Origin of the sequence: Methanoculleus methanifontis (assembly GCF_030464365.1) — an archaeon.
GTDB classification, from domain to species: domain Archaea; phylum Halobacteriota; class Methanomicrobia; order Methanomicrobiales; family Methanoculleaceae; genus Methanoculleus; species Methanoculleus methanifontis.
In genome coordinates this window covers 1-54,138 of the sequence record NZ_VCYI01000003.1, presented here as the reverse complement: position 1 = coordinate 54,138, position 54,138 = coordinate 1, and the positions used below count along the sequence as shown (strand labels likewise).

Genomic DNA, 54,138 nt, shown 5'->3' with positions numbered 1-54,138 from the left:
GGGGCGAGCTGGATGATCGATAACGCCTCGTCTCCCGTGCCCGGGGGCAGATCCACCACGAGGTAGTCCAGGTCTCCCCAGTTGACGTCCGCGAGGAACTGTTTGATGGCCTGCATCTTCATGGGACCGCGCCAGATGACAGGAGTGCGCTTGTCTGGCAGGAGAAACGCCATCGAGACAACGCCGAGCGCCGGCACCACGTATACCGGTTCGATTGTCGTGCCGTTCGTCGACGTGAGTTTGGTCTCCTCGATGCCCAGCATCTTGGGGATGTTGGGGCCGTGGATATCGAGATCGAGAAGGCCCGTCTGGTAGCCGTGGTTCGCGAGCGCCATTGCAAAGTTCGCGGCCACCGTGCTCTTCCCGACGCCCCCCTTTCCGCTCAGCACCAGGATGACGTGCCTGACACTCACGGCGACCTTTTCAAGCGGGTTTTTCTGCTGCTGTCCTGTATCTGGAACGTTGTTGCTTCCGGTTCCGACATTTTTCGATTTACTGCCTGTTTCTGCCATAACGTACCCTCAACACCTCATCTCCGGAGAAAAATACGGTTCTTCACCGGCTTCGAGGCAGCTGCGAGCCGATACGATCGTTCTTTCTGAACAGGACTGTACAGCACGGCTCGCACAAAAAGGTTAACAGCGTTAACAGAAAACGCTATTGATGCTGACATGCCCGATCCCCATCCCGGGCCACATACTGATCTACCGCACCCACAAGATCTACTCTCTGAAGGGTTTTCCGGCGGGAAAGAGCCGGAGATCGATTCGAACCCCTTTTTGCCGGGATCCCCATATTAAATATAGGATATGGACACAGGTTAAAACGAGGGATGTGCGATGGCATTTGATCTATCGAAATGTGACTTCTCCCGCTGCAGGGGAGAATGTCTCGTCCGCTGCCCGTATGTATCATACGACGAGGACGACGCAAAGGAAGCCATGAAATCCCTGATAAAGGGAGAACGCCACCCGATCCTGAAAGAGTGCATCACCTGCGCAGCATGCAACGATTTCTGCCCCCTGGGCGCCGACCCGTGGGACATCATCGCGCGACGGCAGGAGGAGACGGGTGTTCTCGGCATCCCGGCGGACGCAAAGCCGTCGAGCGACTGGCTGACGAAGCCGGCGACAGTCATCAGGAGGGGGGAACCGGGCGGCCCGCTGATCTCGGCCGGCGGGATCTACGAGGTGGTGCCCCAGGCGGAGTTCCTCACGGGGCAGGTGTTTGAGGACGCAACCATCATCGGGGGAGGGCCGTACGCGTGCGGGTTCACCGAGACGCATCTCGGCCGGGCGTCCCGGCCGCTGAAGTTCCTTCCGCAGTTCATCGAGAATCTCGCGAAAGCGGCCGAAGAGTTCGGGGTCGACGAGATCGTCTTCACCCACGACGCCTGCTACAACGTGGCGACGACCCTTGCGACGCAGCAGGGGATCGAGGTGCCGTTCCGGCCGGTCCACATCCTCGAGTACATCCGGAACTGGCTGCGCGAACATCCGGATCGGATCACGAATCAGCTCGGCATCAGCGTCGCGGTGCAGGGTGGCTGCACGACGCGCTACGCGCCGAAAGGCGGGGATCGCGAGATCTGGTCGGACTGGATCGCGGATATCTTCGAGATGATCGGTGTAGAGTCCGTCGAGGAGAAGCGGACGTATACGGGAGAAGACCGGCTCTGCTGTGGGTGCGGGATCTTCCACACCCAGCACGAGCGTGCGGTCGATATCCAGCGTAAAAACATCAGCGATGCTGCTGAAGCCGGCGCCGAAGAACTCGTCTTCATCTGCCCGGCCTGCATCTCCGTGATGCGGGCGACCTGCCGGAAGATGGAGATCGAGCCGATCTACATCACCCAGCTCGTGAAACAGGCGCTGGGCGAGGAACTCGGCCCTGCCGGAACCGCCGCGTTCGGGTATCCGGTGAAGTAGCCAGACGAGGTGAGAAGAATGGTGAAGTTCACAAAGGAGATGAAAGAAGCCCTGCGGGTTCCCGGCAAGGGAGGGAGCCTGATCTACCTCTGCACATCGAGCAGGGACGGCAACCCGAACATCGCCGCGATGCGGTTCGTCGCCACCCACATGGACGACAAGATCCTGATCGCCGATATGTTCCTCTTGAAGACGAAGGCGAACATCAAGGAGAACCCCGACGTCGCGGTCACGATCTGCCACCCGCTCGACGAGGGGCGGTGGTGGGTCTTCAAAGGTAAGGCCGTGGACATGGAGTACGGGTTCCCACGCGATTTCGACTGGTACGGCGCAAACGCGACGGATATCCTGAACGAGTGGGGGAACTGGAACAAGGCCGAACCGCCGGACGAGGTGCCGCCGGACATCGTCTTCCCGAAAGCCGTCCAGCGCGGGGTCGTGGTCGTGCATGTCGAGGAGGCCTACTCCATCGAGCCGGGGCACGTGGGAGAGAAGGTTCTAGAGGGGTGATCGAGATGACGGTGAATCTTACAGACAGGATGAAGGCCTGGATCGAGGCGATGGGTTGCCACCTCTGCGTCGCGACGCCGGAGGGCGTGCCGTTCGTGGTGCTGGGCCGCTATGCCGAGGTGACGGGCAACGGCGAGGTGGCGTTCGCGCTTGCACAGGACGAAGCGAAGGTGATCGCGCCCGCACTCTCGAAGAACCCCCGGGTGGCGTTCGGCGTCTCGCGCCAGGGCGGTATCCGCGCGGCGTACCAGTTCAAGGGAACCGGAGAACTCCTCCGGTCCGGATCGGTCTTCGACACGATCGCGGCACAGGCAAAAGAGGAGAAAGGGATTGACGCGGAATCGGTGCTCCTCGTCCGCCTGACCGAACTCTACTGCACGAAGCCCGGCTACGAGGCCGGGCAGAGGCTCGACGGCATGTCGCCGGAGGAGCTTGACGCCTGGGAGCGGCAGCGCTGGAAGGATGTGCCGAGAAAGAGGGACTGAGATCTGATGAGCAGCGACGAAAAAAAGATCCCTAAACAGTTCCCCTGGATCATTCCTTTCTCATGCGAGGGGTGCGGCGACTGCGTCGAGGCCTGTCCGACCGGCTCGATCGAGCTCGTGGATCTGGGAAAGAAGATCGACAAGGCCTGGATCACGTGCCCGGAGACCTGCATCGGCTGTGGGAAGTGCGCCGATGCCTGCGTTGTCGGCGCCGTGCAGATGACGTCCTACGTCGAGAAGGCGCTCGAACGCTACCGCGAGAAGACGAGCCCGGAGTAATTCCGGGATCAGGCTCCTTTTTTACGTTCCATGAGTGGTGTCTCGCTGTCGATGGAAACAAGGGCATCCTGAAACACACACCTATGAGAGTGTGTTGGGCCACAGCACCTACCAGTACGCTGGACCGTGGTGGCTGCGCACCTGATGGTGCTCGAGCTCCTGCCCTTCGGCCAGTCGCTTATCGCCATTGGGGGAACGACTGTCCGCAGGACACGACAGTTCGCTAGAACTGGAGCGTGAGCACCGAAGGTGCGAGACAGGAGTTCGAGAAATCTGAAGGGGTTCGCTGTGTGAGCGAAAGCGAAAACGAGAAGACCGAAGGTCTTCGCTGTGGGGCTGACAGGGAGTGCGAGCGAAGCGAGCTTGAGCACCGGAGGTGCGAGTGCGATGCTCCGGAGGAGCGGAGCACGAGAAGCCGTGAGGCGTCGAGGTGCGAACGGAGTGAGCATGAGAAACTCGAAGAGTTTCGAGGGGGGAGCGAAGCGAACACGAGAAGAACGAAGTTCTTCGAGGGAGCAGCCCCCCTCCCCTGTCTCTACTCCATAAGGCTATACCTGTGACCCCCACCCCACCCGGCCTCCGGCCTCCTCCCCCGCCCCCAAGGGGGCGGGGGCAGTGCGTGGCGATAGCCGGTGGGAAGCCGTGTCCCGGGAGCGAGTTGGGATTCTGTTCTTTTTCGGAATCTCCCCATACTGTGGACCGTGGGGATATCGCCACGGGGGTGGGGCTGACGGGGAGAGGGCTCGCCCCCTTCCCTGTCTCTGCCTCATGTCTTCAGTGTCCAGAATCAATTTCTACAGATAACTATACGCCTGTAACCTCCACTCGAAGACCTTCGGTCTTCTCAAGCTCCGGACGTCCTGTCCGTCGCACCCCGCCCCCAGGGCGGGGGCAGTGCGTGACGATACCCGGGAATATCGGTTGATGGGATTATGTGAGTAGAACGGAGTTGCCCTGAAATACTTCCTGAAGAAAGTAGAGGAGTTCAACAGAGCCCTTGAACCCAGACTCATACCTGACTCTGCAAAACCCCGAACGACTCAAGCAGCACGTCGGCATTCAGGCTGCCGAAACGGCGGACCTCGCCGCTCTCCGAATCGTTCACCGTGACCTCCGCCGGCGAGAAAGCAAGCAGCGAGTCCACCTTGAGGAAGTCGTAGCCGGCATCTTTGAGCACCCGGGCAAACGGCCTCCCGTAGTCGGGGGACGTCCGGGAGGGGAGGGTCGCAAAGACCGGGTCGTAGCCCTCCGTGACGAGGGAGACCGAGCCGTAGTAGATGTTGCAGTCGTTGGTCGTCCCCATCGCCTCGATGCCGGTTCGCTTTACGGGCGCGATCGGCGACCGTCCCGCCGCGTGGCTGATCCGGCGGACGTCGTAGCCCTTCTCCTCGAGTTTGTGGAGGGTCGCCGTGACGACCCGGCCGGAGATCTGCACCGAGCCGACGAGACTGCGGGTCGGGGCAACGAGGACGTAGAGGTTTTCGGGATCGATGCCGCACTTCTCCGCGATGAAGCCCGTGACCTCCTCGTCCGGGAGGGTGTCCGCCTCCAGCACGAGGATGCCGGTCCGGGAGGTGTCGCGGTAACCGAGCATTTTGTAGGTCTTTTTCGGCTTTAAGGAGAGAGCCCGCGCCGGGCCCGAGGCCATCGCGGAGTAGTCCCCGGCCTTGAGCACCCATCCCGCCTTCTGCGAACCGAGACACGCAAGCGCAGGATGGCTCACGGCGAGGTGCAGGAACGGGACCGGCACGTCCCCCACCCGGTCAAGGGTTATCGCCGTCGTCGCAAGCCCCGCAAGGCAGATCTCCACGAAGAGGGCGCCCGCCCGGTAACTCCCGGGAACGTGCACGCCACAGTCGATGCACGTCGCACCGTTCTCCAGTTCTGCAACCGTGACCCCGAGTTCGTCCCGGTGGTCGATCACCTCTCTCACGGCGGGCATCGCCGTGCGGTTTACGCTGAGCATCGTTCTCACCAATCCCAACGGAGGGGTGGGGTGCAGATCGCTTTAGCAGTTCCCTTCCAGGCATGCAATCCGGCCCGATGCAGACCCGGCAACGACCGGCTTTATGCAACTGCCTGAGAAATAGGTAAGTACCTATGCCGGACACCACGAACAACAGTTCATCGGCACGCGTCGTGGACGGCGCGATCCCCGCCGCCCTTCTTGCCGCCGTGCGGTCAGAGCGGCCGCTGGTGCATCACATCACGAACACCGTCACGATCAACGACTGCGCGAACATAACGATCTCTTCCGGGGCCGCCCCGGTGATGGCCGAGGCCCCCGAAGAGGTCGCCGAGATGGTCGCGGCCGCCGGCGCCCTCGTCCTGAACATCGGGACGCTCTCGGCGGCGCAGGTAGAGGCCATGCTGATTGCCGGCCGCCGGGCAAACGAACTCGGCATCCCGGTCGTCCTCGACCCGGTCGGCGTTGGGGCGACCCGTCTCCGCACCGAGACCGCCCAAAAGCTCCTCGACACCCTCGATATCGCCGTCCTGAAAGGGAACGCCGGGGAGATCGGCGTCCTTGCCGGGACGGGCGGGAGCGTCCGGGGCGTGGACTCCGGCGGCGTTGCGGGGGACCCTGTCGAGACGGCACGTGAGTGCGCCCGCTCGACCGGAACCGTCGTATCGATGACAGGGGCGGTCGACGTTGTGACCGACGGCAGCAGGATCTACCTCGTCGGGAACGGCAACCCCGCGATGGACCGGCTCTCAGGGACGGGGTGCATGGCCTCCTCGGTCACCGCGGCGTTTGTCGCGGTCGCGGACGATTACACGGTCGCGTCGGCCGCGGCGCTCGCGGCCTTCGGCCTGGCCGGGGAACGGGCAGCCTGCGGGGCATGTGGCCCGTACTCGTTCCGGACGGGGCTCTTCGACGACCTTGCCGGGCTCGCCCCCGACGACCTTGCACGGGGAGCGCGGATCGAGGAGCACTGATGGGATACGACCTTTACGTAGTCACCGACGAAGCGATCGGGCGCGGACGATCCCACGTAGAACTCGCCCGCCTTGCCGTCGCCGGCGGCGCGGACGTGATCCAGCTCCGCGACAAGACTCTCTCGGGGCGGGCGCTCTTGGATACGGCCCTTGCTATCCGCGAGGTCACCCGTGATGCCGGCGCACTCTTCATCGTGAACGACCGCCTGGACGTCGCCCTCGCGGCCGGTGCCGACGGTGTCCACCTCGGCGCAAGCGACCTCCCCGTGGAAGAGGCCCGGCGCATCGCCCCGCCGGGGTTCGTCATCGGGGCCTCGGCCGGGTCGGTCGATGCGGCTGTCCGGGCCGCCGCAACGGGTGCCGACTACGTGGCGCTCAGCCCGACGTTTGCGACCGGGTCGAAGGACGACGCGGGGCCGGGGTGCGGGCTTGCAACGCTCTCGGCGGTCCGTGCCGCGGTATCCCTCCCGCTTGTTGCTATCGGGGGGATCACCGCAGCAAACGTCGCCGACGTCATCGCCGCGGGTGCGGACGGCGTCGCGGTGATCTCGGCGGTCGTGGGAGAGGACAACGTCACCGCCGCCGCACGGAACCTCCGCGACCGCATCGCCGCCGCGAAAGCGGAAGGGCGTTAGTCCGCCGGGCAGGTCACCGGGGAAACAGGCGTCCGCTGGTGGAAGACCGCCCGCCACCGGCCGTCGCTCCGTGCATACACGGTCGATACAAAGATCGTCTGCCCGCCGAAGGAGACGGTATACGCGAGGACGGCACCCTCCTCACCGAGGGACACCACCTTCGGGTCAGTGATCGTATACGCCGGCAGCTCGTTGGGGTTCTCCACGAGATCGCGGAGGATCCCTTCCCTGTCCAGGACACCGAAAGGAGTGACGACAAAGGCCTCCGGCGCGAGATAATCACGGTAGAACGTCACGTCCCGGACATCGGCAGCCCTCCAGGCCCGCTTCTCGATATCCAGCAGAATAGCTAACAGGTCTTCCATAAGGAGCGTCTGGACGCACGAGTCGATAATAATCGTTTCCCCGGGTCCAGTCCACCCTGAGAACAGCAAGATTAAACAGGGACGGTGTCAAGTAAAACAATTTAAATCAACTCAAAAGTAAAAGAAATCGCTTTAATACCAGTATAACGGGTACTGAATAGTATCCATGTCAAAAAATGCCATAGCACTGATCACGCTCGCCCTTCTCCTCTTCGCGGCGGGATGCACCACCGTCACCGGGGATGACACCACTGCCGGCGACGACGCCACACTGCTCGTCTACTCCGGCGCCGGCCTCAAGAAGCCGATGATCGAGATCGGGGAAGTATTTGCCGACAAATACGGCATCGGCGTCGAGTACACCTTCGCCGGTTCGGGTACGCTCATCACCCAGATGGAACTCTCGCGGAAGGGTGATGCCTTCATCCCCGGTGGAACGCCTGACTACCGGATCGCACAGGATAAAGGGCTGGTCGGAGATCCGGGATACGCCGCCTACCACGTCCCGGTGATCGCCGTCTGCAAGGGGAACCCGAAGAACATCACCTCGGTCGACGACTTCACCCGGCCCGGGCTGAAGATCGCGCTCGGTGGCGCGAACACCACCGCGATCGGCAGAGCCGGTGACAAACTCTTCCGGGCGCACGGTATCTTCGATGCCGTCGAGGCAAACGTCATCCTCCGGGCGCCGACGATCAACGAGGTGGTCGTGGCGATGAACATGGGCACCGCCGACGCCGCGCTCCTCACGCTCGACACGGTGAACCCCGAGACGATGGACAGGATCGATCTGGCGCAGGAAGACGGTCTCACCCTCATCATTCCGATAGGGGCGACCACCTTCACGGGGCAGCCTGACGCCACCCGGCAGTTCGTCGAGTTCGTCACCTCCGACGAGGGGAAGGCAATCTTTGTCAACCACGGGTTCCCGGCCTACCCCGACCCGGCATACGAGGGGGTGGAGCCTTGAGCGGCACGGAGTACCCCTGCAGGGCTATCGGTGTCGCCCGGACGCCGTTCACCGACCCGGCCGCCACCCCCATCCAGGCGGCCTTCTCCACCGTTCGCGGAACAGTGGAGGTCTACCCCGGGTTCCGAGACGGCCTTTCGGCGCTCGCGGGGTTCTCCCACCTCATCCTCATCTACCGGTTCCACCGGGCCGCCGGTGAAGAAATCGCCGAGCGACCGCTCATCGACGGGGCGGAGCCGCACGGCATCTTCGCCACCCGGCACTTCAACCGCCCGAACATGCTCGGGATATCGGTCGTCCGGCTGGCCGGGATCGACGGGGGCACGCTCGCCGTCGAGGGCATCGACCTCCTGGACGGGACACCGATCCTCGACATCAAACCCTACATCCCGGCGTTCGACTGCATCGGGGACGCTTCCTCCGGGTGGGTGACGCCGCAGCACGTCGAGCAGATCAAGAAACAGAGCGCGTCCTTCAGGGTAGATTAACCGTGTTTCCGCGCCGGGCCGCTCTCCCCCGCCCCACCCCGTTCAAGGCGTTCTTTCTCGCCGTCTCATTCGCCCTGATCGCCTACATGCTCGTCGTCATCGGCGGCCTCGTGACCTACCCGCCGCTCCCGGCTCTCATCGAGAGCCTGCTCTCCCCCGAGATCCTCTTTGCCGTCGAACTCTCGCTCGTCACCTCGGCGGTCTCCACCGCCTTCTGCGTCGTCGCCGCCGTACCGGTCGCCTACTCCCTCGCCCGGTTCTCGTTTCCCGGCAGAGGGATCGCAAACACGATCTTCAACATCCCGCTCGCCCTCCCGCCACTCGTTGCGGGCGTGGCGCTGCTCATCTTCTACGGTCCCTCGACGTTCGGGAAGATGCTCTCGGAGTGGGGGCTCGACGTCATCTACACCCCGCTCGGGATCATCGTCGCCCAGTTCTTCGTCAACCTCCCCTACATGGTCAGGGTCGCCCGGTCGGGCTTCGAGACGATCAACCCCCGGTACGAGCACGTCGCCCGGACGCTCGGGTGCACCGAGTGGGGAGCGTTCCGCCAGGTCACCCTTCCTCTCGCAAAGAGCGGCCTCATCGCGGGCCTGGTCATCACGTGGTCGAAATCCATCGGCGAGTTCGGCGCCGTCCTCATGCTCGCGGGGGCCACCCGGATGAAGACCGAGACCCTGCCCATCGCGCTCTTCCTGAACATGTCGACGGGGGATCTCGACCTTGCCGTCGCCGCATCCGTCATCCTGATCGCCATATCGGTGGTCTCGCTCGCGGTCTTCGAACGCTACACCGGCGGAAGGGGGGTGTTCTAGGTGCTCAGGATTGCCGGGCTCGCCAAACGCCTCGGGGACTTCGCCCTCGACGGCGTGGATATGACCGTCGCCGACGGCGAGTACTTCGTCGTCCTCGGGCCGACCGGCGCGGGAAAGACCATCCTCCTCGAGACCCTGGCGGGAATCTACTCCCCGGACGCCGGGACGATCGATCTGGACGGCCGTGATATCACCCGCACCGACCCGAAAAACCGGGGGATCGGCATGGTCTACCAGGACTACATGCTCTTCCCCCACCTCACCGTCGGGGAGAACATCGGGTTCGGCCTCAAGCAGGGGAAGGCCGATCCCGCCCGCATCAGTGAGAGCGTGCAGGAGACCGCGGCCCTCCTCGGGATCGGCCACCTCCTGGAACGGACGACAGGGACGCTCTCCGGCGGCGAGCAGCAGCGGGCGGCGATCGCCCGGGCGCTCGTCCTCCAGCCGCGCGTCCTGCTCCTCGACGAACCGCTCTCGGCGCTCGACACCGTCACCCGGGAACGGCTCAGGAGGGAACTGAAGGCGATCCACCGGGCGACCGGCACGACGGTCGTCCACATCACCCACCACTTCGAGGACATATTCGCCCTCGCCGACCGGGTGGCGGTGATGCAGGATGGGAGGATCGTCCAGACAGGCACGCCCGACGAGGTCTTCCGGCGACCCGCCACCGAGTTCGTCGCTGCCTTCACCGGCATGGAGAACGTCTACTGCGGGATTTCCAGGGTCCGGGACGGGGAAGCGGCGATCGACCTCGGGGAGATCGTCGTCCGGACAGTCACCGCGATCGAGGGCGACGTCTGCGTCGGCATCCGGCCGGAGGAGGTGATCCTCTCCCGCCGGCCGTTCGAGTCGAGCGCGGCAAACACCTTTCCGGGCACGGTGACAGAGATCCGGCGAAACGGCATGTTTTCGCGGGTCGTCGTGGACGCGGGGCTGCCCTTTGTCGCCGTCCTGACCCGGCAGAGCGTCGCCCGCCTGGCCCTCGTCGAGGGCGAGCCGGCCAGTGTCACCTTCAAGGCTTCTGCGGTCCACGTCTTCAAGCGGTAGTATTTATCCGGTCCCCCGTCGCAGGGCGACCGATGGAGACCGACGAAATCCGGGAAGAACTCATATTTGCCGCTCAAGAGGCCGCCCTCGCCGAGCGATTCGGAATACCCGCCGACGCGCTCGTTCCCCTCCTCTTCTCGCTCCGTTACGGGGGCGACTGGAGCTACGCCGCGGAGGGTCTCACCGCCATATCGGCCGTGAAGAAGACCACCGTATACGATGATGAACGGCTGATCGGCTACTCGCTTGAGGAGATCTTCCTCTTCGTCGACCCGGTACTCCTGCACCGGGAAGGAACCGTCCACCGGCTCGAGAAATGCGGCAGCGCTCCCGCGCGGCTGCTTGTAAAACGGCCCTACCGGGTACGGCTTGGCGCCCGCCGGGCGATTAAAATGACTGTCAACCCGCTTGAGAAGACGATCCGGGCCGAAGACCTCGGTGCCGTGGAAGAGGTCTTCTCGGGCTCCACCGCCTACGGGATCGACCACGAGATGGAGCACCTCGCCGGGCGCGAGATCCGCGGGGAGGGGCTCAGGGTCTTCCGGTTCGGGTGAGGGAGGTTGTGCGGCCGGGAGGATAGGACACTATACAGCGCTTTTCATGAGACCACACGCCCTTAAAAGAGAGGGTTTGTTGTGGGGGTCCGGCTCCGAACCCCCCCTTACGCCTTCCGAAACAGGTTCTTCTCCGCACCGCACCGGGAACATGCCCAGTCCTCGGGCAGGTCTCCAAACTCCGTACGGGGCTGGACACCATGGTCGGGCTCACCGGCCCTGGGGTTGTAGACGTAGCCGCAGAGTCCGCACCGGTATGAATCCATCATCTCTTCACCACCTCACCCCCCGACCGGCCGCAACGTCGACCGGGGCACGGCACCCGTGTATCCCCGGGAAGATAAGTACTCCGGTCAGGGGACCGGGGGTGAAGTTTCCTGTCGGTGCAGCCATTGAGGGCGAGCAACGCCGTCTCCGTCGCTTTTTAGAGCCTTCCTGTTCGGGGGAGGGGAGCGACACGCTAACCTGCGCGTGTCACCAGAAGAGAAGACCGGAATCCGGTCAAGAACGGCTCTCCCTCACACCTTCTTAAACCGGCTCTTCGGCGCACCACACCGGGGACACTTCCAGGTATCGGGCAGGTCTTCGAAGGCCGTGCCGGCCTTAACGCCATGGTCGAAATCGCCGACAGCAGGGCTGTAAACGTAGCCGCACAGGGTACACTTGTATGAATCCATTGCTTCTTCACCTCTCCGCCCACCGACCGCGAGGGCTGCAGGGCATAAGATCTCCTATACTCCCGCGGGAGGATAAGCACTCCGGTCATAACACCGGGAAGAGAAGTTCCTTCCCCGTGCAGCCGTCGAGAAGGAGCGAGCGTTCTCCCCGCTCCGATGCGAACCGGATCAGGTAGACCGGGTAGTAGATCGTATCGAACTCAACGATCTCCGCCGTGGGTTCGAGCCCTTTTAAGATGATCCGGAGGGAGGATTCGGTGACCTTCGCCTCGAGGGGCTCCTCCTGGAGCGGTTCCATCGGGAGATCCGCTCCCCGCCTGAGAGCGGAGAGCGCCGGCACCTCGTCTGCCAGCAGGGGTACGTAGACCTTCGTATCGCCCACCGTCTTCATCTCCGTGATCAGTTTCGCCCCCGCAAGGCTCTTTATCGCCTTCTTCACCACGGCCGGCGGGAGGTGGGTATCAGCCTCGATCTCGGTCAGGGTCGAGCCGCCGTTCGCGAGCCCGGCAACGATCCTCACCGCAGCCTCATCGAGCCCCAGGAGCTCCGAGAACCCCGGCCGAACTTTCAGGCCGCGATCCACCTCGAGGATGCAGCCGGTAGGTCCGTCAATGACAAACGACGTCTTCTTCGTCGCCTTCCGGAGGATCCCGCCGATGTAGCGGACATCCACCCGGTGGAGCGGCCGGTATACCCGCTCCCCGGAGACGATCCGCTCTTCCGGCTCAAGGATCCGGAACCGGCGTTTCCGCTTCGCTTTCGCGATATCGAGCGCTTCCTCGCGGAGCAGTACCGGGATCACCGCATTCTCGACCGCGGGCGGAACCTCCGGCTCTTCCAGGGGAATATCCTCAGGAACGCACGATTCGGCGTGAACCGGTTCCGCCCGGGGCGGTTCGGCCGGCTCGACCGGTTCTGCGGGCACGAGTTTGGGCGTCAGCCCCCGGTGCTCGCACAACCGGGCCCCAAACCGCATCTTCGTCGCGTTCTCCCTCGAGAGCTTACCCATCACGAAGAACTCCCCCGGCTCGAGATCCGCGAGTTCCCCGGCCTCTTTCCGGGACGAAAAGAAGAGACTGACCGCTTTAAGATCGTTCTCGATCGAGAGCTTCCCGAGGATCTGGCTGTTGCACTGCGAGAGGACGTTCTTCGTCACGAGCGACGGCCGCTGGGTTGCGACCAGGAGACCGAGCCCGCGTTTGCGTCCCCGGCGGGAGATCTCCTCGATCTTCTTGATGGTCTCCCCCGACTGGGGGATGAACTTGTCCGCCTCCTCAACGACCAGCAGGAACGGCTGCTTTAACTCGCTCTCAAGGTCGTAGAGGACTTCCGCAAGGTAGGAGACCCGTTCCTGCATATCGACCTCCGAGACGTCGAAGATCACCGCCGTGCGGGAGCAGATCGCGTTCTGCATCAGTTCCCGGAGGTTCACCCGCCCGATATCCACGTCGCAGTCGTCGCTGGAACCGATCCAGAGGAGGGGGAACCGGTCCCTGAGCGAGAAGTACTCCCCCTCCGTATCGATGAGACAGAACCCCACCCGGGCCTGCAACAGCTGCTCGCAGAGAACCGCGATGCCCCAGCTCTTCCCGGCACCCGACTGCGCGATGACGCAGGTTCTGCCCGTGACCAGTTCCTGGGCGTCGACGGCGACGTCGCGGTCGCCGTCCTTTCCGATAACCAGTTCCATCCGTTCAAAAAGATCACAGGACGGCGGGAGGTTTAACGCTTCCTTTTCATCTCAGAAGGGTTTGTTCGGGGAATTAACCGCCTTTCGTCAGCATTTGTTCCTGCGGAGCGAAAGGAAGACCCCGAAGGCCGAGAGAACCGCGAACGCGAGGAATATCAGCCGCAGGCTCGCGAGGAATTCCGGGAATATTGCCGGGGTGACGACCGTCGACCCCATGATGACCGCAAAGACCACGAGAACCGCTCCCATGCTCAGCATCATTCCAAGCGACCGCATCATCGCCACCATCGCCGACGCACTCCCGTAGTAGCGTTTCTCCACGCAGCCCATGATGGCGGTGGTGTTCGGGGACGAGAAGATCCCGAGCCCCACGCCCAGCAGCACCAGGAGGGCGAGGATCACGGCGATCGGCGTCGTCTCGCCAAGCAGAGAGAAGCCGAAGAGGCCCACGGCCGTAATCCCCATTCCCACCGAAGCGACGAGCCCGGGCTGCACCCGGTCGGCAAGGCGGCCCGCCGCCGGGGCGACGAAGACCTGGACGATCGGCTGGAGGAGGAGGAGAGTGCCCGCGGCGACGGGTTCGTAGCCCCGGATGTACTGGAGGTAGAGGGAGAGGAGGAAACCGACCGCGAACGTTGCGCTGTAGTTGATCAGGGCGGCGGCGTTCGAGGCGGCAAAGACCCGGTTCTTCTCGAGAAGCGTAACCGGAAGAAGCGGGTTTTGGCGGCTCCGCTCCACCCGGAAGAAGACGACCCCGAGCACCAGGGATACCGCGAGGAGCGTTGCGCCGGTCGGGGTGGTCACCCAGGCCAGGCCCAGGAAGAGGCAGAGGATCAGGGCGGAGGAGAGGATCAGACCCGCGACGTCGAAGCGCTCCCGCTGCCGCTCGTTCAGGAACGCCGGGAACTTCCCGGCGTAGAAGAGGACCGGGACGGCGAGGAGCGCGGTCACGATGAAGATGCTGCGCCAGCCGAGGAACTGGGTCAGGGCGCCCCCAAGGAACGGCCCGAGCGAGAGCCCGGCGTAGACCGCCGTCGTATTCAGCCCGATCGCGTAGCCTCGCTCGCCGGGCGGGTAGAGGTGGGTGATCAGGGCCACGCTGTTTGCGTAGATCATGGCGCCGCCCATCCCCTGGATGAACCGGCAGACGAGGAGGAGATTCATCGTGGGCGTGAAGATGGTGAGGAGCGAGCCGGCGGTGTAGACCACGATCCCGGCTAAAAAGACCGTGACCTTCCCCTGCGAGTCACCGAGCCTCCCTGCCGGGAGGAGGAAGATGACCGACGCGAGGAGATAGGCGCTCGTTACCCAGGCAAGCGTGGCGGCGTCGGCGGAGAACTCCCCGCCGATGGCGGGCAGGGCGAGGTTGATGGCGGAGCCCGTGAAGGGATTCAGGAACGTGGCGACGGTGACCAGTATGAGGATGGATCTTCGCGAATACGGCTTACTCTCTTCCTGCTCCACGGTATCCCTCGTGTTCCCGGAACGTCGCGAGCCCGGGTGTAGGTGATAAGGATATTCGCGGCGAGCGCAGATAAGAGCACTGCCGCCACCCGAGGATTACTTTAACGAGAACGGCACCGGAGAAGATATGCCCGACCCTCCTCCGGAGACCCGGCGGGATCTCCGCGACCTCTCGATCCGGCTCATCCTGCTCCTCGGCGCGGCAAGCCTCTTCGGGAGCCTCATCTCGAACGGCGCACGGAGCGTCACCGGGCCCTACATCCTCCTCCTCGGGGGGAGCGCGGCAATCGTCGGGCTGGTCGCCGGAGCCGGCGAGTTCATCGGGTATGCCCTCCGGTCGGCCACCGGCACCTACGTCGACCAAAACCACCGCTACTGGACGGCGGCGACGACCGGCTACGGCCTGCTCGCCGCCATCCCGCTCCTCGCCTTCGCCGGGCGGTGGGAGACCGCGGCCGCCCTCATCATCAGCGAGCGGATAGGAAAAGCCGTCCGGACGCCGGCGCGGGACACCATCCTTTCCCACGCGACGACCGCCGTCGGGAGGGGGTGGGGGTTCGGCGTCCACAAGGCGCTCGACCAGGTCGGTGCGGTCGCCGGCCCGCTGGTCATGGCCGCCGCCCTGGCCGTCACCGGCGGATACGCTCCGGGCTTCCTTCTGCTCGGGATCCCTCTCGGCGGCGTTGCAGTCGCACTCTTCCTCGCCCGGTCGGAGGTGCCGAAGCCGGGATGCCTGGAAGGTGAGGGGGAGGAGGACAGGAACGACCATCCCGGGATCGTGCCGTATGCCGCGTTCATATTCCTCGGGATGGCCGGGTTCGCCGGTTTCCCGCTCATCTCATTTCACTTAAAAGCCCAATCGATCGTCCCCGACGCTGCCATCCCCCTCTTCTACGCCGGCGCGATGACGATCTCGGTCGCCGTGGCGCTGCTTGTCGGGCGGACCTTCGACCGCATCGGCACCCATGTTCTCCTCGCCATCCCGGCCCTCAGCATCGCGACGGTCGTGCTCGCGTTCTCGTCCGAACCGGGCATAGCCGTCGCGGGATCGCTTGTCTGGGGAGCCGGGATCGGGATCTTCGAGCCCGTTCTCCGGGCCTCGATCGCAGAGTCCACGACGCTCGACCGGAGGGGGAAGGTCTACGGGAGCGTGAGCGCGGTCTTCGGGACGGCGTGGTTCGTGGGGAGCGCCGTGATGGGCGCTCTCTACGACGTATCGATCGGGTACATCGTCGCGTACGTCGTCACCGTCGAGGCTGCGGCGGTCGTCGCCTATCTCTGGATGTACCGCTCCCGGATCGCGGTGAGGCTTCAGGAGGGGCTCGGAGACATCATCCCGTAACCCGGCGCCGCGACACCATCCACGCTTTCAGCGCCCCGCCGATCGCGCCGCCGACGGCGCCGAGGAAGCCGAAGTAGAGGGTAAGGGCGAAGAGGAGGACAGCGATCCCGAGGCCGATGAGAGCGCCGATTGGGCCGAGGAGCGCTGTGCCGCCGATGACGGCGACGACCGAGAAGAACGCGGCGACGACGAGTCCGCCGAAAAACCCGCCGAGCGCGCCCCGAACCACCCCCGGGGTCCCGAGGTAGCCGCCGATGATCCCTCCGACGATCGGGCCGCCTACCGGGAAGAACGGGCTGATGAAGAGCATGAATATGATGCCTACCAGCGCAGGCACCCAGAAAGAACCACGTTCAGCCAAGCCAGTCACCCGGTCGAGAAGGGGCGGGGAGGGTCGCCCACCCGTCTCACCGCCGGAGCGCCCCGGCGATGACGCCGCCGATCAGGGAGAGAAGCCCCTGGTAGACGAACGCCATCACGATGATGACGAGCGACGTCCCGAGGCCCGCGATGAACCCGAACGCCCCAAGGAGAACTGTGCCGCCGACGAGAAGCAGCACCGCGATGACGATGGCGCCGAGGATGCCGGCAAGCAGCCCGGCTTTTGCACCGTTCCCTATCCCGCCCCTGACCATCCAGCCGGCGACGAACCCGCCGATTAAGGGTCCGATGACCGGCAGCAAGAAGCCGAGAATAAGCCCCACGAGCCACCCGACGATGACTCCCGTCCAGAAGTTATCCGCCATATCCTTCCATCACCGCCGGGACTTCGGAAACGTGGTATATAAGCGTTGGGGCGGGTGACCGGTCACGGGCAAATCCAGGTTCCGGCCCGCCCGGCAAGCGCACGAGAGGCTTCTTCGAGCGATGCGATGATCGCCCGCTCCCCCCCGGCTTCGAGGAACCCGGCGGCCGCCTCGATCTTCGGCCCCATCGTCCCGGGAGGGAACTGCCCCGCCGCGAGGTGACGTTGCGCTTCACGAACCGTCATCTCGCCGATCTCCTTCTGGTCCGGCCGCCCGTAGTTCAAGGCCACACGCTCGACGTCGGTCAGTATCAGGAGGTCTTCGGCACCGACGAGCCGGGCGAGGATCGCCGCGGTGTAGTCCTTATCCACGACCGCCTCGACGCCGCGGAGGGCGCCCTCGCCGTCCGCGACCACCGGGACACCGCCCCCGCCCGCGGCGATCACGATCGCTCCGGCTGAGACGAGGCGGGCGATCGCCCGCTCCTCCACGAGGGCAATCGGGCGCGGGGAGGGGACGACACGCCGGTAACCCCGGTCCGGGATCTGGACCATCCGCCAGCCCTTCTCGCTTTCGAACCTCCTCGCCTGCATTGCCGTGTAGAACGGGCCGATAGGTTTTTCCGGGCTCTCAAACGCCGGGTCGTCGCCGTCCACCAGGGTCTGGGTGAGCACCGTCGCGACCGGGTGGTCGAGCCCGGCCTCCCGGAGTGCCGCCTGCATCGACTGCTGGAGCATATAGCCGATCATCCCCTGGCTCTCCGCCCCGCAGACGTCGAGCGGCATCGGCGGGAGTGTCTCCTTTGCGAGCTCGTTTCGGAGGAGGATGTCCCCCACCTGCGGCCCGTTGCCGTGGGTGACGGCGACCGCATAGCCTTCGGCCGCGATCTCCGCGATATGGCACGATGCCTTTTGGACGTTCGCGAACTGATCCTCGGCCGCCCCCATCTCCCCATGCTGCAGGATGGCGTTGCCGCCGAGCGCGATCACCACTGCCCTCACCGCCATCACCTCCGCTCCAGCGTGCAGGTCATGCAGTGGGGGCCGCCGTAGCCTCCCGTCAGGTTCTCCAGGTGCAGCGGGCAGACCTCGATGCCGTGCCGGGAGAACTCCGGCTTGTGCGGAAATATCTGCCCCTCGTTCATGATCCGGCGATAGTCCTCCTCCGCGTGGCGTAAAAGCCGCCCGTAGCGCCGCGGGTCGAGAGCGGCTTTCCGATCCAGGTTAAGGAGCACCGTCCGCATCACCCGTTCCCCCTCCACCGCGAGGATGCTCCCGTCCCGGACGCAGAGGATGTTTGCGGCGTAGGAGAGCTGCTCCAGGATCGAAAGATCGATCACGGAGAACCCCTTCGACCGGATGTAGTCGTAGAGGGTCGTCATCTCGCCGGACGGCTCGTAACCCCCGTCCGACCGGTAACAGACCTCGAGGCGCGCCCTCCGGAGGAGGCGCTCCGAGCCGAGCACCACCCCGCTTCCCGCGACGTTGAAGTAGGTGTCGAGATGCATGTCGACCATCGGGTCGGGCCGGTCGCCCGGGATGAGCGGGTGGCCCGGCTGGTGGACGATGCCGATCTCGTCGAACCCCGGGGTGAGACCGAGGAACCGGGATACCCCATCACGGTTCGTCCGGTCCCCGGTGCCGACGAGGGCAAACTCCCCCATCGGCATGAAATCGCCGCCCTCGAACGTTCCCGGCGCCTCCACCGATCCGACGATGGGGATGCCGAGGATCTCCCAGAGGAACCGGGTGATCTCGGGCTCCCTTGCCCGCTGCCGTTTTGCCGGCCGGCCGACGACGAGACCGCAGGGGGTCGCCGCCTGCTGGTCGCGCATGAAGTAGAGGTTTGCAAGCGGTGTCTGCTCAAGGATATGGACGTCCACCCCACCGACGGCGGCCCTCCTGCCCACGTCGATGACCGGATTCAGGAGCAGGAGGGTGAAGAAGTGCAGCGAGTCCAGGGCATCGGCGTTCTGTTCCATGCTCCGCCGGGCTTCCGCCACCTCCCTCCTGCCGCCCCGGACGGCGACGGTCTCGTGCGCCCAGTCGACGAGCCGCCGGCGCACCGCCGTGTCGCGGTCGGCTGCATCGAGAACCGTCTCCTTGAGCCGCAACACACGGACCCCGAACTCGTCCCTGAGCGTCCGCTGGAGAGCGTCGTGCTCGCGCCGCGCCTCGTAGCGGCTGAACGCCCGTTCATAAAGCGCCGCATACGGCTCCAGCAGCCCGAAGAACATCTCGATCCCCGGCCGGTGAACCACCACCGTTCGGAGCCGCTCCCACTCCGCCCGCACGCCCGCCGCCATCCGGTTCACCTCTCTCTCCGGGGAGCCGCGAAGAAGTACGCGATCATCACCCCGATAGCCGTCGCCGCCGAGGGTGAAACTGATGCCGGCGAAGACGACGAACGCAAGAATGCCGTAGAGGAGGAGTTTTGCGTATCGATGCATCAGAAGAGTCTCCTCGCCCGGAGAACGGATAAACCTGTCGCGGGCCGGGGTTTTGGAACCGGCAGTACCCGGCCGGGAAACAAAACCACAATAATTATCTTTTCAAGAAACAATCAACACTCAAACCAGTGCTCTGGAGGTGTTTACATGAGGATCAGACGGTACAAACCCCCGATCTCGACGACTGCAAAACCGTTTCGGGCAGTGCGGAGACTGCAGTGCAACCCGACCTACACCCCGCTCAATATCGGTCCGGTGATGAACATCGCCGTGCTCGCGGCCCTCTCGGCGACAGCCTCCATGTCGGGTCTGACCATCGGGGTCTGTATGCGCCTCGTGGGGCTGTGAGGTTCTCCGAATACGAGCCGGAACGACCCCTTCTTCTTTCCGCTTGAGACTGCACCGTTAGCCTGCGCGGTTCAGGAACGACGTTCCGGCGGGACAGAGTTCGAAAAAAACGCGAAAGAGGGCATCACAACCCGATGAGATCCATCGCCCAGAGCCCGAACCGGACCATCCCCGTCCGCAGCGTGCCGAGAAGGTTGTCCCCTTCGATCGTGGCCGTGCCGTTTTGCATCGCCTCACGGAAGGTGTCGAACGGCCGGTCGGAGACCATGACCTCCTCCACCGTCGCGGCGTCGGCGGTCACCGTGACGAACGGGTCCGGGCAGCCCTTTGCGTCGAACTGGACGACCTTTTTTTCGTGAAACGTGATCCCCATGACCAGCACACCGTCGGGGGATGTGACGTAGAGGTTGACCTTCTCGTCCGCGAACGGTCCGGTCACCCATCCCGGCAACCGGTCGGCGTACTCGTTGTAGGTCAGGGTATACTCCCGCATCGCAAAGAGGAGGTTCACCTCCGCCGGGGTCAGGTCGGCGTTCTCGACCACGAGCGCACCCGCCGGAACGGCGAGAGCCAGCGCCGCGAGAAGAAGGAGCGGCCAGAACCGCGGGATCATCGTTCTCCTCCCGCCCGCTCTTCACGCTCAGGCACGCCGGCCCCGGGAGCGAGCCTATACGCGCAGCGGGCCCGCTCGTCGCCATTATAGGTCAGCAAACACCTGCCGGACATGCCGTCTCCGAGGATGGAGAGCCGGTTCTGGTATTTCAGGATATCCATCCGGCCCGGCTGCCGAAGGTGCCCCGGGATGCATTTGCCGCCCCGCCCGGTACCCCGGGGACGCAACGGGAAGAGAAGGGGGGGATCGCGCGAGTCCGCGCACGGGCTCGCGTATCCCGGGAGGGAAAAGGAGATATGACGGTACCGTGCATGGAGTATAAAAGCGCGGGAGCGAGTGGCGATCGATGGGAGGAGACGATATCATCGAGGTATGTGACCTCGAACATACGTTTGGCAACTTTGCGGCGGTTCGCGGCATCGGTTTCACCGTCAAAAAAGGCGAAGTCTTCTCGTTCCTCGGCCCCAACGGCGCCGGCAAGAGCACCACCATCAACATCCTGACAACGCTCCTCCCCCTCCAGAAGGGTACGGTGCGGGTGGCCGGCTACGACGTCGCGCGGGAGCCCGGGAAGGTCCGGAAGGCAATCGGCATTGTCTTCCAGGACGACGTGCTCGACCGCGACCTCACCGTCCGGGAGACGATGGAGTTCCACGGCCGGCTCTACACCATCCCCCGGGAAGAACGGCGGCGGCGAATCGACGACCTGCTCCGGATCGTCGAACTAGAGTCCAAACGGGACGAACGGACGAAGAACCTCTCCGGCGGCATGAAACGGCGGCTCCAGATCGCACGCGGCCTGATGACCTGGCCGGAGGTGCTCTTCCTGGACGAACCGACGCAGGGGCTCGATCCCCAGACGCGGATGCGGATCTGGGACTATATCCGGCAGGTGAACGGGGCCGGGACGACGATATTCTTAACGACGCATTACATGGAAGAGGCCGATATGCTCTCCGACCGGATAAGCATCATCGACCACGGCAGGATCGTCGTCTCCGGAACCCCGGCCGAACTGAAGAACACCCTCGGCGAGGACGTCGTCTACCTGGAGACCGAAGACGACAGAAAGGCCAGGGACGCCATCAGCGGGATCGAAGAGATCCGGTCGATCACGGAGTCGCCCCGCGGCCTCTCGGTCACGATATCGACCGACGGGAGCCATTGCCTTCCAAGAATCATAGAACGGGTGCGCGGCGCCGGGATAACCATCTCGAACGTGAACCTGAAGAAACCGACGATGGACGACGTCTTCGTCCATTACACGGGAAAAGAACTGCGTGACACGGGGGCATGAACACATGGCATGGGAGTTCCTGACCGTCTACTGGCGGGAGATGATCCGGTTCGTCAGGTTCAGGACGCAGCTCTTCTCGTCGCTTCTGCAGCCGGCGCTCTGGATGGCGTTCTTCGGCATCGCGATGTCCTCGAACCTCGACCGGTTCACGTCGTCGATCCCGGCCCCGGCCGGCGTCATCCCGGTCGATTACCTCACCTTCATGGCCGCCGGGGTGATCGCAATGACGACCCTCTTCACGAGCCTGTTTGGAGGGATGAGCCTCCTCTTCGATAAGAACTGGGGGTTGATGCGGGAGATGCTCGCAAGCCCCATGCCCCGGACGCACATCATGCTCGGGGTCAGCCTCTCGGGGATGACGAAATCGTTCATCCAGGCATCCATCATCATGGCCTTCGGTCTCCTCCTCGGGGTGCAGTTCTTCCCGGAGTATTCCGCCTCCCGGATCGCCCTCTCGATCCTCGGGATATTCGTGTTCGTCGGCGCCTTCTCGCTCGGGTTCCTCCTCTTCTCCTCCAACATCTCAATGCGTCTCGAAAGCCCCGAAGGACTGCAGGGGATCATGACGCTCCTCACCCTGCCGCTCTTCTTCGTCTCGAACGCCCTCTACCCGATCCAGGCGTTCCCGGCGTTTCTGCAGACGCTCTCGATCTACAACCCCCTGACCCACCTGGTCACCGGGATCCGCTACTTCGCTCTCGGAGGTGATTTCTTTGCCGTCGGCGCCCGCTACACCACCTCCACGGCTGAGGCTCTCGGATCGTTCGCGTACCTGGCGGTCTTTGCGGCGGTGATGTATCTCCTTGCCCGCCGGACGTTCCAGCAAGCGGCAGTAACATAAGGGCCCTGTTGAAATGCTTTCCACAACCCCTGGATAACACTCGGTTGCCGATAGAGGCGGGTGATGTGGGTCTCACGCGAAGTGCGAGCGCAGCGAGCTTGAGCACCGTAGGTGCGAGCCGCGACTGTCCACAGGACGGGAGCGTGAGAAGCCGTAGGCTTCGAGCCGCGAAGCCGCGAAGGGAGACAGTCAATACCCATCCAGACTTCGCGTTCTTCGCGCCTTCGCGTGCGTCGGTGAGACATGGATTATCCGGAGATAATTCATCCTCCGGGAGAGGGTTTCAACAAAGCCGACATAAGGGTAATCTCCTATCGAAGCAGAGAGAACGACCATGCAGGCAACCGTATACGCGGTGCTGGCCCTCGCTGTCCTCACCACCGCTCTTTCCGGATGCACCGGGGTGCCGGGCCCGGAGGAGACCGAGCAGTTCGAACGGACGGTCACGGTGGAGCCGGAGAGCGGTATCGTCGTGATCAACCGCAACGGAAACGTCGCCGTGAACGTCCGCGAGGGGGAGGCCGTCGGCATCACGGCGGTCAAGCGATCCGTCTACGGCCGGGGCGAACTCGAGAAGGTCAGGATCGAGGTGACGGAGGGCGATCCCCTCAGGGTAGAGACGGTGCACACCAGTTTCAACCCGCGGGTGAGTGTCGACTACACGATATCCCTGCCGCCGACCGTTGTCCTGCGAAGGATCGAGAGTTCGAACGGCGGGATCGAACTCTCGGGGGTGCGGGTCGAGGAGACGGAACTCCTGACATCAAACGGCCGGGTGATCGTCGACGACGCTCCCGGCGGGGATCTCACGGCAACCTCCTCGAACGGCCGGATCGATATCCGTGGGGCCGAAGGATACGTCACCGCGACGACCAGCAACGCCGCCATCACGGTGGAGGACTGCGGGGGTATCGCAGGTCTCGCAACCTCGAACGGAGAAGTCATCGCCGAGATTCCCGCCGTCCGGGAAGATGTAACGATTTCGTCGAGCAACGCCGGGATCACGCTCAGGTTCGCAGAGGATCTGGACGCCCGGGTGGTCGCCACCACCTCGAACGCCAGGATAACGGTTCACGATCTTATGCTCCGGCTCGAAGAGTCGACGGGAACCTCGGTCTCGGGAACACTCGGCAGCGGGGGGCCGACCGTCACCGTCAAAACCTCGAACGCCGGGATCGACCTCTTCGGGCCCTGACCGGCGCACCTCCCCTAACCTTTTAATCGCTCCGGACAAACCTTCGAACATCGATGATCCGCCATGACACATCTTCTGTTTTTCACCGTTGAGGGGCTGACCTGCGCTCTCCCTCTTGCCGAGACCCGGCAGGTCGTCGGCATGGTGGAACTCCAGCCGCCGACCGGCAAACGCCGTGGGGGCGCGGGAACCATGAACCTGCGCGGCCGAACCGTCCCGGTCTACTCGCTCCGGAGACTTCTCGGGCTTGCCGACCGCCCTCCGCTCCCCACCGACGTCCTCGTCATCGCTCACCTCTCCGGGGAATGCGTGGCCCTCTGGGCGGACGGGGTGCAGGGGGTGCAGGGGAGCCCGATCCAGTTCCCGCCCGAAGCCGACGCCTCCTCCCCTCCCGGCATGGTGCTGACCGAAGACGGGAAGATCATCATCTACGACCTCGGCGCGTTCCTTGCAGCAGAAGAGACCGCGCAGTACCCCCTCCGGCCCGGCACGGCCGGAACCGGGGGGGGGACACCGCCTCACGACGCCGAAAAGGCCGGTGAGGTCCTCACAGAACGGGCACGGGCGTTCGCGCAGCCGGAGGAGGAGGAGACAGGCGAGATACCGTTCTCAGAACTCCTCACGTTCAGGCTCGCAGACCAGGAGTATGCCATCAAAACGCAGTACATCCGCGAAGTCTTCATCATGCACGAGATCACCCCGGTTCCCGGGGTGCCCGACTTCATCGTCGGTATCTGTGCCGTCAGAGGGGAGATCATCTCCGTCGTTGATCTCCGCGCACTCTTCTCGATACCGAAACGTGGCCTGACCGACCTCAACCGGGTCATCGTCCTCTCCGACGGAACGGTGACCTTCGGAATTCTTGCGGATTATATCACGGACATCTACATCCGACCGACCGACCAGTTCTCCCCTGTAGAGCCTGAAACGACCCCGATCGAACAGCGTTATCTTCTGGGTGTCACGGAAGGATCGGTGCTCGTCCTCGATGCGGCGGCGATCCTCGCCGACCCCGCGATGATGATCGGCCAGACAAGAAAATAAACCGATTTTATCCACCCATTAAGGGAAAAGGCAGATTTTAAACGCCATTCGCGAGACAGATCATTATTTATCCCGGGGTGTGCACCAATCTATTAAGTCGTCGTACAAGAGCGGGTGGAACGGAAGTAGCATGCTCACATTTTTTTCAGACATGAAAGTCGGGACGAAGATCCTCGTCATATGCCTGTTTCTGGCGATCATCCCGACGCTTATGCTCGGGATAGTGGCGTATACCAGCTCGAGCGGTGTGATTAACGACCAGATCGAGACGCTGCTCGAGACACAGGTGCATGACGCGCGGGGATGGACCAACGACGTCTACAAACTCACCCGCAATAAGGTGAACAGCGATCTCAACGTCCTCCGGGAGAACTTCTACGCCCGGGGAACCCCGGAGGTCATAGACGGGAAATTGGCCCTGGTGGACGGTAACGGCAACCCGTACACCATCAACGACAACTTCGAGATCGTCGACCAGGTGCAGTCCCTGGTCGGTGGGGCGGCGACGGTCTTCCAGGTCTACGACGACCATGCCATCAGGGTCTCTACAAACGTTATCGGAACCGACGGGACGAGAGCGGTCGGGACCGAGCTGACCCAGAACGTCTACGACGTCGTGGTGAACCAGGGGGAGACCTACTACGGGAGCCGTGACCTTTTCGGCAAGCGCTACGTCACCGCGTACGAACCGATAAAGGACAGCCGCGGAAACATCATTGGGGTTCTCTTCGTCGGAACCGAGGAGCAGGAGACGCTCGACGTCGTCAAGTCGAGCCTTAAAGAGACGGTCATCGGCAAAAACGGCTACATGTTCGTCGTCGATAGCAACGGCCAGCTGCTCATACACCCATCCCAGGAGGGGGAGAGCAAGGCCGACGAGGACTATATCCAGGAGATGATCGAGGATAAGGTCGGCATCATCCGCCACCAGGTCGACGGAACGGATATGATCGACGCCTACACCTACTTCGAACCGCTCGACTGGCACATCGTCTCGCGTGCCGAGCTCTCCGACTTCACCGGGCCGATAGACACCATCAGGAACACGATCGTCTTCGTCGTCCTTGCCTCCATCGCCATCGGCGTTGCGATCGCCATCCTCTTCGGCCGCTCGATCGCCGATCCCCTGCAGCAGGTCGTCCTGATGCTCAAAGAGCTCCGTAGCGGCCACCTCTCCGCCCGGCTCAACATCAGGCGCCAGGACGAGATCGGAGTCATGGCCAGGACGATGGACGAGTTCGCCGGCGATCTCCAGGAGAACGTCGTCGGGAACCTCAAAAAGATCGCTCTCGGCGAGTATGTCCAGGAGTTCCCGGTCGCCGACGAAGGCGACGAGATCCGTCCCGCGCTCGCGATGATGGTCCAGTCACTCGACCACCTCCACAAAGAGACGCTCAAACTTACCGACGCCGCCCGTGCGGGCGATCTCTCCATCCGCGGGGACGAGAAAGCGTTCCGCGGCGGCTACCGGATGATCATCGCCGGGTTCAACAAGACCCTCGAGTCGATCACCGAGCCGGTGAACGAGGCGATGCGGCTTGCGCGATTCTACGCATCCGGCGACTTCACCGCCCGGTTCGACGAGAATATCCCGGTCGCCGGGGAGTTCGTCGCCTACCGCGACGCCCTCAACACCATCGGGATCGAACTCTCGCGGTTGATGAAACTGATCAGCGAGGAACTCTATGAGGGTGTCTCGGTTCTCTCGCTCGCTTCAAACGAGATCCTGGCGGTCACGACCCAACTTGCCGCAGCCAGTTCCCAGACCGCTACGACGGTGAACGAGACCTCGGACTCGGTCGAGAGCGTCAGGAAGAAGACCGAACTCGTGAATCAGAAGACGAAAGGAGTCTCCGAGAAGGCAATGCGGGCGCTGGAAGTCTCGAAGGGCGGCCAGAAGTCCGTGCGCGAGACCCTTGAAGGTATGAACCAGATCCAGCGGGAGATGGATGTCGTCCGGATGAACGTCATCCGGCTCTCTGAGCAGAGCCAGGCCGTCGGCGAGATCATCGCGACCGTGACCGACATCTCCGAACAGTCCAACCTGCTCGCGGTGAACGCCTCCATCGAAGCCGCGAAGGCCGGAGAGTTCGGGAAAGGGTTTGCCGTCGTCGCAAACGAGATCCATAACCTCGCCGAGCAGTCGAAGAAAGCGACCTCGAACATCCGGGCTATCCTCACGGATATCCAGCAGGGGGTCTCCTCGACCGCGACCTCGACCGAGCAGGGGATCCGATCCGTCGCGGATGCGGCCCAGCTGACGAGCAACGCACAGGAGGTTATCGAGGTGCTCACCCAGTCGATAGCAGACACCTCGCAGGAGGTCATCGAGATCGCTTCCTCGATCCAGACGCAGGCCTCAGGTATAGACCAGATCTCGAGCGCAATGGAGAACATCCGGGACGCGGCGCAGAAGAACCTCGAGACCACCCATAAGGCGGAGAAGACCGCCGAGGATCTGCACGAGCTCGGTGCTCGCTTAAAGAGGATCACCCAGCAGTACCGGGTCTAGCACGACTTGCCATGACTGGATCGGACGATGTATTTCGTGCCCGTCTCCTCGAGACGTTCCGCGAGGAGGCGGACGAGTACCTTGAAACAATCACCGAGGGGCTGATCGCGCTTGAGAAGAGCGGGCCGACGCCCGACCTGCTCGAGCGGGTTTACCGGACGGTCCACAGCCTGAAAGGTGCCGCACGGGCGGTCAACTTCCGGGAGATCGAGTCGATCTGCCAGAACCTCGAGACCGCCTTCTCTCTTGTGAAGCGGGGCGAGTTCGTCCCGGGGGTGGACGACTTCGACCTCTTCCACCGGACAATGGCGGTAATCAAGAGTCTTCTCCAGGGAGAGCGGCCCGATACCTCACCGGCGGAGATTAACGGGGCGCTCCGGGCCATCCCCGACCGGGAAAAGACGGAACGGAGCGATTTTGCGGGCGATCAGCCGGCCGAACAGGGTTCGCCTCCCCGGGAGAACCACGCTTACGGCGCGCCAGGAGGTTATAACGGCGGCGAGCAGGGGACCGACCGGAGCACGGTGCGGATTGCCGCCCACAAGCTCGACCGGCTCACCGCCGGAGCCGACAGCCTCCTCACGACCCGGCTCTTCATCATGCAGAGGATACGCGAGCTCGAGGAGATGATGACCCGTTTCTCCCTCTGGCAGTGGAACCACTCCCAGGCGTTAAACGACCTGCAGATGATCCGCAGGAAGGCCTTCGGGGAAGAGAAGGCGGCGATTCCCCCCGATCTCGTCCTGCCGTTCCAGCGGGCGGTCGAGTTCCTGGATTACAACCGCGAGTTCGTAACCAACCTGCAGCACGACCTCGTCACGCACCTGCGTTTCATGGAGATCGACCGGTCGGCGCTCGAGACGAGCACCTCTGAGATCTCCGACCTCATCCACGACGCCGCACTGCTCCCGGCTTCAACCACATTTGCCCCGCTCTCCGCGTTCGTGAGAGAGTTCTCCCGCACCTCGGGGAAATCGGTCGACCTCACGATCGAGGGCGGAGAGATCGAAGTCGACCGCCGTATCCTCGATGCGTTGAAGGGGCCGGTCATGCACCTCATCAGGAACAGCATCGATCACGGCATCGAGAGCCCGGAGGTCAGGAGAGCAGAGCAAAAATCCGCCACCGGTTCCGTGCGGATCCGGGTCTTCCCCCGGTCGGGGAGCAGGGTCGGCATCGAGGTGGCCGACGATGGTGCCGGCATCGAGAGCAGAGCGATCCGGAGGACCGCCGTCGAGAACGGGGTGATCACGCCCGAGGAGGACGCAAGCCTCACGGACAGCGAGGCGATCTGGCTCATCTTCCGCTCGGGGATGACCACGAGCCGGATCGTCACCGACCTCTCGGGGAGGGGGCTCGGGCTTGCAATCGTGGAAGACACTGTCTCCCGTCTCGGGGGGGAGGTGACGGTCTCCTCGGCCGTCGGGAAGGGGACGGCGATCACCCTGACCGTCCCGGTGAGGATGGCCACCCTCCGCGGGCTGCTTGTTCGTTCTGAACGGCAGGTATATGTCCTCCCGATGCAGCAGGTGAAGCAGGTTCTCCGGGTTCGCCCGGACTCCCTGACCATCTCCAGGGGCCGGCCGACGATCCGGCTCTCAGGGGAGACGATCGAGGTCATCCGGCTCAGCGATGCCCTGGGCATCCCCCCGTCCGACCCCGTCATGGCGGAAGAACGGCCGAAACCCCTCGTCATCATCGCATACGGGGCCGGGCAGATCGCGTGTATGGTCGACGAGGTGATCCGGGTGCAGGAGATCGTCGTCCGACCACTCGGCAGTCAGCTCACCTCCGTGCGGAGGATCGACGGAGCCGTGATCCTCGGGGACGGACGTCTGGCACTCGTGCTCGATCCCCTCGAACTGATCCAGGACGCTATGCAGGCGGAGCGGTCGGTATCGACATCAGCACTCCCATGGGAGGCAGAGCGGCGGATCCTGGTTGTCGAGGACTCGGTTACGTCACGTGCCCTGCTACGGAGCGTTCTCGAAGGGGCAGGATATCGTGTTGAGACCGCTTCTAACGGGATCGACGCATTCGCAAGGCTTAAGCAGCATGAGTTTGATATGGTCGTTTCGGATGTCGATATGCCCCGGATGAACGGTTTCACGCTCACCGAGAAGATACGGGCCGAAGGTGGACAACTTGCCGGGATCCGGGTGGCGCTGGTCACTTCGCTCGATTCGCCCGAGGACCGGGAACGGGGAAAGGCGGTCGGGGCGGATGCATATATCGTCAAGAAGAACTTTGAGGCAGAAGATTTTCTCAAGATAGTCCGGCGCCTGACCCATCGCCGTGAGGGAGAGATCCAGGGATGATATGGAAGGAAAGCATGAAGGAGGAACCAAAATGAGCGTTCTGGTGGTAGAGGACAGCAGGACACAGGCCGAGTTCATCCGCTACGTTCTTGAGACGGAAGGGTATGACGTCGTTCTGGCTGCTGACGGCATCGAGGCGATACGGCGGATGGAGGTCGATATGCCCGATATCGTCCTGACCGACATCATGATGCCGGAGATGGACGGGTACGAACTCTGCCGCCGGATCAAGCAGCAGAACCCGGATATACCCGTCATCCTGGTCACCAACCTCTTCGATCCTGCCGACGTGCTGAAAGGGCTGGCATCGGGAGCGGACAGTTTCATCGTCAAACCTGTCGACCCCAAACACGTCCGCTCCCAGATCGAGGCCGTCATGCGGACGCGGGAGATGCCTGAACCAGAAGAATCTCCCGCCGAACTGGAGATTCCCTTCGCCGGCAACACCTATACCATCAGCGCAGGACGGCTCAAGATCTTAAACACCCTCCTCTCGACGTATACCATCGCGGTGTCGAAGAACACCGAACTTCAGGAGGCGCAGGAGCAGCTGCACTCCTTAAACGAGCAGCTCCAGGAAGCCGTCGCGGGTCTCTCGCGCAGTAACGAGAGCCTTGCCGCCGAGAACCAGGAACGGCGGCGCGTGGAAAAAGCGCTTGCGGAAGCCAACAGGAAACTCCAGCTCATGGCAAGCATCACCCGTCACGACCTCTTAAACCAGCTCGCGGCGCTCTGGGGGTATCTCGACCTGGCCCAGGTGCTGCGCGAGCGGGAACCGGAAAACGCGTGGCGTCACGTCGAGAGCGCTGCCGAGATAGTGAACCGGATCAACAACACCGTCCGGTTTACGGCGGAGTACCAGAAGGTGGGGGCAGCGGCTCCAACCTGGCAGGAGATCAGGACGCTTGTGGAGCGGTCGGAGAACTACGTCTCGACGGGCAAGGTAACCCTTGAGAACGCCATTCCGGCGGGGGTGGAGATCTTCGCCGACCCGCTCATCGAGAAGGTCTTCTCGAACCTCATCGAAAACTCGCTGCGCTACGGGGAGGCGGTCACCACCATCACCTTCAGCCTCAAACAGGATGGAGAGACCTACACCATCCTCTGCGAGGATGACGGCGTGGGAGTTCCTGCCGGGGATAAGGAGAAGATCTTTTCCTACGCGCACGGCATGAATACCGGGCTCGGCCTCTTCCTCGCGCGGGAGATCCTGGCCATAACCGGGATCACCATCCAGGAGACGGGGATCCCCGGGAGCGGAGCACGATTCGAACTCCTCTGCCCGGCAAAAGTGATCCGTGCTCCCGGCCGGCAGACCGAATGAACCGAGACCATAACCGCAGGCTTCCCTCATGAGCGTCACCGACATCCAGACCACGTTTATCACCGATACGCGCAACCGCATCGCGATCATCGCCGGGCTAGCCGTGCTGACCCTCGGCGGAAACCTGCTCGCCATGGTCCTCGGCGCACCGGAAGGGCTTCTCCCCCTCCCTACCCTCCCGCTGACCATCCCAATCATCCTCGCGAGTTACTGGTACCCGCGCCGGGGCATCCTCTTCTCCGTCTGCTTTGCATCCATCTACGCCGTCACGACCTACTTCCTCTCCCCGCCGGCTCCTCTGCTCGCGTACACCATCCTTCCCCGTGCGATCCTCCTCGTCCTCATCGGCTGGGTGGTTGCGTTCCTGGCAACGAAACTCCGTGAGTCCGAGCAGCAGATGAACCAGATCATCGAGTTCCTGCCCGACGCTACCTTCGCCATCGACCGCGAGGGGAGGGTCATCGCCTGGAACCGCGCGATCGAGGAGATGACCGGAGTGAAGAAAGAGGCCATGCTCGGCCGGGGGGACTACGAGTACGCCGTGCCCTTTTACGGTGAGGCGCGGCCGCTGCTTGCAGACCGGATTCTCCAGGGCGATCCCGAGGCCGGGTATCCGTCGGTCAGAAGGAGCGGCGACGTCCTTGTCGCGGAGGTCTACACCCCTCTTCTCAGGGGCGGGCGGGGTGCGCACATCAGGTTCGCAGCGACCACGCTTCTCGACCGGAGCGGACGGGTCACCGGGGCGATCGAGTCCATCCGGGACGTCAACGACGAGGTCATGACGGAGGCCGCGCTGCAGAACACCGGGCGCCAGCTCAACACCCTCACGGGGATCCTGCGCACTGACCTCGCGAACCGGCTTGCGGTCCTGTATGGGCATCTCTCGCTGGGCGTGATGAAGTTCGACGATCCCGAGGTCCTCTCCTTCATCGACGACCTGAACAATGCCGCAAGCGGAATCCGGCGGCAGATCGAGATCTCCCGCGAGTTCCGCGACATCGGGACGTCGCCGCCGGCATGGATCCCGGTGCAGCAGGCCGTCAGGAGAGCTGCCGCAGGCCTCTCCTTCGGGGACGTCTCCTTCGACGCGTGGACGGAACGGCTCGAGATCTTCGCCGACCCCCACCTCGCGATGGTCTTTACTCACCTCTTTGAGAACTCGCTCGCTCCGGCGACGAAGGCAAGCAGGATCGTTGTCACCTACCAGTTGCGCCCGGAGGGGTGCGCAATCATCGTCGAGGACGACGGGACCGGCATCCCCGACGCGGAGAAGAGAGGCCTTTTTGGGCAGAAGCCGGAGAGTTACGGGCACGGGCTCTTCCTTGCCCACGAGATACTTGCCATCACCGGGATCGCGATCCGCGAGACCGGGACGTTCGGGACGGGTGCGAGGTTCGAGATCCTGGTGCCGTCTGAGGGCTACAGGATTGTCTGAGGTGAAAGAGATGATAACTGCCGTTCTTCCAGAATCGGGCACAAAAGCGGTCGGAATCCGACCGGAGGTTCGTGAACTGACAAGCGCGGAGTTCTCCGCCGCGGACGAGGTCTGGCGCGATTACCATGGCACGATCGGCGATCCTGCACGAGACCGGGTCTTCGCGACCTTCCTTGCCGGGCAGATCGTCTCTCTCGCCCGGTGCAGGAGGCATCCCGGCGGCCTGGAGGTCGACGGCGTCTTCACGCCCGAGGGCTGCCGCAACAAGGGGTATGCCCGCACGACGATGGCCGCCCTTGTTGTGGCCTGCCACAACGACGATCTCTACATGTACGCCGTCGAGAGCCTCGCCGGGTTTTACGCGGAGTTCAGGTTCGTATCGATACCGGAACGCGACCTCCCGCCCGGGATCCGGGAGCGTTACACCTGGGCCGCGGGGAACATGGAGGGGGCCGAGGTCCGGCCGATGTTCAGGAGAGCCGGGTTGTTGTAGGCCCGGCGGCTCACGGACTTCCACCGCACTCGCACCTCCGGTGCTCAAACTCCATTCCCTTCGAAAAAAGGGAAGTCGACGGGTTGACCTTTTGAGAACGACCTCAGCCATTTCAGCGAAGTACTGAGACTGTATCGTTATCCCCGGCAAGTAATTCACGCGAAGAACGACATTCATCGCACCTAACGGTGCTCAAACTCCGTTCCTGACGAAACGTCGTAAGTCACACCTCCGGGGGCCAGGCTCCTGCCGTTCCGGCAGCCGCCACTCACGCCCCGCCGCCTTCCTCCTCGAAGTAGTGCAATGCACCGGGAACCTGTTCGCGAATCAGCCGCAGGAAATGGTTCGCAAGGTCGGGATCAGCCACCAGGAACGAGTGCTGCATCGCCCGCTCGGTATCCTTGGTGAGACCGCCTCGCTCGCCTATTTCCGCTCTTATGTCGTGAACGGCGTTCTCGACCTCCGCTTCGTTCTCCCATTTCAGCACCGATATTGTTCGTGCCATTGCTCTTCACCTCACGGCGCTGCCGTATGGGGAGAGGTCCTATTTCAGATTAACCCCCCCGCGATTAAAAAAAAAAGGGTCAGTCTTCTCCCTGATCGAGGAGCATCTTTTCGGCATTCTCACCGGCGAGCGCGCTATTTCCGGCAGGATCCTCGAGGATGACCGTGAACGGGAAGGCCACCTCCCGTGCGGCGGCGATCGTCTCCATCATCCTGAGTGCGGCCGCCCGCTCGTCTTCGCTCTCGGGGTTCGCGAGGACTGTCTGTACCGCCTGCTCAAAGCGGTGGAGAACCCCTTCGATGTTGGTGACGAACCCCTCGCAGGCGGTGCCGGGCTCGACCGCGAGGCCGAGTTCCGGGATCTCGATCCTCCCCGTCGTGCTCCGCGCCACCCGGATGGCGAGGTCTTCGGGCTCCTCCACCCGCACCGTCCACCGGACCGGCTCACCCTCCCCGAGGATGATGGTATCGGTGTGCCGGTAGCCGCAGGCCTCGCAGGCGATTGCTACGAGCAGGAGATCCGGGAAGTGAGGGATGTCGAGACGGTGATGGACGATCCGGATCTCGCTCCCGCAGGCGGGACAGGTTCCCGAATGGGACTCCTGCACTAGAGGCCCCCGCCGATCTTCTCGCGGGAGACCTTGACGGACATGGGCGTGATGACGACGTACTTCTGCTCGCCGAGGCCGACGATGTCGCCGTTCACGTCCTTTGCCACGTCGCGAAGATCCTTTAAGACCCGCTCGAACGTCACCTTATCCATCTTCAGCCGCCCGATGTCGACGATCACGATATTGCCGTTGTAAACCTCGTCTTTGACGCGGGGGGTATCTTTGAGGTCGGCGATGGTGGCGATCTTAACGTACATGGATGCCGGTTCTTCGTCGTTCGGTCCCTCGTAGGAAGCAAGATCGAGTTCCATGTAGTCCTCTTCGTTCCGTGCCGGACTTTTGCCGAGAATGCTGTCAAAGAGTTTTTTAACCATAGAAAAATTGAGGAATGAATTTTATTTAATTGTATCCATTATTTTCTCCGTCAGACCTCCAGATTCCAGAGATCGTCCCCAACATAATGGACGCTTTTAACGGACTTGCCCTTCTCCTGCCGCTCCATATCGGCTGCATCAAGGAGTGCAATTCCCACGGCAAGCGGTTTTCCGTGCCGTTCCTCGACGACCTGCACCGGGTGCCCCGCACGGACATCAGGCGAGATCGATACGATCCCGGGGCGCATGGCATCCGCGCCGTTTGCGACAAACCTGACCGCGCCGGAATCGACCACCACCCGCCGCTCGGGGATCGGGTGCTCGACGAGCCCACGCAGGGTCGGAAAAGTCCAATCTTCGGTTCCCATCAGGAGGGGTTTTTTATCGACGAGGTAGATCCCGACAGAAGCAACCGTCTCCGCCCGCTCGATCCTCTCCGACCGGAAGAGGTCGGCCGATGCACCGATCTCGTCCGTGAGTCGCTCGAGAAGTTCGCTTATCTGTGATTTCCGGATGACGTGACGCTTTTTTACGGTAATCTTTGGCATGTCTCGAAACCTCGGGGCGACGCTGACTCTCGCACAGCAGCGCGGTTATATTTAAGTAGCTTCCTCACTCAAATATATTACTCCGGAAAGGACGGCAAAGGGTAATCATATGACGCCAAGACCGTTGGATATTTTAGATCAGGTACTGAATCGTCAGCCCGTCATCATCAGCCTAAAAGGTGGGAGAGAGATCCGGGGGATCCTCCAGGGATACGACGTTCACATGAATCTGGTATTGGACAAGGCAGAAGAAGAAGTGGACGGCGCGGCGCAGAAACTCGGCACGCTGATCGTCCGCGGTGATAATGTGATCTACATTACCCCTTCAGTTGAATAACGTTAGGTGAGAAAATGTCAAAAGGCACACCATCGATGGGCAAACGCCAGAAGCACACTCACATCGCCTGCAGGCGATGTGGCAAGATCTCGTTCCACGCACAGCACAAAGTCTGTGCGGCCTGTGGATTCGGCAAGAGCCGGAGGATCCGCAGTTACCGCTGGACGGAGAAGAAGGCAAAGGTACCGACGCATTAGAGTTGCATCATGTGTGGTATCGTTGGCATCGTCGATGCTGGCGGTGTCTCGTTTCCGCTGTACTACGCCCTGTATGCTCTCCAGCACCGGGGGCAGGAGAGCGCAGGGATCTCTACTTTTGAAGACAGGACCCTGTACACGCACAAAGCCCAGGGGCTCGTCGCCGGGGTCTTCAACAGCCAGACCCTGCAGGATCTGCAGGGGAACGCCGGAATCGGACACGTCCGCTACCCGACAACCGGGTCAAAGGTTCCCGAGAATGTTCAGCCGTTCAATTTCCGGTACCGGGGACTCGATCTCGCGATCGCCCATAACGGCAACCTGGTCAATACAGCCGAACTCCGGGAGGAATACGAACACCGGGGGCAGATCTTCTGCACCACGGCCGATACGGAGATCATCGGCAACATCATCGCTGATGCGCTCCGGACATCAAAGAGCATGGAGGACGCCGTCCTGCTCTGCATGCGGCGGCTGCGCGGCTCGTACGCCACCGTGGCCCTCCTGAACAATACCGTATACGCCTTCCGCGACCCGCTCGGCATCAAACCGCTCTGCATCGGAAAGCTCGATAACGGCTACATCATCGCGTCGGAGAGCGTGGCGATCGATGCGCTGGACGGTACGTTCATCCGGGACGTGCGTCCCGGTGAACTCGTCCGGATCGACGAGTCCGGGCTCACCTCTACCCAGATCGCGACCGCGAACCGGAAGGCGTACTGCATCTTCGAGTACGTCTACTTCGCCCGCGCCGACTCGGTGATGGACGGGACGCTGGTCTACGACGTGCGACGCCGGATCGGGCAGAAACTCTACGATGCGAATCCTGTCGAAGCGGATACGGCCTGTCCGGTTCCCGATTCCGGGATCGCGTACGCCGCGGGCTACGCCAAGCGCTCCGGGATCCCGTTCATCGAGGGGCTGATGAAGAACCGTTACATGGGCCGGACGTTCATCATGCCGACCCAGGAGCAGCGGGAGCGGGCGGTCCGGATCAAACTCAATACCGTCCGGGGAAACCTGAAGGACAAACGGGTGGTGCTCATCGACGACAGTGTCGTCCGGGGGACGACCTCCCGCCGGATCGTGAACATGATCCGGGATGCGGGGGCCGAAGAGATTCACCTCCGGGTCGGCTCCCCGCCGATCATTGCCCCCTGCTACCTCGGGGTGGATATGCCCACCCGCACGGAGCTGATCGCGAGCGGCAAGGAGGTCGAGGCGGTGCGCGAAAGCGTCGGCGCGACGTCGCTCACCTATATTCCACTTGAGGATCTGGTGGAGGCGATCGGGTGCGGCGAGCAGAATCTCTGCACCGGATGCCTGACGGGGTGCTACCCGGTGGAGATCAACGGGGAGAGGAGCTGCCACTGTGTCGTGGACTACGTGGCCGGCACCCACCAGTCCGATCTCTCGACCTTCAAGGCCGGGAAGGAACGGACGTAAGCGATTTTTCCGGATCACCACTCTTTTTCCCGGCATGCCGGGGTCGTTCACCATTGCAGAGTAAGCCTTTTGCGCAGTTCACGGATCCTATTCGGGTAGAGGTACCGCGACAGCAGGGATAACGAAGAAAAGACATAAGAACGCAGAAGAGTCTCTCATAGCGAGGGATGGATTTGAACCATCGATCTACGGGTTATGAGCCCGCCGGGATGTCCTGGCTACCCCACCTCGCTTCTATCCTGTGAGGTATACACATTGTCTTTCGTGGGTTATATACCTTTGTGCTGGCCGGACCGGTGCGAGTCCGGGGCGCCGGTGCCCGGCGCGAGACTAATCATTTAATATGAGCGAGCGGCATACATCCGTTATATGGAAGAAGAGAGGCCGCTTAACGACGAATTGCAGCGTCTCCGGGAAGAGCGTCTCCGGAAACTCGAGGAACGGCTGACAGGAACGCCGGGGGGCGTCATCGAGGTCGGCGATGGTGTAATCCAGAAGATCCTGCAGGAGCACCCCGCCCTGGTCGTCGACATCTGGGCGGAATGGTGCGGGCCCTGCCGGATGGTGGCCCCGGTCGTCGAGGACCTTGCCCGCGACTTCGCCGGCAGGGTGACCTTCGGTAAGTGCAACGTCGATCAGAACCCCGCGATAGCGGCCAGTTTCAGCATAACGGCGATACCCACGCTCCTGTTCTTCGCGAACGGCATGCTGGTCGACCGGGCGGTCGGCGCGCTCCCGAAAGAGGCCATCAAATCGCGGGTCATGCGGGCGTTCGACACCGGCTAGAGGAACGCGCCCTGCCGGCACCGGAGCCACCCGGAGAGCCGTGCGGCCATGATGAAGTCGTTCTTGGAGAGCCCGCCGATGGCGTAGGTATACCAGGCGATATCCACAAACCGGCCCGCGTGGATGCCGAGATCCGGGGGATGGTTCTCTTGCGCGGCAAACCCGGCGACCTCGTTGAGGAACGTCACCGCTTCGTCAAACCCTTTGCAGGCGAACCGGGCGGCAAGCCGCCCGCCTTCGAACGACCAGTCCGGGACTTCCGGCAGGAGATCAGCAATCTCCCGCCGGGTCAACGGTGCCGTATCCGCGACATCCGGGATGAGCGCCTCAGACGAAAGATCCATGCTGATCCCTCATCGGAGAGGATGAAAAAGGTTATTCTCCGGAGCACCGGTGCTTGAAGACTTTCAGGTTGCTTGAGCACCGATAGGTGCGAAGAACGCGAAGGCTGCGCGTCCTTCGCGCAAGACCGTATCGTCATCTACACTAATAACTCACGCGAAGCCGCGAAGAGCGCGAAGACCCGGTTGGTTGAGAGTTACACTCCTTCACACCTAACGGTGCTCATGCTCCTGCCATTCTGGCAGTCGCACTTCGCGGCTTCGCGTGAGACCATGGTTGCCGTCCCGGTACATGCAAGAAATTTCTATAATAAGATGACACGGTGCACTAGCGCAACTTCTTGATCAGGAACGCAACGTTCTCGGCGAACCGCCGGACCGTCTTCACCCCTTCCTCGTCGCCCAGGGCTTCCCCCGGCGTCCTCCCAAAGACCATGTTCCAGTAGGTCGAGCCCGGCACGATCATATCGTTCATCAAAAAGAACATCAGCAGTTCCTGGAGCGTGGCGGTATGCCCACCCCGCCGTGCCACGGCGATCGGGCCGCCCACTTTCCGCGAGAGGAAGGCGTCGGACGCTACCGAGACCATCCCGATCCGCTGCAGGGCCGCCGTGACGTCGCCCCGCGCAGTCCCGAAGTAGACCGGGCTTCCCACGATGAGCCCGTCGGCCTCCCGGATCTTTTCGATGATCTCATTCAAGCCGTCATCGAGGGCACACTCCCCTTCGGTGCAGAGCCCGCAGGCGGTGCAGGAGAGGATACGCTTCTCCCCGAGCAGGACGGTCTCGGTCTCGATACCCTCGCGCTCGAGAACCTTCGCGCACTCCCCGAGCACCTGTGCGGTGTTCCCCCCGGGCCGGGGACTCCCACAGAGCAGCACAACTTTTCCGGTCGTCATCTCACACCTCGATCAGTTGGTAATTGGCATCCCCGAGCCCAATGGCAGCCGCATACTCGATCTGGTACCTGCCGTCCGTGTAGTCCCAGGTCCCTTTAAACTTGTCCTCTCCGGGAGCGAAGTTCCCCCCGAGCTGCGTCCGGGCGAACCCCTGCTCGCTGTTGATGAGGTCCAGACTCGCGTGGTCGATCGCGACCGGGTCGGTGGAGGCGAGAATCCCGATATCGGGGATGACCGCGGCGTCGCTCCAGGGGACGCAGTCGCAGTCCGGGGTGATGTTCTGGAGGAAGTTGATGTACCCGACCCTCCCGGGTTTGTCGTGAACCGCGCCGAGGGCGTACTCGCAGAGCCGCTCGATGAACGGCCGGATCTCCGTCGTCCAGTCGAACTCGATCGCGCCCTCGGGACAGGCACGCATGCAGTCGCCGCACCCGACACAGTGCTCCGGGTTGAGCACCGCCCGGCCGTCGGCAAGGGTCATCGCCGCCTGCGGGCAGACCGTGGTGCACTTCCCGCACCCGCCGCACCGCTCGATCTCCACGAACGGCCGGCCCGCGTGCTGTTCCGCCTTCCCGGACGGCGGGGCGCAGCCCATCGCCAGGTTCTTGATCGCGCCGCCGAACCCGGCGAGGTCGTGGCCCTTGACGTGCGAGAGGACGATCATGCTGTCGGCGTCGAGGATGCTCCCGGCGATCCGGACGCGTTCAAAATGGCTGGCCTCGATCGCGACCTCCCTCCAGTAACCGCCCTTAAGGCCGTCGGCAATGATTACCGGGGCGCCGGCCACCGCGTAGGCGAACCCGTGCTCGATCGCGGTGACGGTGTGCCGGACGGCGTCGGCCCGGCTCCCGGCGTAGAGAGTGGCGGTATCGGTGAGGAACGGCTGCGCTCCACGCTCTTTTATCTTATCGACCACCTGCCGGGCAAAGAGCGGGTGGAGGTAGGTGTCACACCCGCGCTCTCCGACATGCAGTTTGACGGCCGCAAGGTCCCCCGGCCGGATAGCCGTGTCAAACCCGGCCGCATCAAAGAGACGGCGGATCTTCGCGGCTTTGCTCTCGTGGTGCCCCCGTGCCCTGATACCGGCAAAATAGACGTCTGCCATCGATCCATGCTCCTTTGCGGATACTCTCTGGCTGCCGGAGGATAAGGATTGTGCCGGATCCCGGCGGTACGGTAAGGATTCGGCTCTGTTGAAACCCTGTTTTGATCTTCATCCTGTCCCTGATGCGGGTGGTGCCACACCAGGCCTGTCCCCGGGCCGGCCTTTTTTCCCGGGCATCTCCTCCTGCAGTGGACTGTGGTGGAGGTCATCCCAAAACGATCTCCAGACCTTCGGTATACCCTCATCGGAGCCCTTACTTCTCAGGCATCCGCCATCTGAGCCGCATCCTGAGCCAGGAGGGTGAAACGGCTTTCCATTGGCTATCGCCTGAGCGGGGGAGGGTCCGGGAGGGGGTGTCCCCCTCCCGGTAACAGCGTTTTGGGACAACTTCGTGACTATCGCCACTCCGGGTGGGGCTCGCGGGGGGTGAATATCCCCTGTCTCCACGTTGTAACGGATCTCTGTAACCCCCACCACCCGCGCTTCGCGCTCCTCCCGCCCCGGGGGGGCGGGCAGTGCGTGGCGATATGCGACTGGCCGAAGGGTGCGACGGACAACGTCCGGAGCTTGAGAAGACGCGGAAGCGTCTTCGAGCAGGAGAAGACCGAAGGTCCTGGACTTGCGATGGTTCGCTACGCGACTGGCCAGAGGCCGGGAGCGTGAGCACCGTGAGGTGCGAAGAACCGGAGCAGGAGAAGACCGAAGGTCCTGGACGTGCGATGGACAAAACATCGGGAGCACGAGCACCGCACGTGCGCAACCCGGTGGAAAGCCGTGCCCCTGACTGCAGCCGTCTGGAACAGGCAAGGGGGTTTCAACAAGGCCAGGGATTCAAAAAGAGGTAAAAAATCCTCACCGGATCTCCGTACCCTTCAACCGCACGCCGGGCTCCTCCGTCACCTCGCCGACCACCCGGGCGTCGGGGACGATCGCCTGGAGCGCGGCGACACTCTTCTCCGGGGCGACGAAGGCGTAGCCCATGCCCATGTTGAAGGTCCGGTACATCTCCATATCGCTGATCTTCCCGTTCTCCTGCAGCCAGGAGAAGATCTCGGGGACTTCGAGGGGGTCGGTGATGGAGAACCCGTACTCGCTGAGCCGCTTGAAGTTCAGGAGGCCGCCGCCGGTGATGTGGCACATCCCGTGGATCTCGCAGGCCGCCGCCACCCGGAGCACTTCCGCATAGATCCGGGTCGGCGTCAGGAGCTCTTCGCCGAGGGTCTTGCCGTTCGAGAGACGGGTCTCGTAGGATCCACAGTCCTCGACGACCTTGCGCGCGAGCGTCAGGCCGTTGCTGTGGATGCCGCTCGAGGGGACGCCGACGATCAGATCGCCCGGAACGATCCCCTCGCCGGTGACGATCTTCTCCTTCTCCTGGACCCCGAGACAGGTTCCCGCGAGGTCGAGACCGTTCACGAGCCCCTTGAGGGTCGCGGTCTCGCCGCCGACGATGTTCATGTTCGCTAAGCGAGCCCCCTCGTTCAGCCCTTCGCCGATCTGGGCCATCTTCTCGGGCAGGAGCGCGTCGGTCGCTATGTAGTCGACGAACGCCACGGGTTCGAGGTTCATCACGTAGAGGTCGTTGACATTCATCGCGATGCAGTCGATTCCGACGGTGCTCCAATCGCGGAGCGTGTCCGCGACGAGCATCTTCGTGCCGACGCCGTCGACCGCGAGCGCAAGCGCATACGGACCAAAGTCGATCAGTCCGGCGAAGTGTCCGACCTTCCCGAGCATCGAAAAAGCGCCGGTTCTCTGGTAGGTGAGGGAATCGATCAGCGCCCGGACCGCCCGGGCCTCGAGGTCGATATCGACCCCGGCTTCACGGTAAGTATGTCCTTCAGTCATCTGAGTTCTCCGATAATCGGAATTCGTCGTGCAACACCTGCAGGGCACGTTTTCCATCCCCGGCCTTCACGACGAAGGAGACGTTCACCTCGCTTGAACCCTGCGAGAGCATCATCATGTTGATGCCGGCCCGGCCGATCGCCGAGAAGATCCGGCCGCCGGTTCCGGGCGTGCCGGCCATCCCCGCACCGACGACCGCGACCGCGGCGACGTCGTGGTCGTAGGTGACCTCGCGTACGACGCCCTGCTCCACGAGCGGGTCGAGGGCGCCGAGCGCGGCGTCCAGGTGCGACTCGTCGATGATGAGGGAGATGTTCGCCTCGCTCGAACCCTGCGAGATCATCATGACGTTCACCTCCCGCTCGGCAAGCGCGGAGAAGATCGTCTTTGCGACACCGGGACGGCCGACCATCTGGGCGCCGTTGATGTTGACCAGCGCCACCTTCTCGATCAGGGCGATGGCCTTGACCACCCGCAACTCCCGGTGCTCGTCGCGGAGGACGAGGGTGCCGGGGACTTCGGGCTTAAACGAGTTCTTGACCCGGATCGGGATGTCCTTCTGCATCGCGGGTTCGATCGACCGCGGGTGGAGAACCTTCGCGCCGAAGTAGGAGAGTTCCATCACCTCAAGATAGGAGATGTCGTCGAGCACCCGGGCATCGGGGATGATCCGGGGATCGGAGGTCATCACCCCGTCGACGTCGGTCCAGATCCAGATCTCGTCGGCATCGACCCCGGCACCGATGACGGCGGCGGAGTAGTCGGAACCGCTCCGCCCGAGGGTGGTGATGACGCCCTGCTCGGTCGCCCCCATGAAGCCCATGATCACCGGGACGGTGTCGGCGAGCAGCGGGGCGACCCGGGCACGAATGTTCTCCTCGCTCACCGGGAGGGCACGGGCGTCCCCGTGATTCGCCGTCGTGATTATCCCGGCCTCGGCACCGTCGAGGGCGACCGAAGCGATGCCGCGCTGACGGAGGGCGGCCGCGACGATCGGGGCGGAGAGCCGTTCCCCGAACGAGACGAGGTAGTCGCGGGACCGGGGAGTCAGCTCCCGTAAGGTATGCACCGCGGAGAGGATGTTCTGCAGCCGGGCGAGCCGGTTGTCGATGATCGCCGTCACCTCGTGGGTGTAGTCGGGAGCCGTCTCCTTGAGGAGCCGGGTGTGGCGCTCCCGCATGGCGTCAAGAAGCGTCCCGATATCGGGTTGCTCCTTGCTTGCTATGACCTCGTCGGCCACCGCGATGATCCGGTCGGTGATCCCGGAGCATGCCGATACAACTACCGCGACCTCGTCACCTGCGCTACGATGCGATTCTACGATGTCTGCGACCCTTCCGATACAGTCCGCCTCTCCGACGGAAGTGCCGCCAAATTTCATTAAAAGCCTCATTCTGGCTCACTAGTCCCCTGCAATTACTTTATGGTATTATACAACGCACCGACTAATAAGATGCATGTAGACGAGATTGTGGACGCGCACGTGCTGGTTGTCGGAAGCGGCGGCGCCGGGGTGCGGGCCGCCATCGAGGCCTCCCGGTACGGCGGCGTGGTCATGGTCTCCAAGACCATCGCCGGCAAAGGCGGGTGCACGACGATGGCGGAAGGCGGCTACAACGCCGTGCTACGGGACCGGGATTCAGTCGACGTCCACCGCGAGGATACGCTCTCGGGTGGGGCGTATCTCAACGACCCGGCACTCGTGGACGCGCTGGTCCGCGAGGCGCCGGAACGGATGGCGGACCTCGTCCGGTGGGGCGCTGTCTTCGACGTCACGGAGGACCGAGAGGTCGCGCAACGGCCGTTCGGGGGGCAGCGGTTCCCCCGGACCTGCTACGCCGGGGACCGGACCGGCCACGAGATGATCATGACCCTCCTCGACCGGCTCGACGCGACCGATACGCACCTCTACCAGGAGGTCTCGGTCGTCGACTTCGTCAAGGACGAGAACGGGGCGGTCGCCGGCGCGATTGCTCTCGACCGGGACGGGGACGTCGTGCTCTTCCGCTCCGACGCGACGGTGCTCGCGACCGGCGGGGGGACGCAGGTCTACGATATATCCACGAACTCCGCCGCCGGGACCGGGGACGGGTTCGCGATGGCCTACCGGGCGGGTGCGGAACTGATCGATATGGAGATGGTTCAGTTCCACCCGACGGGTGCGGTCTATCCCTACGACGCCCGTGGCCGCCTGGTGACGGAAGCCGTCCGGGGCGAGGGAGGCATTCTCTTAAACGCGCGGCGGGAACGGTTCATGGAGCGCTACGACCCCGACCGGATGGAACTCTCCACCCGGGACGTGGTGGCGCGCGCGATCGCGACCGAGGTGCTGGAGGGCCGCGGGACGAACCGGGGCGGGGTCTACCTGGACGTGACCCACCTTTCGGCAGAGACGATCGAGACACGGCTCCCGGTGATGCTCGAGCAGTTCCTCGCCTACGGCGTGGATATCCGGCGGGAGCCGATGGAAGTGGCCCCGACCGCCCACCATATCATGGGCGGGCTCCGGATCACCCCGGAGTGCCGGACAACCATCCCGGGCCTCTTCGCCTGCGGGGAGGTCGCCGGCGGGGTGCACGGTGCAAACCGCCTCGGCGGGAACGCGCTCGCGGAGACGCAGGTCTTCGGAAAACGTGCCGGGGAGTTTGCCGGGAAGGCGCCCGCACGGAGCGGCCGGATCGATCCCGCCCGGATCGATGAGGTGACCCGGATGCTCGGCGGATTCTACGAGGGGGCAATAAGCCCCGCGGATGTCAGGAAGGACCTGAAACTCACGATGTGGAACCAGGCCGGAATCTTCCGGAGCGCCCCCGACCTCCGGACGGCGCTCGGGCACGTTCGCCGACTTGCCGACAAACGGCTCTGCGCCGCCTCGACCGTGAACCTGCTTGAATGCTGCACCGTCCGGAACATGTGCACCACGGCATCCCTGATCGTCCGGTGCGCCCTCCTGCGGCCGGAGAACCGGGGAGCCCACGTCCGGCGGGATGCCGACGTGGCGACCGAACCGGCGACGTCGCCGTTCTCCCACACCTACGTCTCGCTCGCCCGCGAGGGGATCGAGCGGCGGGAGGTGGCGGCATGAAGACGATCACCCTCCGGGTCTCGCGTTTCGACCCGGCCGCGGACGCGGAGCCACACTTCGAGGAGTACATCGTCCAGGTCAACGAGGGCGCCCGGGTGCTCCACGCCCTCCACGCCGTCCGCGACGAGCACGACCCGACCCTCGCCTACCGCTACTGCTGCGGGTCCGGGCAGTGCGGGAGCTGCGCTGTCCAGGTGGACGGGAAGCCCGTCCTCGCCTGTATGGAGGAGGCCCGTGACGGGATGACGGTCGAGCCGCTGGCGCTCCCGGTCTTAAAAGACCTGATGATCGACCTGGAACCGGTGATAGCAAAGATCGCCCGGATCTGCCCGGCGCCGGACGCTGCCCTCCCGGCACGGGAGGAGATCGAGGCGATCAAGCCGTTCCGGGACTGTATTGAGTGTCTCTGCTGCGTATCGGCCTGCCCGGCGCTCCAGGTGACGGATTTCGCGGGGCCGACGGTGCTCCGCCAGGAGATGCGTCTTGCCCTCGACCCCCGCGACTCGGGTGACCGGATCACCGACGCGATCGAGAAAGGGCTCTTCTACTGCACGACCTGCAAGCGTTGTGTGGAGGTCTGCCCGAAGGAGATCGATATCCCGGGCAAAGCCATCGAGAAACTCCGCGAGATCGCGAACCGGCGCGGGCTGACCCTCCCCCGCCACCAGGAGGTGGCGCGGCTGGTGCAGGAGACCGGCCGGAGTGTGGAGCGGACGCAACCGACTTTCCTCGAACAGGTGCCGGAGGTGATCGAGCCCGACGGGCCCGTCCGCGGCGAGGTGGGGTTCTTCGTCGGGTGCATGTTCAACGGCCGGGTGCCGCAGACGGCGCTCGACGCGATGGAGGTCATGAAGCGCAACGGCATCCGGGTGATCGTCCCCCACGACCAGGTCTGCTGCGGTTCGCCGCTGATCCGGACGGGGCAGACGTCATTCATCGACGACCTGAAGAAGAGGAACATCGAGGCCTTCGCCAGCCGGGGGATCAAGACCGTGATGACGATCTGCGCCGGGTGCGGGGCGACGCTGAAGAACGATTACGAGACGCCGTTTACGGTCAAAGACGTCACGGAGATCCTCACGGAGTACGGGATCGAGCTCCCGTCGAAACTCGACGTCCGGGCGACCTACCACGATCCCTGCCACCTCCTCCGCGGCCAGGGGATCAGCGAGCAGCCGCGGGAACTCCTGCGCCTGGGGGTCCGGGAGTTCGTGGAGATGCCGACGCAGTGCTGCGGGGCCGGCGGCGGCGTCCGCTCAGGGGTGCCGGAAGAGGCAAAAGCCCTCGGGGCGAAGCGCGATGAGTGCGTGAAGGGAACCGGCGCGGACGTCGTGGTGACGGTCTGCCCGTTCTGCGAGTTCCACATCGCCGACTGCACGGACGTGCCCGTCAAGAACCTGACGACGATCCTGCTCGAAGGGTATCGGAAGAAAGACGCGGAGCGGAAAGGCTCTGCGTGATATTCACTTTTTTACGGACTAGAACCTGAACCACTTCATCATGACCAGAGCGTCCTCCTCGTTCGCGTAATACGCGGCAACCTGGAAGACCTCGCGGTAGCCGAGACGGCGGTAGAACTCCTGCGCCCCGGTGTTCGTCACCCGGACCTCGAGCTGGACGCCGCTCGCGCCGAGAATAACATACTCACGCTCCAGGCGGCGGATGAGGTGCTGGCCGATCCCCCGGCGCCGGTATCCGGAGGCGACGGCGAGGTTCATGATATGCCCATAAACTTCTTCTCCGGTATTCTCAATGCCCCCGGCAACGAAACCAGCCACGTCACCGTTGTTCCTGGCCACGAAGAATGTCTCCGGGTAGTAGGCGAGCGATTCCTGGAGCGTCCTCTCGTCCCAGGGGTCTTCGAAGGCCGCTTTCTCGACGGCGACTATCTGCGGAATGTCTGCGGGCTGTGCCCGACGAATGGTGAGTTGAAGCGGCATCATAGTCGGCCTCTCCCTCTTGGAGTGCCTTACCTAATATAGTGTCAGGGGACAAAATAATAGGCACATACGAGTGGCGGTATTTATGGTTCAGATCTATAGTTTCGCGGCGGTCCGTCCGGGGCGGCCGTACTCCGAAAAAATTCCCTCCGTGCCCTACGATGTGGTGACGGCGGAAGAGGCCCGGGAGTGCATCGAGAAGAACACCATGAGTTTCCTGCGGGTCAGCAGGCCGGATGCCGAACTCCCCGACGTCCCCCCGAACGACGACCGGGTCTACCAGCGGTCGCGGGAGGTCTTTGACGGGATGCTCGCAGACGGCCTGATGGAGCGTGACCCCGAACCCGGGATGTACGTCTACCGGGCGGTCCAGGACGGCGAGGAGTTCGTCGGGCTGGTCTGCTGCGTGGGAACAGAGGACTACGAGAACCGGACGATCCGGCGGCACGAACTCACCCGGTACGACAAGGAGGAAGACCGGACACGGCATATCGACGTCGTCGGCGCGAACACCGGGCTTGTCTTCCTGCTCTACCGCGACCCGGGCGAGATCTTCTCCCACGTCCGCTCCCTCATCGACGGCGCGCAGCCCGACGGGAGCACCACGACCGCATCGGGCGTGCTCCACGAAGTCTACCGGATCGCCGATGAGGCCGCCCTCGCCCGCCTTGAGAGCCTTTTTGCGGCGGTGCCGGAGACCTACATCGCGGACGGGCACCACCGGGCCAAATCGGCGGTGAACGTGGCGGAGCGGCGACGAAGCGAGGGGAGGTTCACTGAAGAGGCCGGGAAGTTCATGACGGTCCTCTTCGCCCACGACCGCGTCCGCATCCACGGTTACAGCAGGCTTGTCACCGACCTCGGCGACTACACCCTTCCGCGGCTCATCGATGCGCTCTTAACGGCGGGCTGGACCGTCCGCCCCTACAGGAAGGTCGAAGCGGCCGGTTACCAGATCCAGCCGCTCGCGGCCCGGGATGCGCCGGTGCACGTCATGCACTTCTACCTGGAAGGAACCTGGTACGAGGTCTCCCGGCCGGTCGCGGACCCCGACGACCTGATCGGGTCGCTCGACGTCTCCGTCCTCCAGAAAGACGTCCTCGAAGGGATGTTCGGGATCTCCGACCCCCGGGGCGATCCCCGGCTCCACTACATGGGCGGAGCGCAACCCCTCAGCGGACTCGAACAACTCGTGGATAGCGGCAAATATGCCCTCGCGGTAGCGATGCAGCCGGTGCCGGTCGAGACGGTGCTCGCGATCGCCGATGCGGACGGGGTCATGCCCCCGAAGTCCACCTGGTTCGAGCCGAAACTCCTCTCGGGGCTCGTCATCCACACGATCGACTGAAAAATCCATAGCATCACCTTTAACTCTTTTTCTGCCCGATCACCACTTATGATCACGATTGCGCTCCCGAAGGGGAGCCTTGAGGCGCAGACACTCCAGCTCTTCAAGGAGGCGGATCTCGAGGTCAGGCGGACCGACCGCGATTACAACCCCCGGATCAACGATCCCCGAATCGGGAAGGTGAAGATCCTCCGGCCGCAGGAGATCCCGCTCTATGTCCAGATGGGCTACTTCGATCTCGGGATATCGGGGCTCGACTGGGTGCAGGAAAGCGGTGCCGACGTCGTGGAGGTTGCAAACCTCTCTTACAGCAAGACGGGGGACGGGAACGTCAAGATCGTGGTTGCGGTTCACCACGATGAGCAGATCGAGGACGTCACCGCCATCCGCCCGGGCAGCCGGGTGACGACTGAGTACCCGCGGATCACGGAACGGTTCTTCTCGGACCTCGGGGTTCCGGTCACCCTCTTTCCCTCCTACGGGGCGTCCGAAGCAAAGGTTCCCGACCTGATGGACGTCGTCGTTGATCTCACCGAGACGGGGAGCACGCTCAAGAAGAACGGGCTCAAGATCGTCGGGCAGATCATGGAGTCGCACACCGCGCTCCTCGCGAACCGCGAAGCCCTCTATGACCCCGAGAAGCGCCGGGAGATCGACGAGATCACGACCCTCCTCCTCGGGGTGATCGAGGCGCGCCACCAGGTGCTCCTGACGATGAACGTGCCGTCGACCGCGCTCGACCGCGTTATCGAGGCCCTCCCTGCGATGAAGAAGCCCACCGTCAGCAGGCTGCACGGCATCGATTACTTCAGTATCCAGACGGTGGTGCAGAAAGGGCTCGTCAACGCCCTTATTCCACCGCTCAAGGCCGCGGGTGCCGAAGACATCCTCGAGATCCCGATCACAAAAATAGTGCGGTGAGGGGAACCCTCACCCGCGCCGGGAGTACTCCCGCGAACAGGCGTAACAGACGAACTTCCCGTCTTCGACCCTGACGCGAGACTCGGCGGTCATCTCGCCGCATTTTGCGCACGCCACCGACGAAAAAATCCGGGCCCGTTCGGGGATCTCGGCGTCGACCTCGTGGATGATGAAGAGGTGCTCGGCGGGGGCCTCCAGGATGGCGTCGACGATCTTTTTCGTGCGCTCGTGGAACTCGGCGTGCTCTGCATCGGTTGCCTGCCCCTGCATCACCCGCACCCGGAGCGGCGCAAGCTCGGGGTCGAGCGAGTCGATGTTGAACGACGGGTTCGAGACCACGCGGATTGCGGCACCGGTTGTCCGGTTGATGAACGTGAACGCGTGTTTGCCGTGATCCTTGAAGAGGAGGTTTCCCTTTCCGGCGGTGCAGCCGGTGAGAACCTGGATGGCGTCGACGCCGCAGGCATCGGTCTCGGCGATGGTGACGAGTTCTTCGTCCTCCGAGCGCCCGGAACGGAGCCGTGCGAGGGCGACCTCTGCCGCCCGGTAACCCGTCGCGAGGCCGGGGCAGACGTGGCCGTGGAAGGCGGCCGCTTCGGCGAACCGGTCACCTGTATCTCCCGGCGTGCCGGGGGGAATGGTAGTACACATATGTTTACCCTGCATCAGGTGTTGTTACGAACTTTCGGATATATGTTACGATAGCGTGCCGGAACCGCGGCCCGGTACGCCCCGGCATATAAGAGCGGAATCGTCCCATCCAGCGAGTCTGCGTGTGGGACGAAATATTTTTGCAATACGTTGTCTGCACGTTTCCAATATCCGGATCTATGGGCAAATCTTTGAAGATACAAGAGAGAGGGTTATTTATATGCCTTCAGTCATAATGACTGCTTTACATGAGAGTTCCCGGGGGAGTTCTAGCCCTGCTTGCTGCAGTCTGCATCCTCTGCACCGCGTGTGGTTGTCTCGGTGCATCCTCGCCTCCGCCGTCAGGCGGCGGTATCACCTCCATCGATCTGCCGGAGCCGGAGGGCTACACCCTCACCGAGGCTCTCGCGGAACTCGATATCCTCAGCGCCGAGGGCGGCTTGAACACCACCGGCACCTCGATGCACCAGGTGCTCGGGAACCGCGTAACCCTGGATGGACAGGCAGCCGCCTGGGCGATCGGCCTTAAGGACGGCGAAGAGGTCCGCTGGCTGACCTCCGGCATCACGGGCTGGAGGGAGACCTCGCTTCGTGCTCCCCTGCCCGATGACGAGGTGAATATGACCGCGATCCTCTCCCCGGAGGATCTCTTTACGGCTCAGGAAGACGCGATCCGGCCGGTGATGAAGCGCCTCAATGCAAGCACGGTCGATATCGGGCTCGCGGAGGGAGTCTACACCGTCACGGTTCGTTCGAATGCAGGGGTGGAGGTTCTCGCGTTCCAGGCAGATACCGGGGGGGCGATCGTATAAAACCGGCAACCGACGACGGCCTGATGTCGCTTGACTTCCTCGCGGGGTTCACGATCTTTCTGCTCGCGCTGATCATGGTGGTGAGCATGGTGCCGGGGCTGCTTGCGGGCCTGGAGAGCAGCGGCATCGATTACGATGCGGTCGCCTACCGGACAGGGGTGATCCTCGCCGAGGATCCCGGCTGGCCGGTCTATCCGCCGTGGGAGATGAAGACCGACGCATATAAGGACGAGATCGAGCGGATGGGGCTCGCGGTCTCGAAGGAGACCCCGAACATCCTCCTCTCGACGAAGGTTAACGCCTTCTTCAACGACTCCTTCTTCGCCGAGGAAGACTACCGCAGCAAGGCAATCTTCGGCGACATCCCCTATTCTTACAACTTCTCGCTCTCCAGCGGCGGTGTACTCCTCAACCAGACCGGCGACACACTTCCTCCCGGCTACGGCTACATCCGCCGGGTGGTAAAGATCAAGGAGCCGGGGGTGGCGGTAATCAATGACAGCTTTGCGTCTCAGTATACGTCGTCCTCCTCAGCCCAGAATTTCACTGTCCGGCTCAATTTCAGCCGGCTGCTGAACGCATCGATCGATCCGGCCTACCGGATCGACCCGCGAACCGAGCCGGTGAACGTGACGATCACGGACTTCAGCGAGTACCTGAACGGTTCCTGTAGCGATGCAACACTCAAGGACGTGACGTTCTGGAAGATGGATCCGACGACGCCGATGCCGAGGTTCTCCCGGATCCCGTTCTCCTACAACACGATGGATCCGAACCTCTACAACCTTTCCCTCGACGGGACTCCAACTGATCTCGCGCCGGAGACCAAAGTAGCCGAGAACATCACGCTCGTGCTGAAACCGGCGGCCACCTCGCTCTTCACCCTGGACCAGAACAGCATCCTGGACATCCGGTTCACCTTCGAGGATACTGACTACCCGCACACCAACATCACCGGCATCCACCACTACGACTACAATGCGACAAACGTCACCCGCCCCGACCTGAAGCCCGCCGTCCTGGAGGTGGCGATATGGTGAACGACGGAGGCCAGCTCTACACGATGGAGGGGGTCGCGGCCGGGCTGATCATGCTCCTCACCGCGTACATCGTCATCAGCACGACGAGCGTCTACACCCCCGGAGATACCCACATCCCGGATATGCAGCTCGAGCAGCTCGGTAACGACGTGCTGGCGATGATGGATACGCCGGATAGAGATGGGGAAGAGAGCCAGCTGGTCGGGTTTGTCAAGAATGTAACCGGACCCTGCGGCGGTAATGATCTCTGGGACGAGTTCCTCGACAACTGTAAGATGCGAGCCGGAGATGAGGACGATAACCTTCATGCCCAGGCCTACCTCTCCTACAGGAGATCGGACGGCAGCGTAGACACAACCCCGCTCTCCTCAGAGGATCCGGAGTTCACCGGGCGTGAGAACACGGTGCGGGTGACCCGGTGGGTGCAACTGCCGGTGGGAAGTCCCAGTGACATGCCCCCTGATGTGGAAACCACCCGCCCCCAGGCCGTCCTCGTGGAGGTGCTGCTATGGCGTGCATGAACGAAGACGGGCAGTGGATCGTCCTGATGGGACTTCTGGTCGCCGTGGGGCTGTTCTTCCTCGCGCTGATCATCAACCAGTCGGCGCTCGTCGGGCAGACGACCGCGGAAGGGGTGCTTGAGTTCCCGAAGAACGACATCCGGGACCTGCGGGAGGCGGTGTTCGACTATGTTGATGAGTTCGACCATGAAGAGGACACCGAGAGTAAAGCTGTTCGGGACGACATCATCGCGATATCCCTCGAACGAAAGAACGCCGTGGTCAATTTCTCGGTGGGTGATCCAGAAGACATCTCCGGTCGCGATCTCCACCCGATAACCATCCACTACAACAACGGGGTGACGGAGTACGATGAGACCGTGTATTACTGAGCCGCCGAACGAAGAGGGCGTCACGAGGCTGACGGAGTACATCATCGTCACCGGCGTGCTCCTCGTGCTGATGATCGTCATGATGTTCACCGTCAACGCCGTCTTCATGGAGGGGCCGGCGAACAATCTCCGCCACCACGCCTTCGTGGATATCGGGAACGGGGTCAGCACCCGGATCGTCGACCTCTACGTGATCGCGCCCGGCAACGGGACGATCGAGACGAAGTTCGATATCCCCGACGACGTCGCCGGGGCGGGCTATTTCGTGAGCGCGGATCTGGAGGGCGCCGACCAGGTGATCCAGGTGCAGGGCGGCAGCATCCAGAGCAGGATCGCCATCGCCGGGATCGGAGCGACGAGGGGTGTCATCGGCAACACCACCGGCGCGGGATGGAACATGATCCAGTACGACTCAAAGGGATTTTAGGGGAGGCAAAGAATCGTGAAGATGAATGAGAAGGCGGTCTCCGAGGCGATCGGGTTCATCCTGATCCTCGGGATCGTCATCAGCGGCATCGGGCTCGTCACGCTCTACGGCTACCCGGTGCTCGTCAAGGAGCAGAGCAACACCGACGTACGGAACATGGAGCGGGCGATGATCATCATCCAGAACGATATGAAGAGCCTCTGCTACAAGAACGTGCCCTACAAGGAGACGTCGCTCCAGGTGAGCGGGGGGACGCTGGAGGTGATCGGTGCTACCGACGGCGCCACACCGAAGTTCAGTATTTCCGCCGACGGTTCTGAACCCGTTGAGTTCTCCCCCGGAGCACTGGTCTATCGCTCCGACCGGGGCAACGAGGTGATCACCCTCGAGAACGGTGCGGTGATGACCCGCCAGGAAGGCTCGGCGGGTTCGGCGATGCTTGCCGAGCCGCGGTGGTTCTATGACAACTCTACAAAGACGTTCGTCATCTACATCATGAAGATCACCACCAACGACTTGATGGCGAAGTCGGGGATGGCAACAGTCCGGATGAGCCTGGACACACCATCTACGCTTCCCATAGATAACCCGGGAACCGTTACCGTTACGTACAACGACCCTTCAGCTCACTACTCCACGGCATGGAGAAACTACCTCACCAGCCCGACGGTCGGTATGAAACAGGAAGAAGGCTTCCTGAACACCTATAAGATACCAAACGTCGATAAACTCGTCATAAAAGAGTACGAGATCGAGATCCTCGGCATCTAACCTTTTTTGACTCTAATACTGCATATCGTCGGGCGCTGCCCAGTACTTCAGTCGTTTCGGCAACCGAGACTAAACAATGCGGCCTCGTGCAATACGGTAACGAGGAGTTGGCAGCACTCGGTGGCCGGATTTCGCACCTTGCGGTGCTCGAGCTCGGTTCCTGATGGAACATCGCACTTCGCACCTTGCGGTGCTCGAGCTCGGTTCCTGATGGAACATCGCACTTCACACCTTGCGGTGCTCGAGCTCGGTTCCTGATGGAACATCGCACTTCACACCTTGCGGTGCTCGAGCTCGGTTCCTGATGGAACATCGCACTTCGCACCTTGCGGTGCTCGAGCTCGGTTCCTGATGGAACATCGCACTTCACACCTTGCGGTGCTCGAGCTCTGTTCCTGATGGAACATCGCACTTCACACCTTGCGGTGCTCGAGCTCTGTTCCTGATGG

At 63.1% G+C, this 54,138-nt stretch carries 62 protein-coding genes and 1 tRNA gene (1 of these 63 only partly in view); 38 read left to right on the top strand and 25 right to left on the bottom strand.

The genetic code is table 11. The annotated features are described in order from the left end of the window. Positions 1-512, bottom strand: partial view of an Mrp/NBP35 family ATP-binding protein gene (locus tag FGW20_RS02965; protein WP_301676604.1) — the 5' portion only. Its footprint begins 373 nt before the window's first position; only the first 512 of its 885 coding nucleotides appear in the window; it begins with the start codon at positions 510-512; its stop codon lies beyond the left edge, outside the window. Between the two features lie 327 nt (positions 513-839). Here FGW20_RS02965 and FGW20_RS02960 point away from each other — a divergent pair, with 327 nt between their 5' ends. The 5 genes from FGW20_RS02960 (at position 840) to FGW20_RS02940 (ending at position 3,762) form a co-directional block, all read left to right on the top strand. Then, on the top strand, positions 840-1,928 hold the full coding sequence (locus FGW20_RS02960) for a heterodisulfide reductase-related iron-sulfur binding cluster (protein WP_301676603.1): 1,089 nt from the start codon (positions 840-842) through the stop codon (positions 1,926-1,928). Positions 1,929-1,946: 18 nt separating this feature from the next. Further along, positions 1,947-2,438 carry a pyridoxamine 5'-phosphate oxidase family protein gene (locus FGW20_RS02955; RefSeq protein ID WP_301676602.1) on the top strand — a complete coding sequence of 164 codons (492 nt, stop codon included), beginning with the start codon at positions 1,947-1,949 and terminating at the stop codon, positions 2,436-2,438. Between the two features lie 5 nt (positions 2,439-2,443). Next, positions 2,444-2,923, top strand: coding sequence for a hypothetical protein (locus FGW20_RS02950; RefSeq protein WP_301676601.1), 480 nt, complete (start codon positions 2,444-2,446; stop codon positions 2,921-2,923). Between the two features lie 6 nt (positions 2,924-2,929). Next, entirely contained in the window at positions 2,930-3,202 is a 273-nt protein-coding gene (locus FGW20_RS02945) for a 4Fe-4S dicluster domain-containing protein (RefSeq protein ID WP_301676600.1), read from the top strand. A 236-nt stretch (positions 3,203-3,438) separates the two neighbouring features. Further along, a complete protein-coding gene (locus FGW20_RS02940) occupies positions 3,439-3,762 on the top strand; it encodes a hypothetical protein (RefSeq protein ID WP_048104394.1) in 324 nt (107 codons plus the stop codon). A 449-nt stretch (positions 3,763-4,211) separates the two neighbouring features. Here the strand turns inward: FGW20_RS02940 and mch are convergent, their stop codons facing one another. Then, positions 4,212-5,168, bottom strand: a complete 957-nt coding sequence (mch, locus tag FGW20_RS02935) for a methenyltetrahydromethanopterin cyclohydrolase (protein WP_301676599.1) — start codon at positions 5,166-5,168, stop codon at positions 4,212-4,214. Between the two features lie 134 nt (positions 5,169-5,302). Here mch and thiM point away from each other — a divergent pair, with 134 nt between their 5' ends. Both thiM and thiE read left to right on the top strand, forming a co-directional pair. Beyond that, the gene (gene thiM / locus FGW20_RS02930; protein ID WP_301676598.1) at positions 5,303-6,142 is read left to right on the top strand and encodes a hydroxyethylthiazole kinase; all 840 of its coding nucleotides are present in this window, start codon (positions 5,303-5,305) and stop codon (positions 6,140-6,142) included. Further along, the gene (gene thiE / locus FGW20_RS02925; protein ID WP_301676597.1) at positions 6,142-6,777 is read left to right on the top strand and encodes a thiamine phosphate synthase; all 636 of its coding nucleotides are present in this window, start codon (positions 6,142-6,144) and stop codon (positions 6,775-6,777) included. Before thiM ends, thiE begins: the two co-directional genes overlap by 1 nt. Here thiE and FGW20_RS02920 read toward each other — a convergent pair. Beyond that, complete coding sequence (locus tag FGW20_RS02920; RefSeq protein WP_301676596.1) at positions 6,774-7,142, bottom strand: nuclear transport factor 2 family protein; 369 nt, start codon at positions 7,140-7,142, stop codon at positions 6,774-6,776. The genes thiE and FGW20_RS02920 overlap by 4 nt on opposite strands. A 166-nt stretch (positions 7,143-7,308) precedes the next feature. Between FGW20_RS02920 and FGW20_RS02915 the strand changes: the two genes are divergently transcribed. Genes FGW20_RS02915 through FGW20_RS02895 form a run of 5 tightly spaced genes read left to right on the top strand, consistent with a single transcriptional unit; the run spans position 7,309 to position 11,019 of the window. After that, entirely contained in the window at positions 7,309-8,112 is an 804-nt protein-coding gene (locus tag FGW20_RS02915) for a molybdate ABC transporter substrate-binding protein (protein ID WP_301676595.1), read from the top strand. Continuing rightward, the gene (tsaA, locus tag FGW20_RS02910) at positions 8,109-8,600 is read left to right on the top strand and encodes a tRNA (N6-threonylcarbamoyladenosine(37)-N6)-methyltransferase TrmO (protein ID WP_301676594.1); all 492 of its coding nucleotides are present in this window, start codon (positions 8,109-8,111) and stop codon (positions 8,598-8,600) included. Before FGW20_RS02915 ends, tsaA begins: the two co-directional genes overlap by 4 nt. 2 nt (positions 8,601-8,602) lie before the next feature. Continuing rightward, positions 8,603-9,415: an ABC transporter permease gene (locus FGW20_RS02905; protein ID WP_301676593.1), complete on the top strand. Its 813-nt coding sequence runs from the start codon at positions 8,603-8,605 to the stop codon at positions 9,413-9,415. Beyond that, positions 9,416-10,465 (top strand): ATP-binding cassette domain-containing protein, encoded by a 1,050-nt coding sequence (locus tag FGW20_RS02900; RefSeq protein WP_301676592.1) that lies wholly within the window; start codon positions 9,416-9,418, stop codon positions 10,463-10,465. Positions 10,466-10,497: 32 nt separating this feature from the next. Further along, positions 10,498-11,019, top strand: a complete 522-nt coding sequence (locus FGW20_RS02895; RefSeq protein ID WP_301676591.1) for a hypothetical protein — start codon at positions 10,498-10,500, stop codon at positions 11,017-11,019. A 107-nt stretch (positions 11,020-11,126) separates the two neighbouring features. Here the strand turns inward: FGW20_RS02895 and FGW20_RS02890 are convergent, their stop codons facing one another. From FGW20_RS02890 to FGW20_RS02875, 4 genes are all read right to left on the bottom strand, one after another. Then, positions 11,127-11,288 (bottom strand): rubredoxin, encoded by a 162-nt coding sequence (locus FGW20_RS02890; protein WP_317295202.1) that lies wholly within the window; start codon positions 11,286-11,288, stop codon positions 11,127-11,129. Between the two features lie 249 nt (positions 11,289-11,537). Continuing rightward, positions 11,538-11,696, bottom strand: a complete 159-nt coding sequence (locus FGW20_RS02885; protein ID WP_301676590.1) for a rubredoxin — start codon at positions 11,694-11,696, stop codon at positions 11,538-11,540. An 85-nt stretch (positions 11,697-11,781) separates the two neighbouring features. Beyond that, positions 11,782-13,386 carry an ATP-binding protein gene (locus FGW20_RS02880; RefSeq protein ID WP_301676589.1) on the bottom strand — a complete coding sequence of 535 codons (1,605 nt, stop codon included), beginning with the start codon at positions 13,384-13,386 and terminating at the stop codon, positions 11,782-11,784. Positions 13,387-13,473: 87 nt separating this feature from the next. Further along, positions 13,474-14,850 (bottom strand): MFS transporter, encoded by a 1,377-nt coding sequence (locus FGW20_RS02875; RefSeq protein WP_301676588.1) that lies wholly within the window; start codon positions 14,848-14,850, stop codon positions 13,474-13,476. Positions 14,851-14,977: 127 nt separating this feature from the next. Between FGW20_RS02875 and FGW20_RS02870 the strand changes: the two genes are divergently transcribed. Further along, entirely contained in the window at positions 14,978-16,192 is a 1,215-nt protein-coding gene (locus FGW20_RS02870; protein ID WP_301676587.1) for an MFS transporter, read from the top strand. On the opposite strand, the gene FGW20_RS02865 is transcribed toward FGW20_RS02870, so the two are convergent. The 4 genes from FGW20_RS02865 to FGW20_RS02850 all read right to left on the bottom strand — a co-directional run bounded on the left by FGW20_RS02865 (position 16,182) and on the right by FGW20_RS02850 (position 19,387). After that, a complete protein-coding gene (locus FGW20_RS02865) occupies positions 16,182-16,553 on the bottom strand; it encodes a DUF5518 domain-containing protein (protein ID WP_301676586.1) in 372 nt (123 codons plus the stop codon). The two genes, FGW20_RS02870 and FGW20_RS02865, sit on opposite strands and share 11 nt — an antisense overlap. Before the next feature lie 46 nt (positions 16,554-16,599). Then, positions 16,600-16,938, bottom strand: a complete 339-nt coding sequence (locus FGW20_RS02860) for a DUF5518 domain-containing protein (RefSeq protein WP_301676585.1) — start codon at positions 16,936-16,938, stop codon at positions 16,600-16,602. Between the two features lie 62 nt (positions 16,939-17,000). Continuing rightward, positions 17,001-17,945 carry a carbamate kinase gene (gene arcC, locus FGW20_RS02855; protein WP_301676584.1) on the bottom strand — a complete coding sequence of 315 codons (945 nt, stop codon included), beginning with the start codon at positions 17,943-17,945 and terminating at the stop codon, positions 17,001-17,003. Beyond that, positions 17,945-19,387: an arginine deiminase family protein gene (locus FGW20_RS02850; protein WP_301676583.1), complete on the bottom strand. Its 1,443-nt coding sequence runs from the start codon at positions 19,385-19,387 to the stop codon at positions 17,945-17,947. The genes arcC and FGW20_RS02850 overlap by 1 nt, the downstream gene beginning before the upstream one ends. A gap of 147 nt (positions 19,388-19,534) precedes the next feature. Here FGW20_RS02850 and FGW20_RS02845 point away from each other — a divergent pair, with 147 nt between their 5' ends. Beyond that, entirely contained in the window at positions 19,535-19,735 is a 201-nt protein-coding gene (locus tag FGW20_RS02845; RefSeq protein ID WP_301676582.1) for a hypothetical protein, read from the top strand. Positions 19,736-19,859: 124 nt separating this feature from the next. Here the strand turns inward: FGW20_RS02845 and FGW20_RS02840 are convergent, their stop codons facing one another. Beyond that, the gene (locus tag FGW20_RS02840; protein WP_301676581.1) at positions 19,860-20,348 is read right to left on the bottom strand and encodes a hypothetical protein; all 489 of its coding nucleotides are present in this window, start codon (positions 20,346-20,348) and stop codon (positions 19,860-19,862) included. Then, entirely contained in the window at positions 20,345-20,509 is a 165-nt protein-coding gene (locus tag FGW20_RS02835; RefSeq protein ID WP_301676580.1) for a hypothetical protein, read from the bottom strand. Before FGW20_RS02835 ends, FGW20_RS02840 begins: the two co-directional genes overlap by 4 nt. Positions 20,510-20,694: 185 nt before the next feature. On the opposite strand from FGW20_RS02835, the gene FGW20_RS02830 reads away from it, so the two are divergent. The 9 genes from FGW20_RS02830 (at position 20,695) to FGW20_RS02790 (ending at position 32,807) form a co-directional block, all read left to right on the top strand. Further along, the gene (locus FGW20_RS02830) at positions 20,695-21,645 is read left to right on the top strand and encodes an ATP-binding cassette domain-containing protein (RefSeq protein ID WP_301676579.1); all 951 of its coding nucleotides are present in this window, start codon (positions 20,695-20,697) and stop codon (positions 21,643-21,645) included. A gap of 4 nt (positions 21,646-21,649) precedes the next feature. Continuing rightward, positions 21,650-22,486, top strand: coding sequence for an ABC transporter permease (locus FGW20_RS02825; protein ID WP_301676578.1), 837 nt, complete (start codon positions 21,650-21,652; stop codon positions 22,484-22,486). Between the two features lie 334 nt (positions 22,487-22,820). Further along, positions 22,821-23,681, top strand: a complete 861-nt coding sequence (locus FGW20_RS02820; protein WP_301676577.1) for a DUF4097 family beta strand repeat-containing protein — start codon at positions 22,821-22,823, stop codon at positions 23,679-23,681. Positions 23,682-23,744: 63 nt separating this feature from the next. Next, on the top strand, positions 23,745-24,725 hold the full coding sequence (locus tag FGW20_RS02815) for a chemotaxis protein CheW (RefSeq protein WP_301676576.1): 981 nt from the start codon (positions 23,745-23,747) through the stop codon (positions 24,723-24,725). A gap of 151 nt (positions 24,726-24,876) precedes the next feature. Continuing rightward, positions 24,877-27,237 carry a methyl-accepting chemotaxis protein gene (locus FGW20_RS02810; protein ID WP_301676575.1) on the top strand — a complete coding sequence of 787 codons (2,361 nt, stop codon included), beginning with the start codon at positions 24,877-24,879 and terminating at the stop codon, positions 27,235-27,237. Between the two features lie 11 nt (positions 27,238-27,248). Continuing rightward, positions 27,249-29,555, top strand: coding sequence for a hybrid sensor histidine kinase/response regulator (locus tag FGW20_RS02805; RefSeq protein ID WP_301676574.1), 2,307 nt, complete (start codon positions 27,249-27,251; stop codon positions 29,553-29,555). Between the two features lie 31 nt (positions 29,556-29,586). Then, complete coding sequence (locus tag FGW20_RS02800; RefSeq protein WP_301676573.1) at positions 29,587-30,879, top strand: ATP-binding response regulator; 1,293 nt, start codon at positions 29,587-29,589, stop codon at positions 30,877-30,879. Positions 30,880-30,907: 28 nt separating this feature from the next. Then, positions 30,908-32,314, top strand: coding sequence for a PAS domain S-box protein (locus FGW20_RS02795; RefSeq protein WP_301676572.1), 1,407 nt, complete (start codon positions 30,908-30,910; stop codon positions 32,312-32,314). Between the two features lie 10 nt (positions 32,315-32,324). Beyond that, entirely contained in the window at positions 32,325-32,807 is a 483-nt protein-coding gene (locus FGW20_RS02790) for a GNAT family N-acetyltransferase (RefSeq protein WP_301676571.1), read from the top strand. Between the two features lie 268 nt (positions 32,808-33,075). On the opposite strand, the gene FGW20_RS02785 is transcribed toward FGW20_RS02790, so the two are convergent. From FGW20_RS02785 to FGW20_RS02770, 4 genes are all read right to left on the bottom strand, one after another. Further along, positions 33,076-33,312, bottom strand: a complete 237-nt coding sequence (locus tag FGW20_RS02785) for a hypothetical protein (protein ID WP_301676570.1) — start codon at positions 33,310-33,312, stop codon at positions 33,076-33,078. Between the two features lie 79 nt (positions 33,313-33,391). Beyond that, a complete protein-coding gene (locus FGW20_RS02780; protein WP_301676569.1) occupies positions 33,392-33,919 on the bottom strand; it encodes a ZPR1 zinc finger domain-containing protein in 528 nt (175 codons plus the stop codon). Beyond that, a complete protein-coding gene (locus FGW20_RS02775) occupies positions 33,919-34,296 on the bottom strand; it encodes a cell division protein SepF (protein WP_301676568.1) in 378 nt (125 codons plus the stop codon). Before FGW20_RS02775 ends, FGW20_RS02780 begins: the two co-directional genes overlap by 1 nt. Positions 34,297-34,346: 50 nt before the next feature. Continuing rightward, positions 34,347-34,844 carry an RNA-binding protein gene (locus FGW20_RS02770; protein WP_301676567.1) on the bottom strand — a complete coding sequence of 166 codons (498 nt, stop codon included), beginning with the start codon at positions 34,842-34,844 and terminating at the stop codon, positions 34,347-34,349. 109 nt (positions 34,845-34,953) lie between these two features. Here FGW20_RS02770 and FGW20_RS02765 point away from each other — a divergent pair, with 109 nt between their 5' ends. The 3 genes from FGW20_RS02765 to purF are packed head-to-tail and all read left to right on the top strand — an operon-like array spanning position 34,954 to position 36,824. Further along, positions 34,954-35,181 (top strand): LSM domain-containing protein, encoded by a 228-nt coding sequence (locus FGW20_RS02765; protein WP_011843085.1) that lies wholly within the window; start codon positions 34,954-34,956, stop codon positions 35,179-35,181. 14 nt (positions 35,182-35,195) lie between these two features. Further along, a complete protein-coding gene (locus FGW20_RS02760) occupies positions 35,196-35,378 on the top strand; it encodes a 50S ribosomal protein L37e (protein ID WP_301676566.1) in 183 nt (60 codons plus the stop codon). Between the two features lie 9 nt (positions 35,379-35,387). Beyond that, the gene (purF, locus tag FGW20_RS02755; protein ID WP_301676565.1) at positions 35,388-36,824 is read left to right on the top strand and encodes an amidophosphoribosyltransferase; all 1,437 of its coding nucleotides are present in this window, start codon (positions 35,388-35,390) and stop codon (positions 36,822-36,824) included. A 158-nt stretch (positions 36,825-36,982) separates the two neighbouring features. Here purF and FGW20_RS02750 read toward each other — a convergent pair. Continuing rightward, positions 36,983-37,057 (bottom strand) — tRNA-Met (locus FGW20_RS02750). Positions 37,058-37,193: 136 nt separating this feature from the next. On the opposite strand from FGW20_RS02750, the gene trxA reads away from it, so the two are divergent. Next, the gene (gene trxA, locus FGW20_RS02745; protein ID WP_301676564.1) at positions 37,194-37,610 is read left to right on the top strand and encodes a thioredoxin; all 417 of its coding nucleotides are present in this window, start codon (positions 37,194-37,196) and stop codon (positions 37,608-37,610) included. Here trxA and FGW20_RS02740 read toward each other — a convergent pair. The 3 genes from FGW20_RS02740 to FGW20_RS02730 form a co-directional block, all read right to left on the bottom strand. Beyond that, the gene (locus FGW20_RS02740) at positions 37,607-37,954 is read right to left on the bottom strand and encodes a 4a-hydroxytetrahydrobiopterin dehydratase (protein WP_301676563.1); all 348 of its coding nucleotides are present in this window, start codon (positions 37,952-37,954) and stop codon (positions 37,607-37,609) included. The two genes, trxA and FGW20_RS02740, sit on opposite strands and share 4 nt — an antisense overlap. Positions 37,955-38,279: 325 nt before the next feature. Then, positions 38,280-38,849, bottom strand: coding sequence for a flavodoxin family protein (locus FGW20_RS02735; RefSeq protein WP_301676562.1), 570 nt, complete (start codon positions 38,847-38,849; stop codon positions 38,280-38,282). Between the two features lies 1 nt (position 38,850). Beyond that, positions 38,851-39,954, bottom strand: coding sequence for a DUF362 domain-containing protein (locus tag FGW20_RS02730; RefSeq protein WP_301676561.1), 1,104 nt, complete (start codon positions 39,952-39,954; stop codon positions 38,851-38,853). A gap of 426 nt (positions 39,955-40,380) precedes the next feature. Between FGW20_RS02730 and FGW20_RS02725 the strand changes: the two genes are divergently transcribed. After that, positions 40,381-40,617, top strand: coding sequence for a hypothetical protein (locus FGW20_RS02725; RefSeq protein WP_301676560.1), 237 nt, complete (start codon positions 40,381-40,383; stop codon positions 40,615-40,617). A gap of 189 nt (positions 40,618-40,806) precedes the next feature. On the opposite strand, the gene purM is transcribed toward FGW20_RS02725, so the two are convergent. Further along, positions 40,807-41,802 (bottom strand): phosphoribosylformylglycinamidine cyclo-ligase, encoded by a 996-nt coding sequence (gene purM / locus FGW20_RS02720; protein WP_301676559.1) that lies wholly within the window; start codon positions 41,800-41,802, stop codon positions 40,807-40,809. After that, entirely contained in the window at positions 41,795-43,183 is a 1,389-nt protein-coding gene (locus tag FGW20_RS02715) for an aspartate kinase (RefSeq protein ID WP_301676558.1), read from the bottom strand. Before FGW20_RS02715 ends, purM begins: the two co-directional genes overlap by 8 nt. Positions 43,184-43,255: 72 nt before the next feature. Between FGW20_RS02715 and tfrA the strand changes: the two genes are divergently transcribed. Continuing rightward, entirely contained in the window at positions 43,256-44,887 is a 1,632-nt protein-coding gene (gene tfrA, locus FGW20_RS02710; RefSeq protein WP_301676557.1) for a fumarate reductase (CoM/CoB) subunit TfrA, read from the top strand. Continuing rightward, positions 44,884-46,347 carry a fumarate reductase (CoM/CoB) subunit TfrB gene (gene tfrB, locus FGW20_RS02705; RefSeq protein WP_301676556.1) on the top strand — a complete coding sequence of 488 codons (1,464 nt, stop codon included), beginning with the start codon at positions 44,884-44,886 and terminating at the stop codon, positions 46,345-46,347. The genes tfrA and tfrB overlap by 4 nt, the downstream gene beginning before the upstream one ends. 18 nt (positions 46,348-46,365) lie before the next feature. Here the strand turns inward: tfrB and rimI are convergent, their stop codons facing one another. Beyond that, positions 46,366-46,830 (bottom strand): ribosomal protein S18-alanine N-acetyltransferase, encoded by a 465-nt coding sequence (gene rimI, locus FGW20_RS02700; protein WP_367617914.1) that lies wholly within the window; start codon positions 46,828-46,830, stop codon positions 46,366-46,368. Between the two features lie 82 nt (positions 46,831-46,912). Here rimI and FGW20_RS02695 point away from each other — a divergent pair, with 82 nt between their 5' ends. Both FGW20_RS02695 and hisG read left to right on the top strand, forming a co-directional pair. Next, positions 46,913-48,175: a DUF1015 domain-containing protein gene (locus FGW20_RS02695; protein WP_301676555.1), complete on the top strand. Its 1,263-nt coding sequence runs from the start codon at positions 46,913-46,915 to the stop codon at positions 48,173-48,175. 48 nt (positions 48,176-48,223) lie between these two features. Beyond that, positions 48,224-49,096, top strand: coding sequence for an ATP phosphoribosyltransferase (hisG, locus tag FGW20_RS02690; protein WP_301676554.1), 873 nt, complete (start codon positions 48,224-48,226; stop codon positions 49,094-49,096). 9 nt (positions 49,097-49,105) lie between these two features. On the opposite strand, the gene FGW20_RS02685 is transcribed toward hisG, so the two are convergent. After that, a complete protein-coding gene (locus FGW20_RS02685) occupies positions 49,106-49,747 on the bottom strand; it encodes an FmdE family protein (RefSeq protein ID WP_301676764.1) in 642 nt (213 codons plus the stop codon). Between the two features lie 248 nt (positions 49,748-49,995). Here FGW20_RS02685 and FGW20_RS02680 point away from each other — a divergent pair, with 248 nt between their 5' ends. Genes FGW20_RS02680 through FGW20_RS02655 form a run of 6 tightly spaced genes read left to right on the top strand, consistent with a single transcriptional unit; the run spans position 49,996 to position 53,689 of the window. After that, a complete protein-coding gene (locus FGW20_RS02680; RefSeq protein WP_301676553.1) occupies positions 49,996-50,559 on the top strand; it encodes a hypothetical protein in 564 nt (187 codons plus the stop codon). A 23-nt stretch (positions 50,560-50,582) separates the two neighbouring features. Continuing rightward, positions 50,583-51,599: a hypothetical protein gene (locus tag FGW20_RS02675; RefSeq protein WP_301676552.1), complete on the top strand. Its 1,017-nt coding sequence runs from the start codon at positions 50,583-50,585 to the stop codon at positions 51,597-51,599. Beyond that, positions 51,593-52,120 carry a DUF7288 family protein gene (locus FGW20_RS02670; protein WP_301676551.1) on the top strand — a complete coding sequence of 176 codons (528 nt, stop codon included), beginning with the start codon at positions 51,593-51,595 and terminating at the stop codon, positions 52,118-52,120. The genes FGW20_RS02675 and FGW20_RS02670 overlap by 7 nt, the downstream gene beginning before the upstream one ends. Further along, positions 52,108-52,491 carry a hypothetical protein gene (locus tag FGW20_RS02665; protein ID WP_301676550.1) on the top strand — a complete coding sequence of 128 codons (384 nt, stop codon included), beginning with the start codon at positions 52,108-52,110 and terminating at the stop codon, positions 52,489-52,491. The genes FGW20_RS02670 and FGW20_RS02665 overlap by 13 nt, the downstream gene beginning before the upstream one ends. Further along, positions 52,472-52,918 carry a hypothetical protein gene (locus tag FGW20_RS02660; RefSeq protein ID WP_301676549.1) on the top strand — a complete coding sequence of 149 codons (447 nt, stop codon included), beginning with the start codon at positions 52,472-52,474 and terminating at the stop codon, positions 52,916-52,918. The genes FGW20_RS02665 and FGW20_RS02660 overlap by 20 nt, the downstream gene beginning before the upstream one ends. A gap of 21 nt (positions 52,919-52,939) precedes the next feature. Beyond that, positions 52,940-53,689: a DUF7289 family protein gene (locus FGW20_RS02655; protein WP_301676548.1), complete on the top strand. Its 750-nt coding sequence runs from the start codon at positions 52,940-52,942 to the stop codon at positions 53,687-53,689. Positions 53,690-54,138: the final 449 nt, after the last annotated feature.

Excerpts from the sequence above, each read along its gene's own strand:
- FGW20_RS02960 (WP_301676603.1), top strand. The coding sequence starts at position 840 with ATGGCATTTGATCTATCGAAATGTGACTTCTCCCGCTGCAGGGGAGAA.
- FGW20_RS02955 (WP_301676602.1), top strand. The coding sequence starts at position 1,947 with ATGGTGAAGTTCACAAAGGAGATGAAAGAAGCCCTGCGGGTTCCCGGC.
- FGW20_RS02950 (WP_301676601.1), top strand. The coding sequence starts at position 2,444 with ATGACGGTGAATCTTACAGACAGGATGAAGGCCTGGATCGAGGCGATG.
- FGW20_RS02945 (WP_301676600.1), top strand. The coding sequence starts at position 2,930 with ATGAGCAGCGACGAAAAAAAGATCCCTAAACAGTTCCCCTGGATCATT.
- mch (WP_301676599.1), bottom strand. The coding sequence starts at position 5,168 with ATGCTCAGCGTAAACCGCACGGCGATGCCCGCCGTGAGAGAGGTGATC.
- thiM (WP_301676598.1), top strand. The coding sequence starts at position 5,303 with ATGCCGGACACCACGAACAACAGTTCATCGGCACGCGTCGTGGACGGC.
- thiE (WP_301676597.1), top strand. The coding sequence starts at position 6,142 with ATGGGATACGACCTTTACGTAGTCACCGACGAAGCGATCGGGCGCGGA.
- FGW20_RS02920 (WP_301676596.1), bottom strand. The coding sequence starts at position 7,142 with ATGGAAGACCTGTTAGCTATTCTGCTGGATATCGAGAAGCGGGCCTGG.
- FGW20_RS02915 (WP_301676595.1), top strand. The coding sequence starts at position 7,309 with ATGTCAAAAAATGCCATAGCACTGATCACGCTCGCCCTTCTCCTCTTC.
- FGW20_RS02895 (WP_301676591.1), top strand. The coding sequence starts at position 10,498 with ATGGAGACCGACGAAATCCGGGAAGAACTCATATTTGCCGCTCAAGAG.
- FGW20_RS02890 (WP_317295202.1), bottom strand. The coding sequence starts at position 11,288 with ATGATGGATTCATACCGGTGCGGACTCTGCGGCTACGTCTACAACCCC.
- FGW20_RS02885 (WP_301676590.1), bottom strand. The coding sequence starts at position 11,696 with ATGGATTCATACAAGTGTACCCTGTGCGGCTACGTTTACAGCCCTGCT.
- FGW20_RS02880 (WP_301676589.1), bottom strand. The coding sequence starts at position 13,386 with ATGGAACTGGTTATCGGAAAGGACGGCGACCGCGACGTCGCCGTCGAC.
- FGW20_RS02870 (WP_301676587.1), top strand. The coding sequence starts at position 14,978 with ATGCCCGACCCTCCTCCGGAGACCCGGCGGGATCTCCGCGACCTCTCG.
- FGW20_RS02860 (WP_301676585.1), bottom strand. The coding sequence starts at position 16,938 with ATGGCGGATAACTTCTGGACGGGAGTCATCGTCGGGTGGCTCGTGGGG.
- arcC (WP_301676584.1), bottom strand. The coding sequence starts at position 17,945 with ATGGCGGTGAGGGCAGTGGTGATCGCGCTCGGCGGCAACGCCATCCTG.
- FGW20_RS02850 (WP_301676583.1), bottom strand. The coding sequence starts at position 19,387 with ATGCATCGATACGCAAAACTCCTCCTCTACGGCATTCTTGCGTTCGTC.
- FGW20_RS02845 (WP_301676582.1), top strand. The coding sequence starts at position 19,535 with ATGAGGATCAGACGGTACAAACCCCCGATCTCGACGACTGCAAAACCG.
- FGW20_RS02840 (WP_301676581.1), bottom strand. The coding sequence starts at position 20,348 with ATGATCCCGCGGTTCTGGCCGCTCCTTCTTCTCGCGGCGCTGGCTCTC.
- FGW20_RS02835 (WP_301676580.1), bottom strand. The coding sequence starts at position 20,509 with ATGGATATCCTGAAATACCAGAACCGGCTCTCCATCCTCGGAGACGGC.
- FGW20_RS02830 (WP_301676579.1), top strand. The coding sequence starts at position 20,695 with ATGGGAGGAGACGATATCATCGAGGTATGTGACCTCGAACATACGTTT.
- FGW20_RS02825 (WP_301676578.1), top strand. The coding sequence starts at position 21,650 with ATGGCATGGGAGTTCCTGACCGTCTACTGGCGGGAGATGATCCGGTTC.
- FGW20_RS02820 (WP_301676577.1), top strand. The coding sequence starts at position 22,821 with ATGCAGGCAACCGTATACGCGGTGCTGGCCCTCGCTGTCCTCACCACC.
- FGW20_RS02815 (WP_301676576.1), top strand. The coding sequence starts at position 23,745 with ATGACACATCTTCTGTTTTTCACCGTTGAGGGGCTGACCTGCGCTCTC.
- FGW20_RS02810 (WP_301676575.1), top strand. The coding sequence starts at position 24,877 with ATGAAAGTCGGGACGAAGATCCTCGTCATATGCCTGTTTCTGGCGATC.
- FGW20_RS02805 (WP_301676574.1), top strand. The coding sequence starts at position 27,249 with ATGACTGGATCGGACGATGTATTTCGTGCCCGTCTCCTCGAGACGTTC.
- FGW20_RS02800 (WP_301676573.1), top strand. The coding sequence starts at position 29,587 with ATGAGCGTTCTGGTGGTAGAGGACAGCAGGACACAGGCCGAGTTCATC.
- FGW20_RS02795 (WP_301676572.1), top strand. The coding sequence starts at position 30,908 with ATGAGCGTCACCGACATCCAGACCACGTTTATCACCGATACGCGCAAC.
- FGW20_RS02790 (WP_301676571.1), top strand. The coding sequence starts at position 32,325 with ATGATAACTGCCGTTCTTCCAGAATCGGGCACAAAAGCGGTCGGAATC.
- FGW20_RS02785 (WP_301676570.1), bottom strand. The coding sequence starts at position 33,312 with ATGGCACGAACAATATCGGTGCTGAAATGGGAGAACGAAGCGGAGGTC.
- FGW20_RS02775 (WP_301676568.1), bottom strand. The coding sequence starts at position 34,296 with ATGGTTAAAAAACTCTTTGACAGCATTCTCGGCAAAAGTCCGGCACGG.
- FGW20_RS02770 (WP_301676567.1), bottom strand. The coding sequence starts at position 34,844 with ATGCCAAAGATTACCGTAAAAAAGCGTCACGTCATCCGGAAATCACAG.
- FGW20_RS02765 (WP_011843085.1), top strand. The coding sequence starts at position 34,954 with ATGACGCCAAGACCGTTGGATATTTTAGATCAGGTACTGAATCGTCAG.
- FGW20_RS02760 (WP_301676566.1), top strand. The coding sequence starts at position 35,196 with ATGTCAAAAGGCACACCATCGATGGGCAAACGCCAGAAGCACACTCAC.
- purF (WP_301676565.1), top strand. The coding sequence starts at position 35,388 with ATGTGTGGTATCGTTGGCATCGTCGATGCTGGCGGTGTCTCGTTTCCG.
- trxA (WP_301676564.1), top strand. The coding sequence starts at position 37,194 with ATGGAAGAAGAGAGGCCGCTTAACGACGAATTGCAGCGTCTCCGGGAA.
- FGW20_RS02740 (WP_301676563.1), bottom strand. The coding sequence starts at position 37,954 with ATGGATCTTTCGTCTGAGGCGCTCATCCCGGATGTCGCGGATACGGCA.
- FGW20_RS02735 (WP_301676562.1), bottom strand. The coding sequence starts at position 38,849 with ATGACGACCGGAAAAGTTGTGCTGCTCTGTGGGAGTCCCCGGCCCGGG.
- FGW20_RS02730 (WP_301676561.1), bottom strand. The coding sequence starts at position 39,954 with ATGGCAGACGTCTATTTTGCCGGTATCAGGGCACGGGGGCACCACGAG.
- purM (WP_301676559.1), bottom strand. The coding sequence starts at position 41,802 with ATGACTGAAGGACATACTTACCGTGAAGCCGGGGTCGATATCGACCTC.
- FGW20_RS02715 (WP_301676558.1), bottom strand. The coding sequence starts at position 43,183 with ATGAAATTTGGCGGCACTTCCGTCGGAGAGGCGGACTGTATCGGAAGG.
- tfrA (WP_301676557.1), top strand. The coding sequence starts at position 43,256 with ATGCATGTAGACGAGATTGTGGACGCGCACGTGCTGGTTGTCGGAAGC.
- tfrB (WP_301676556.1), top strand. The coding sequence starts at position 44,884 with ATGAAGACGATCACCCTCCGGGTCTCGCGTTTCGACCCGGCCGCGGAC.
- rimI (WP_367617914.1), bottom strand. The coding sequence starts at position 46,830 with ATGATGCCGCTTCAACTCACCATTCGTCGGGCACAGCCCGCAGACATT.
- FGW20_RS02695 (WP_301676555.1), top strand. The coding sequence starts at position 46,913 with ATGGTTCAGATCTATAGTTTCGCGGCGGTCCGTCCGGGGCGGCCGTAC.
- hisG (WP_301676554.1), top strand. The coding sequence starts at position 48,224 with ATGATCACGATTGCGCTCCCGAAGGGGAGCCTTGAGGCGCAGACACTC.
- FGW20_RS02685 (WP_301676764.1), bottom strand. The coding sequence starts at position 49,747 with ATGTGTACTACCATTCCCCCCGGCACGCCGGGAGATACAGGTGACCGG.
- FGW20_RS02680 (WP_301676553.1), top strand. The coding sequence starts at position 49,996 with ATGAGAGTTCCCGGGGGAGTTCTAGCCCTGCTTGCTGCAGTCTGCATC.
- FGW20_RS02675 (WP_301676552.1), top strand. The coding sequence starts at position 50,583 with ATGTCGCTTGACTTCCTCGCGGGGTTCACGATCTTTCTGCTCGCGCTG.
- FGW20_RS02670 (WP_301676551.1), top strand. The coding sequence starts at position 51,593 with ATGGTGAACGACGGAGGCCAGCTCTACACGATGGAGGGGGTCGCGGCC.
- FGW20_RS02665 (WP_301676550.1), top strand. The coding sequence starts at position 52,108 with ATGGCGTGCATGAACGAAGACGGGCAGTGGATCGTCCTGATGGGACTT.
- FGW20_RS02660 (WP_301676549.1), top strand. The coding sequence starts at position 52,472 with ATGAGACCGTGTATTACTGAGCCGCCGAACGAAGAGGGCGTCACGAGG.
- FGW20_RS02655 (WP_301676548.1), top strand. The coding sequence starts at position 52,940 with ATGAATGAGAAGGCGGTCTCCGAGGCGATCGGGTTCATCCTGATCCTC.